Here is a 44,037-nt window from a genome sequence, read left to right on the forward strand (position 1 = left end):
CAGACGCACCCAACCGGTGTCTCAGATGTCATGACATCCGAAACTCTCAGAAGTCATGAGACAACACAGTACCCTTACCCCTCGATTTCACGCCCTAAGGTACGACCTCGCGCCCACCCCTCAGTCAGGGAACCGGCTCAGTGCACGGCAGTCAGCTCACACCTGCGCGAATCTCATCAAGGAGGCGCGCGGCTGATCCGGTGAAGTAGGTGCTGTGCGTGACTTTAATCGTCTCCAATGATTCAGCTCCGACAAGCACGATGTCCATCTCAGGGCGATCCTGGTACTCGATCTCAGCGGCACGGTACGCAGTAGTTGCGGCCACGGCATCATCTCCGAACGACTCGTGAGACAAGAGCTCGTCTCGCTTACGGTCGTAGATGAGAAGGAACTGCTGGATGGAACCAGTTCTGGCGCTCATATGCTCTCTCCTCCGAACATGGGTCCAACATTCTTACCAAGTCCTGCCAGTTCCTCAGCAATCAGTGCACTGAGACGTTCGAACTGCTGCCGGTCTTCATGAACTGGAATCTCACCGGCATCGAGAGCAATGTACATCTTTGCGGTTACTCTCGCATACTCCTGGACCAAGGATTCTCCGTCCTGTTTATAGTTGGTACCGAAAGCAGCACTCAGCCCTTCGACGCGTTGCGCCCACTGATGCATGCGCTGAGTACGCAGTTGAATCTCAATGAGCCGTTGATCCTGCTCAACAACCACGTGCACAGCTCGATAGCCCGATGCTCGCGGCCCGCCCACCTAGTCCGAGGCGCGTCTCACTGCCTCCGCCCAACGCTCACGTACACATGCCTCCAAACGACGCAACTCACTGATTTCGTTCGAAGACAACACCACGCGACAACCACCAATGTCCTGCATTCGTGACAGGTCCAGCTTCGACTCCCTGGAAGTGATCTTCTCCAGGATCGTAGGCATACGTTTGAGACGTTGACTCACTTCACCCTGAATCTGGTGGACGTCCAGAAGAGTTGCTAATTCGCCGCTTGCGGCCTCCAGTGGGCCGGCGAAGGAGGCCCGAAAGGCGCTAACGATGGCAAGCGCCTGCTCCACCTCTTCCTGAGCTGCCTTCCCCTCAGCCTGACGTCGCATCACCGAGCCGGCCTTACGTACCGCACTCTTGGAGAGCATCTTCCCCTCCCCTCCATCCAGCCTGACGTCACTGCTTCTCACGCCTCGTCCTCGTAGCCTCGAGTCTATGCGACGTTAGGACAAGCGAACGAGCCCCTCAGTTTCGCATCATGACAGACCTCAGCGGGGGCTGATGAGGCCGGCCTCGTAGGCGGCGATGACGAGCTGGGCGCGGTCGCGGGCGCCCAGGCGGGCCAGGAGCGCGGTGATGTGGCTGCGGCAAGTGGCCCGGGTGATGCCGAGTTCGACCTCGATCTCACTGTTGGACAGGCCCCGGGCGATGAGCAGGAGGACCTCGCGCTGGCGGGGCGTGAGGGCCTCGACCTCACTGGCCCAGGTGCTACTGGAGATGCCGGTCGACGCCGTGCGCGGCATGCGGGCCACGAGGCGGGCCAGCACCTGGGGGCTGAGCAGCGACTGCCCCTCATGGACGGTGCGCACGGCGTCAACGAGGGACTGGGGGTCAGCGTCCTTGAGGAGGAAGCCGCAGGCGCCGGCGCGCAGGGCGCCCAGGACGTAGTCGTCGATCTCGAACATGGTGAGGATGAGGACGCGCGTGGCCGCGAGCGCCGGGTCGGCGCAGATCCTTCTGGTGGCCTCGATGCCGGTCAGGCCCGGCATCTGGATGTCCATGAGGACGACGTCGGGGCGCAGCTCGGTGGCCAGGGTGACCGCGCGGGCACCGTCCTCGGCCAGGCCGACGACGCTCATGCCGGGCTCGGCCTCGAGCAGGGCGGCCAGGGTGGTGCGCAGGAGGGCCTGGTCCTCGGCGATGAGGATCCGGATGGGGGCGCCGGGAGACCCGCCGGTCTTGTCGGTCTTGTCGGTCGGCGCACTGGTGGGATCCGTCATGGCTTGCCCCTGTCGTTTCTGGGGTCGGTATCCGGTGACTCACTGGCGGGTCTGCGTTCCGGGCCCGTGCTGTCTCCGGAACCCCGGGTGCTGCTGGTGGCCCCGGTCGCGTCGTCGGTGGGAATGGGCAGGATGGCTTCGACGGCGAAGCCGGGAGCGTCGGCGCGGGGGCCTGCGGTCAGGGTTCCGCCGAGCGCGGTCAGGGTCTCGTGAAGTCCGCGCAGTCCTTGCCCGGCCCCGGGGTGAGGCTCCCATCCGGTCGCGGGCCCGTCGTCGACGACGGCGATGCGCAGCCGTCCCGGCTCCCGGCGGAGGGTCACGCGGGCGCGCGTGGGGCCGGCGTGGCGGGCGGTGTTGGCCAGGGCCTCGGCCACGACCCGGGTAGCGGCCTGCGCCGTCGGAGCCGGGAGACCATCGGTCATCGCAGCGGCTTGGGCAGCGCCCGCATCTGCGCCGATGTGCGGCGCATCGGCGTCGAGATCGACGGCCACTCCGGTGCGGCGGGCCTTGCCGATCAGCTCCCGAAGGGCCTCGGCGAGGCTGTTGACGGGGTCGGGGCCGGCTGCCGGTGTGTGTCCCGCCGGGATCGCTGCCAGCGCCCCGGGCGTCGGGGGCATGTTCTCGTCGCGCAGGACGGCGAGCATGCGCCGCAACGCGTCGGTGGCCTCGCGGGAGGCGGTCTCAACGTCGTCGAGTGCGGTTCGCAGCCCGTCGGGGGTGGTCTCGAGGCGCCGGGCCACGGCGCAGCGCACGGTGATGGCTCCGAGGTTGCCGGAGACGGCGTCGTGCAGCTCACGGGCGATGACGAGGCGGTCCTCGGCGACGGCGCGCGCGGCGGTCTCCTGGGTCAGGCGCCGCTCGTGGGCACGCCGGTCGCGCCGCCGCAGCCACAGGGAGGCGGCGACGAGCCCGGCCATGACGAGCAGTACCGTCATCTGGGCACGCCGAGAAGGATCCGGGGAGTAGCCGACCAGGGTGCCCAGGCCAAGAACAATCACGGTCAGCCCGGTGATGGTGCGCCCGAGCGGCGAGTGGCGCGGTGGGACGTCTGGGGCTGGCACGCGGCCAGTCTAGGAAGGCGGCTCGGACGCTTCATCGAACCGGGGTCTGACGGACCTGGGTCTGAGGCGGCGGGACCGCCTCGGCTGGGCGGCCGATGCGCGCTGCCGCTCGGCGCGCTGGAGTTGGCCCATGATCGCTATTGAGAACCTCGTCAAGCGGCACGGGGCGCGGGAGGTGCTTCACGGCGTGAGCCTGGAGGCGCGTCCGGGCCGCGTCACCGGATTCGTGGGGCCGAACGGCGCCGGGAAGTCCTCAACCCTGCGGTGTCTGCTGGGTCTGGACCGGGCCGACGGCGGGCGGGCGCTCATCGGCGGTCGCCCCTACCGCGAGCTGCGTGAGCCGCTGCGCACGGTGGGGGCGGTGCTCGACGGCTCGGGCGCGCACCCCTCGCGCACGGCCCGCGGTCACCTGGGTTGGGTGGCCTCGGGTGCGGGAATCAGTCGGCGTCGGGTGGCTGAGGTGCTCGACGTCGTCGGGCTGAGTGAGGCGGCCGGGCGGCGGGTGCGCACCTTCTCCCTGGGAATGGGGCAGCGCCTGGGGCTGGCGACGGCGCTGCTGGGTGACCCGGAGGTGCTCATCCTCGACGAGCCGGTCAATGGCCTGGACCCGGAGGGGATCCGGTGGATCCGCAGGTTGCTTCGGCAGCGGGCCGATGCCGGGGGCACGGTCATGCTGTCCAGTCATGTTCTGGCCGAGCTGGCTGAGGTGGCCGACGACGTCGTCGTCATCGCCGGCGGGCGGGTGCGGGCGGCTGGGACGCTGGAGGAGGTCGCGGCGGGCTACGCGAACCTTGAGGAGGCGTTCTTCTCACTGACTGCCCCGACCGGGGGCGAGGCCGGCAGCGAGGTCGGCGGTGGGGCCGGTCAGGCCGGCCGGACTGGACGGGCCGACCGGGCAGGCCAGGCCGAGCGCGAGGACGGGGTCCATTCATGAGCGCGGCGACGGCGCTGGTGCGCTCCGTCACGGCGGAGGTGCGCAAGACGGTGGGTCTGCCGGGGGTCTGGCTGGGGGCTGCGTTGGCGATTGTCCTGCCGCTCCTGATCGAGTACTACACGGATCATGACCTGGCGGCGCGGCTGGCGGCGGGCGACCCGGATGCGCCGGCGCGGCTGGGCGACGTCGGCGTCATCGGGCTGTACGTGGGGACGACGGGGATCGTGGTGCTGGCGGTGAGTGTGGTGGTCAGCGAGTACGCGAGTGATCCGCGCATGAGCGGGGCCTCCAGCGCTCCGCGTCAGGTGGCGACGACGATGCTGGTGCTGCCGCGGCGCGGGGCGGCGGTGGCCGCGAAGCTGCTCGTGGTGCTGGGGGCTGCGACGGTGCTGCTGGCGACGGCGTGGGCGGGGACTTTCGCGCTGTGCCGACACCTGCTGGGGTCGAGCGTGCCCTTCGAGCCGGTGCCGTGGTGGATGTTGACGGGGATCCTGACGTGGTGGGTGTTCTCGGCGATGGCGTCGATGGCGCTGGCGATGGTGACGCGCAGCGCGCTGGTGTCGATGACGGTTCTCGTCGCGATGTCGACGATGCTCTCGCCGGGGGTGCTGCTCATCAAGTCCACCGATGCGGCCCGGTTCCTGCCGGACACGGCGGCGGTGCGGCTCATTGCGAATCCGACGACGCTCAACTACGACCGGCTTGTCGAGCTGCTGTCGATCCCGATGGCGGCCGCCGTCTGCGCGGCGTGGGCGGGCGGGTGCGCGGCGGTGTGCTGCTGGGTGTGGATGAGGCGGGACGCATGAGCGGAGCCGGAGCAACCAGCAGGGTGAGGGCTACCGCTGGGATGGCGACCGTCTGGGGGTGGGCGCTGCGCGCGGAGCTGGTGAAGGTGGTGACGCTGCCGGCGATGTGGTGGTCGGCGGCGGTGGCGGGCGCGGCTGCGGTCGCCACGATGATGTCGGTTCTGCGTGACGCGGTGGATGGGCGGGGCCTCGGTTTCGAGGAGGTCGCTCCGGTGTGGGCGCTGGCGGTGCAGATCGGCTTCGTGGCGGCCGGGGTGGCCGCGGCGAGCGCTGAGCACTCCACGGCGCAGGGCATGACGAGTCTGCTGGTGACTCCGGCGCGGGGTCGGCTGGCGGCGGCACGACTCATGGTGCTGGCCGGGACGGGACTGGTGGTGGCGAGCGTCCTGGTCGGGGCGAGTATGGCGGCGTGTCCGGCGATGTCGACGGCGGCGCTGTGGGCCGGCGGAAGGACCGTGGTCTGGTTGACGGCGGTGCTGCTGCTGTCGGCTGGGCTCGGTGCGGCACTGCGCAGCGTCATTGGTGCCTCGACGGCGGCTGTGGTGCTGGTGGTTCTGGCACCGCAGCTGGCCGTGTTCCTGGGCGACGCCGCCCGCTGGTTCCCGGGCCAGGCGGCCCAGATCTGGCTGGCGGCGGACGCATCGCGGGCGGACGTCGCCTCTGCCGGACTCATCATCTTGGCCTGGACGGCTGCTGCTCAGACGGCCAGCATCGTCCGGCTGGTGCGGGCGGATGGGTGAGGATCAGGACGCCACAGGTCGACCCAGCCACCGCCCATCAAATCCGAAGGTGGGGCAGGTGAGGACGCTCCCACCCCTATCCCTTGCCGAGTAGACCCAGATCACTCAGCATCGTTCCCGCGCGATATACTCTCGCAGAGACATTCTGCCATCGCAGGCAGACATCCCAATTTCTCACCTGCTCTTTTCATGAGGAACGCCACCATGGACCGGCAAATTTTTACTCCTTTGGAGGAGTGTGATGCGCACTTGGCCGCCATGCAGTGGTTCGAGGCGAAGCAGATGAGTGGCCACGAACTCTTCACTCACAAAGAGTTAATGGACGGTTTCTCTTGGCATGGCCACCACTTCCGCCTCACTCATCAATCCCAGGGGATTTGGAAGCCACAAGAATTTGAGGCCGCCCTGACATTCAAAACAGCAGCCCCCGATCCCAGAAAAGAAACACCATACGCCGACCGGATTGACGACAGTGGACTACTTCGCTACAAGTTCTCCGACACGAAGAAGTGGGCGAACGACGCGATGAAGGTAGCCGCTCTGCGGAACTATCCCCTCGCCTGGCTCGTGGGAGTGAAGCCGACCCCGTCAACGCTGTTCTATTACGCCCGATTCCCCGCCTACATCGTTGACATCGACGAACGTAATGCGGAGTTCATCATCGCCATTGATGAGACGACACCAGCCACCTCACATCACAAGGATTCTGGCCAGATCGAGAAGAAGTACGTTTCCCGGTGGACGAAGGCGCGTATCCACCAGCACGACTTCAGGGAGCACGTACTCAGTGCCTACCAGATCTCTTGCGCAGTCTGCGATCTTCCGCACGCACAGCTCCTGGAAGCCTCGCACATCATCGCCGACTCCAGGGAATCGGGAGTCCCTGAGGTCAGCAATGGTTTAGCCCTGTGCAGGCTCCACCACACCGCCTACGACCGTCACCTCCTCGGCATCGACGCCGACCGTCGTATCCACGTGGCGACACGAGCAAAACGCATCGAGACCGTCCATCTGCAGACTGGCTTACTGCCATTTGAAGGCCGCTCCCTGACGCACGTGCCTGCCGCCAAACAGATGCGCCCTGATGGCGACCGCCTTGCCGAACACTTCAAAGAGTTCCTCCAGACAGAGGAGCAGACAGTCGGGTAGGCCCCAAAGCTTCCAGCAAGCTACGCACCACTCCAGACAATGGGCTTTCACCACTCGAAGGAGCCCATCATGATCCACTCACGAGACATCACGACTGAAGCCGAGGCGGCGGTGCTTGAACACGCTGATCGCCTCGCCGCCGTCATCGGCAAGCACTGGCACCCCACGGACGACACCGCCCGAGACGACGTCATGCTGCTCGTCGCCGATCTCCTGCGCGCGCACGCCGAGACGGGGATTGAGATGCAAACCTGGAGAGCCGCACTCGACGTCGTCTTGGATCATCTTGCCGCCGAGCCGGAAGGAGCAGATCTGCTCCATCGCCTCGGCCGGCCGACCTGGTTCACCGTCATCGGCACGACCAAGGACGGTCAGAGAGAACCCGTCGCTGTCCTCCCGGGACGCCGCCGCCCGGAGGTAGCCATCGGCGCCTGGAGCACACAGGTTCAGGCACCCACCGCAGCAGACGCCGTCCGAGCAGCGTCACGTGTGGACCGACCTGCCTCCTGAGATGCTTACACTTTCTGAGCCCCCACTCCGTCACACGGAATCGCAGGTCAGCCACCCGACCAGTTGCCTGAGGCGACGTCGGTGAAGTCCTGGCCGTTGCAGGCACTGCTCGCCTGCACGACACACGGAATTCGAGGGCTCCGCAGGCCCCATCTGCCCGTGGTCGATCTCCACTCACATCACGCCACCTCAACTCCCACGATGTGAGCATGCGTCACCTACCGCGAACACAGTCCCCGCCGCTCAAGCCGATGTGCGTCGTTCGCAATGCCAGGACGTTGCGAACGACGCACATGGAGCGTGGGGAGACTCTCGCGCCGCCGCCGCTCTCAACAGCGGACGTGGGCGAGGCCTTACTTGAACTCGCAGGCGACGCCGTCCCCGTCCCGATCCAGCTCTTCACGGTATCCAGGGTCACCCCGGTGCAAGGGGGCCGCACCCGACTCCTTCGCCTTCTTGCAGTTGGGAAAGTAGGTGCTCTCCTGCTTCGGCTCCTCAGCGGGCGCGGGAGCCGCTGCGCCACCGCCGGCCTGGGTCGTGGCCTCTGGTGTCGGCTCGGGCTCCTGCGTCGTAGATGGCGCAGGAGACTCCGACGGCGGGGCCTGCGTCGTCGGAATCGGCGACGGCGTAGGACTCGGGGTCGGGGATGGGGCGGGACTCGGAGTAGGCGACGGGGAGGGAGTCGGAGTGGGTGACGGCGACGGCGAAGCAGTCACCGTCGGAAATGTTGCCGGTGCAGGCGACCCAGCATCGTCAGCCTCGGATGGAACCCCGCACCCGGCCATGCCGGCGCAGGTCGCCATGGCCAAGGCCGCGGACGCCGACCGCACCACCATCTTCTGATGATCCGACATCCGCGCGGCCAGCCGCCGAGCGCCAGTGCGGGGAGACAGCAAGAATCCAGGATGGAATGAAAATACCTTCATGAGAACCTCGATAGGGGGAAACAAATAACAGCACGTTGCGCCACGTCATGCCGCATAGCACTCCACGCGACATGACGGGACACCTACCAACACACCTTGCGTTGAGCACCGACGGCGGCTCGCAGCAGCGAAAGACAGGCCCTACTTCTCGCAGGCGGTACCGTCTTTATCTCCATCCAGGTCTTCCCTGTATCCAGGATCACCTCGATACAAGGGTGCAGCTCCCGCCGCCTTGGCCTCCTTGCAGTTGGCGTAGAACTCCTTCTGAGGCTCGGGTGCCGACTCCGACTTCTTCTGAGACTCCGACTCGGAGTTCGCTCCTGACTCGGAGCCCTCCCCCGAGTCCGAGCCACCGAGCCAGCCACTCCAACCGGACGAGTCCTCCGTCGGCTCCGCAGCAGGCTCCTCACCGGACTCTTCGGCCGGTGCCTCCTCGGAGCCGGCGGAGTCACCACCAGCGGCATCCTGCTGGGACTCGGCCGGAGCAGCGGACGACGCAGCATCACTGCTGGCAGTGGACACGTCGTCGCAGCCGGCGATTCCAACGCCAAGAACCAGGGCGAGGAGCACAGGAGCCGAGGTCCTCAGCAGCCCCCGCCGCCTCGACGTCGAGGAAGACACAGATGAAACAGACGAACGGGAAAATATGGGAGAAATAGGGGGCAACATGGGAGTGTTCACGAAAGCCTCGAGCAACGAGAAGGGATGATAAACGGCTAGCCGAGAGAATTAAAGCACCCCAAGATCAGCGATAACTCACGCCACCACAAAATGCAATCACATTGATACACACATTATTTACTCTCGCTGAGAATAGAAATTGAAGTGAGACCGCTTGGCAATTGTCCCTTATTTTTACTGCTTAGTGAGCAGTCTTCCAACCCCACAACAGCCGGCCACACATGCGCTCAGACAGCTCAGCGAGGCTTAGGAGTCAAACCGAAGTCTGACGAACCAGGGTCTGAGGGGCGCACCGAGGCTCAGCCGCCGGGGCGATGCCACTCGCAGGCCGGCCGCCCCACACTTCCGGCCATGAGCACCTCCCGCACGTCCCTGTCCCAGCAGACGCCAACTGCCTCCGGAGCACCGGATCCTGCGCCGTCGGACTCCGCTCCGAGCCCCGCTCCGGTCTCGGCTCCGACCGCAAGCACCCGACCCGACCGACTGAGCACCGTCGCGCTGGTCATCTTCACAAGCGTCTACGCCTTCTTCTTCCCTCTCCACCTCGGCCACTTTCTCATCCCTGGGGACGCCGGCCCCACAACCGGCCTCGCGCTCTACATCGCTCTCTTCGCCGTCGGTTGCGTCGCCTTCCGCCACCCGCTGGCCCAGGCCGCCCATCAGATAGCGGCCCGCAAGCGGCGGGCCGTCCTCACTCTCATCGTGGGCGGACTCGCCACCTTGGTGATCGAGCTCATCGGCGGCCTGGCCTCCTCAGCCCTGCTCAACCTCGCCGGCCTGTCCGGAGCAACCCTGCAGAATGACGCCAGCGTTGCCGAAGTCATTCAGATGTTCCCGCCAATCATCATCGTCGTCGTACTCGGGATCGTGGGGCCGATTGTGGAGGAGATGTTCTTCCGTCAGCTCCTCATTGGGCTCATCAAGCGCTTCGCACCGACCTGGGTGGCTGTTGTCGTCTCCAGCGTCCTGTTCGGTGCGCTGCACATGCACTCGTTCGCGCTCTCCGAGGTACTGAGCGTCATCCCGCACGCCTTCTTCGGGCTCAGCTGCGGGCTGCTCTACGTCAAGACCGACCGCAACCTGCTCTACCCGGCGAGCATCCACTGCCTCAACAACCTCAGCGCCTTCCTGCCGCTCCTCCTGTACTGAAACGCTCCCCGCCACCCCGCCCGGGCGTTGCGAGGACATAAGCGTTTGCGCCAACACCCTCGCAACACTGGCTCCGGTTGGCTTGCTCTCGACAGCTTCACTGTTGACGGTGCCCGAGGCGCCCCGTCAGCACGGGACACGAGGAGGAGATACAGACCACCACAGTCAGGCCGAGCGCCGGGAGCGGCATTCTCATCCATAACTTCCTGCCTTATTCCCTACAGCGCTCGGCCCGGAGCCTCACCTTCCCATCGAGGAGAACGGCTACTTCTCGAGCAGCAGGACCGTGGCCCTCACAGCGCACCCTCTCCGCCATCGCATGGATCGCCTGCGCGACGGAGACCCGCTGCGAGGCCGCACGTCAGGAGGGTGAGGAGAGCAAGGGCGGGGACAGCAAGACTGCCTTGTCGGGACAACATCCGCCCCGGGGGAGACGGCGCGTGCTTCAATCGGAGCATGGCAGTCGTCTCCCCCGTTCCGGTTCCGGGCCCCGTGCCCGACGAGTCCATCCTGACCGAGTCCGACGCTTCGCTGCTGTTCAGCGGGGCACGCACCGCCTACACCTTCACCGACGAGCCGGTGACCGACGCCCAGCTGCGGGCGATCCATGAGCTGGCCAAGTGGGCGCCGACGGCGGTCAACGCCCAGCCGTTGCGGGTGGTAGCCGTCCGATCGGCGGCAGCCCGGGAACGCCTGCTTCCCTGTCTTCCCCGCGGTAATCGCGAGCAGGCCGCAGGCGCGCCTCTCACCCTCGTCTGCGCAGCCGACCGCTCCTTCACCGGGTCCCTGCCACGGCTGCACCCGCGCGGCGAGCGCTACCAGCGACTGCTGGAGGAGGGTGGGACGGAGATGCGGGCGCGTTGGGCACGCGCCTCAGCGCTGATCCAGACGGCCTACGTCATTCAGGCGATTCGCGCCGTCGGGCTGGCAGCCGGCCCCATGAACGGAGACGACGCCGAGGCGTTGGCGACCGAGTTCTTCGCCGGTCAGGACGTGGAGGTACTGCTGGTCATCAACGTCGGTCACCCAGGGCCAGACGCCTACCAGGAGCGCAACCCGCGCCTGCCCTTCGAGGAGGTCTATCAAGTGCTATGAGCCCAGCGGGTCGATCGCTCCCAGCCCTCGGGACCGGGCGGCGTCGGCCAGGCGGGCGTCGTGGGTCAGAACCGTGACAGGGTGGCGAGGGTCGTCCAGCAGCGTCGCAGTCGCCAGGTGAATGGCATCGAGAGACTTCAACTCACCAGTCAGGGCGCTGGCGCGCTCAATGACATCCGGGCCGATCTCGACGAGCTCCACCCCCGCGATGAACTCATCGACCACGCGGATATCGAAGCGCCCCCCGATGCGCCGCCCGAGCCATCTCCACCGTGAGCAGACAGGAGGAGACCAGCCCCTCGGTGGCATGCGCATCCATGATGAGCCGCGCGGCCTCATCGGCTCCTGGCTGCCCGAGGAGGGAGAGCAGCGCCACCGAAGTATCGAGGTAGATCACCTGTCCTCCTCGCGCTCACCGAGGAGGAACTGCTCCAGGTCGAAACCCTCAGGCACCCCCCACCGCCTGGCGGGCAGCGCCCAGTCGCCTGCGGCCCGACGGACCTTGCCCTCACGGACCATCCGCTCATACCAGGTCTCGTCGTCACGGATCGGGACGATCTGGGCGATCGGGCGGCCACGGTCGGTGACCGTCACAGGCACACCAGTGGACTCGACCTCACGATAGATCCGCCCGGCCTGCTGATTGACCTCCCGCAGTCCCACAGTCCTGATCCCCGAAGAAACCGGCACACCCGCTGCACTCATGACACGAGAATAAGACAAAGGTTCTACATGTACTACTTTGTGGCTGCGGGGGCGGAGGCGGGGTCGAAGGCTCGAGGAGCGACGCCACGCCGGCCCCCCTCTCCACTACGGCCGGAAGATCGAGCTGTCCTCGCTGACGTAGGCGACTGCAAGCCGATGCGTCCAGGCCATCTGGCCGACGATCTTGACCAGCGCGTTCGCATCCGACCAGCCGACACCGACGTAAATGAAGTCCGCGCCGATGGTGTAGTCGGCGACCGGCAGCCCCTTGTCCTCCCGCTCCTCGAGCTCCTCCTCACTCAACGCGTCGGGACCGTTGAACGGAGGGAAGGAGCGGATGAGGTCACGGTAGAAGGCCCTGATCGCCGGGGTAGAGCCCTCGGTGGTGTAGTAGTCGCGCGGCTCCTCCCAACGGGAGACCTGTTCCCACCACTGCGGGAACTCCTCGTCTGAGACCGCCGCCGGCTCGAAGATCAGGAGGTCATAGCTCATGCCCCGAGGCTAGTAGCGCACCCACCGCCCGACCATGGACACCGCTCCCCACCGCAACCTCCGACGGCGGCCCACCGCCTCCGGCTGGGAGGTGGCGGGCCGCCGTCGGATACCGGGACGCAGTGCTCAGAGCACGTAGGGGTCGTTCATCGGGTCGGTCAGGGTGGTCGGGTCATCCACGTTCGTGTCACGGCCGGCCGGGCCGAGGTTCGCGGCCGAGGCCGGGGCGACGGGCGACGTCGGGACGTCGAGCTCGGTGTTGGCGCGGTTGCGCGCGAGCCACAGCTCGTAGGAGTCGGCGGTAGCGCCGTCGAGGTCCACGCTGTCGATGTCGATGCCCAGAGCCTGGGCCACGCCACGGCCGTAGTCGGGGTCCGCGTGGTAGCAGTTGAAGATGTGGCGGTGCTTGATCTGCAGGGTCGAGTCCCCCATGGCGCGGGCGGTGTTCTCGCACAGGACGAGCTGCTGCTCGGGCGTCATGGCGCGCCAGAGCATGCCGGGCTGGGTGTAGTAGTTGTGGTCGTCCTCGCGGAAGTCGTACATGGCGACGTCGCCTCCGGCCTGGACGGGCTCGGAGAGCTCGCGCGAGTCCTGCCAGTTGCCGTAGGAGTTGGGCTCGTAGGCATTCTCAGACCCGGCGTTGCCGTCCACCCGCATGGCGCCGTCGCGGTGGAAGCCGTGGGGGCAGGCGACGCCGCGCGGGGAGTTGACCGGAATCTGGTGGTGGTTGACGCCGAGGCGGTAGCGCTGGGCGTCACCGTAGGAGAAGAGGCGGGCCTGGAGCATCCTGTCCGGCGAGTAGCCGATACCGGGCACGATGTTCTGGGGCGTGAAGCCGGCCTGCTCGACGTCCTGGAAGTAGTTGTCGGGGTTCCTGTTGAGCTCGAGGACACCGACCTCCTGGAAGGGGAAGTCCGCCTTGGGCCACATCTTCGTCAGGTCGAAGGGGTTGAAGTCGGTCAGGGCCTCGGCCTGCTCAACGGTCATGGTCTGGACGTACATGGTCCAGCGGGGGTACTGGCCCTTCTCGATGGACTCGTACAGGTCGCGCTGGTTGGACTCGCGGTCCTCGGCGATGACGGCGGCGGCCTCCTGGTCCGTGAGGTTGGCGAGACCCTGCTGGGAGCGGAAGTGGAACTTCACCCAGGTGCGCACGCCCTCAGCGTTGATGAAGGAGTAGGCGTGCGAGGAGAAGCCGTGCATGTAGCGGTAGGACAGCGGGATGCCGCGGTCGGACATCGTGATGGTCACCTGGAGGAGCGACTCGGGCAGGCTGGTCCAGAAGTCCCAGTTGGTGTTGGGGCTGCGCAGGTTGGTGCGGGGGTCGCGCTTGACGGCGTGGTTGAGGTCGATGAACTTCTTGCCGTCACGGAAGAAGAAGACGGGGGTGTTGTTGCCGACGACGTCCCAGTTGCCCTCGGAGGTGAAGAACCGCATGGCGAAGCCGCGGATATCGCGCTCGGCGTCGGCGGCCCCGCGCTCGCCGGCGACGGTGGAGAAGCGCATGAAGAGCTCGCACTGGTTGCCCTCGGCGGAGAAGATCGCGGCACGGGTGAGCTCGGGGATGGCGCGGGTGACGGTGAAGGTGCCCCAGGCACCCGAGCCCTTGGCGTGCATGCGGCGCTCGGGGATGACCTCGCGGTTGAAGTGAGCGTGCTTCTCCAGCAGCCAGGCGTCCTGGAGGGCGACGGGACCGCGGGGCCCAGCGGTCATGGAGTCCTGGTTGTTGTAGACGGGCGAGCCGTTGGCCATCGTCATACGGCCCTGGCCGACGGCGTTGTTGCGGCTGGGCAGGTGCTCGCCGAGGCCGGCGCGGGACATGGGGCAGCCGGCGGGAGCACCGTCCTGAGGGGTCTCGGGCAGGTTGGTGTCATTCATGAGTATCTCCTTACTCGGCCAGCGGGCCGGTGTGTCACAAGGCGCGAGGTGCGCCTGAGCCGGTCGAGGCGCCGTGGGTACCGCTGACCGCTGTCAGCCGCGACGACGAGATGACCGCCCGTCAGCAACCATAGCCGAACAATAAGGAAATGTCTCAGTAGTTGCCCCACTGAATGGGATCACTAATGTGTAGGCGGGTGTCGGCCGCCGTGCAAGCTCGCTGGCGGTCACCACCAGCACATCGGTGGCTGACCAGCTGACACCGACCATGGACACCGTCCTCCACGGCAGCCTCTCTACGCCGGGCGGTAGGTGAAGCGGTCCCAGCCCAGGGCCTCGATGCGCTCGGCCATGCGCTCGCACGCCCCGTCCCAACCGGGTGCCACGACGTCGAACTCGCCGCTCGTCCCCTCCGAGCGGGCCTGCTGGAGGGCGTAGACCCGAGCCCCCGCCGCGTGCACCCGCCGGGCCACCTCCACGGCGTCGTCGGCCGTCACGTCCCCGGGCACCACGGTGGTGCGCACCTCGAAGTCGGGCCCGCCGCGGCCGGCCGCCTCGACGAGCACCTCCAGGCTCTCCCAGGCCCTCGCGGCCGCGCCCTCCCGGCCGACCACCTGCCCGTAGTGCTCGGGCAGCGCCTTGATATCCAGCCCCACCCAGCTAACCAGCCCGGCCTCGATCATGTCCCGCAGCCGCCGCGGGTAGGGCCCGGCCGTGTGCAGCCCCACCTGGAAGCCCATGTCGATGACCTCCCGGGCGGCGTCGGCCAGGGCGTCCTGGCGCAGGGCCTCACCCCCGGTGAGGACGACGCCGTCGAGCAGCCCGCGCCGGCGGCGCAGCAGGGCGCGCACCTCCTCCCACGCCACCTGGCCGGGCGTGCGGGCCGGGATGAGGTCCCGGTTGTGGCAGTAGAAGCAGTTCCAGGGGCAGCCCTGCAGGAAGACGGTCGCGGTCAGGTGGTCGGGCCAGTCGACCGTGCTCATGGGGACGAGCCCGGCGATCACCAAAGCATCAGCAGGGCAGGACAACCGGAATCACGTCTCCTCAGCCTCAAGCGTCGAGGCCGAGCGCCGCCGTGATCTCATCAAGACGGCGCGTCTTGATCTCACCGCGCCGCACCGCCTCTGCTTCCGCCTTCAGCGCGTACGCGTACTCCAAGTCATCGATGTAGGACTCGACGGCCTCACGCACGTAGAAGGTTGCCGAACGACCAGTCTGGCTCCCGAGGTCATCGAGCCGACGCTTGAGATCCTCTGGCAGCCGTACGCTCAGAACTGCAGTAGACATGTTGACAGCATAAGTGCCAGCCACAGGCTTCCTGACACTGCGATCAAGTCGCTTCACGGCCTTCTCGGCACGAGGAGTGAACTCAACGATCCAGTCCGTCACCTACCCCTCCTTCTCCGTTGCGGGTCCTCTCAGGCGCTGACCGCGCTCAGGCGCGAGACGGCCGGGCCATGGCCGCCGGCGGCGACCTCCGTGAACATCTGCCGCTCGGCGTACTCGCCCTTCTTGCCGATGTTGAAGGAGCGCACCGGCCGGAAGTAGCCCATGACGCGGGTCCACACCTCGCACTCGACCGGCTCGGCCTCGGGATGGAGCTCGGCGCACTTGTCGCAGGTGAGGTGCTCACCCACGAGGTAGCCGTGGACGGGGCAGATGGAGAAGGTCGGCGTGATGGTGATGTAGGGCGTGCGGAAGGCGGTCAGGGAGCGGCGCACCAGCTCCTTGCAGGCGGCGGCCGAGGAGATGCGCTCGTTCATGTACAGGTGCAGGACGGTGCCGCCGGTGTACTTGGTCTGGAGCTCCTCCTGCATCTCCTGGGCCTCGAAGGGGTCGTCGGTGTAGCCCACGGGGATCTGGGAGGAGTTCGTGTAGTAGGGGTTAGACTCCGTTCCAGCCTGGAGGATGCCGGGGTAGCGCTTGCGGTCCTCCTTGGCGAAGCGGTAGGTGGTGCCCTCGGCCGGGGTGGCCTCGAGGTTGTAGAGATGGCCGGTGGCCTCCTGGAACTCGACCATCTTGTCCCGCACGTGGTCCAGGAGGCGCACGCACATGGCGTGGCCGCGCGGGTCGGTCAGGTCGTAGGCGTCGTGGGTGAAGTTGCGGACCATCTCGTTCATGCCGTTGACGCCCAGGGTGGAGAAGTGGTTGTCCAGGGTGCCCAGGTACCGCTTGGTGAAGGGGAACAGGCCGGCGTCGATGTGGTGCTGGATGACGGTGCGCTTGAGCTCGAGGGTGTCGCGGCCGATCTCGAGCAGCTCGTCGAGCCGGGCGGTCAAGGCGGCCTCGTCGTCGGCGTAGAGGTAGCCGAGGCGGGCCATGTTGATGGTGACGACGCCGACGGACCCGGTCTGCTCGGCCGAGCCGAACAGGCCGTTGCCGCGCTTGAGCAGCTCGCGCAGGTCCAGCTGGAGACGGCAGCACATGGAGCGGATCATGCCGGGGTCGAGCTCGGAGTTGATGAAGTTCTGGAAGTAGGGCAGGCCGTACTTCGCGGTCATGGTGAACAGCAGCTCGGTGTTGGGGGCGTCCCAGTCGAAGTCGCGGGTGATGTTGTAGGTGGGGATGGGGAAGGTGAAGACGCGGCCCTCGGCGTCGCCCTCGGTCATGACCTCCATGAAGGCGCGGTTGATGAGGTCCATCTCCGCCTGGAGGTCGCCGTAGGCGAAGTCGCAGACCTCGTCGCCGATGAGGGGGTGCTCGTCCGCGAGGTCCGCGGGGCAGGTCCAGTCGAAGGTGAGGTTGGTGAAGGGGGTTTGGGTACCCCAGCGCGAGGGGACGTTGAGGTTGAAGATGAGCTCCTGCATGCACTGCTTGACCTGGGCGTAGGTCATATCGTCCAGGCAGACGAAGGGAGCCATGTAGGTGTCGAAGGAGGAGAAGGCCTGGGCGCCGGCCCACTCGTTCTGCAGGGTCCCCAGGAAGTTGACGATCTGCCCGACCGCCGAGGAGAAGTGCTTGGCGGGGCCGGCGGCGATGGCGCCGGGGACGCCGTTGAAGCCCTGCTGGAGGAGGTCCTTGAGGGACCAGCCGGCGCAGTAGCCGGCGAACATGTCCAGGTCATGGATGTGGAGGTCCGCGTTGCGGTGGGCCTGGCCGGCGACGGCCGGGTAGACCTGGCTGAGCCAGTAGTTGGCGACGACCTTGCCGGAGGTGTTGAGCATCATCCCGCCCAGCGAGTAGCCCTGGTTGGCGTTGGCGTTGACGCGCCAGTCGGAGCGGTCCAGGTACTCGGTGATGGTGGCGATGGCGTCCACGCTGGGGCGCTCGCCGTGGGCGACGGCGGAGTCGGCCGAGCCGGGGGCCACGAGGCGCGGGTCGGTGGCGGGGGTGGCGGCCGGCGGCTGCGCCGAGCCGTCAGCTGCGGGGGCGGTGGAGGCAAGGTTCTTCTCGAGCACGGGTCTCTCCGATGGTCCTTCTCGTTCCTGTTCGCGGCCCTGCCGAGCATGGATGGGGCCGATCCTTCCGGGTGCCGTCAGCGGCTGCGCGCTGCCTGCGGGGAGCGGGGCGGTCGGCGGCACCGGTGCCGACCATACTCCCAAATCACATCGATGAGACACATCATCTTGTGTCTAAATTGTATCTCAACCACAACATCTTGCGATAGAGACATGGACTTTCGTCCCGATAGGTTACGCCTTCCCGCACGATCTCGCGGATGCCGTCGAAGCTGGAACGCGAGCCGGCAGGACCACCCGGAGAGCGCACATGAGGTCCAGATCACTCCTGCCCGGCGTGTTGGGGCGAGGTCGGAAGCACACCCCTCATCCCCGCGCGCAATCATTCACCACAGGCCCCACGCGCCCCACGCGCCCCGGCATCATTGCCGCCGACCTCCTGTCATCCCCGGCGAAGTGGCATCACCGGAACCGTGGAAGCCCTCTTGAGGGAGGTTCGTGCCCAAATCGGATACAAAGGAGTCCAACCACTTTTCACCGCGCCACACGAACCGCGGAATCATGCGGTTCTATCAGACGCACTCAGTACTCGTTGCCGCCTTTGTATCCGATTTGGACACTCCCCACCTCTCCAAGACCCTCAGCACGTCCGGAACGACCTGATGTGCATAGACATCCTTCCTCGTAAAGCGCAGCGGCAGGAAGCCGCGGGAGACGAGCCGGCGGTCGCGCCAGCGGTCGAGGCCGAACTGGTACTCGTCGCAGTGGTAGGTGTAGCCGTCGAGCTCGACGACCACCCAGTCCTCGATCACCAGGTCCACCTCGCCGACTCCCTCGATCTCCACTCCGTCATCAAAGCCCAGGCCCGCAGCCTCAAGGTCCATTCGCACCAGCGTCTCCAACGGGGAACGGGCCCGGTCGCTGGCGCGATCGAGTCGAGCAAGCGCCCGAGCCGAGCCGGGGCCGCGAAGCAGATTGCGAATCTGCTCGGCAGTAACGCGCTCGTCGTGGAGTGCTGCGTCAAGAGCGATGAGTGGGGAGTCGTCTTGGACGTGGCAGCGCAGGAAACGAGCCAGCGCCTCAGGGAGTGGCTGAACCGGATAAGAGGTTGGCGATATACGAGTCCGGTACCGGTCTGCATGGAGCACCTCCCGCCCGGCGGTCGAGAATCGCCTGCCGGGCGCAACCACAAGATGAACCTGCTCGGTCCCTTGGGCCACGGGCAGCCCGTAGTAGCGCATAGCGGCCTGGCAGGTGAGGAGCCCTCCATGAATGCGCGCCAGCACAACCGCACGCTCAGCACCCGGGATACCGACAACCCCATGCTCATAGGCGATGAGCTCACCGGTTCTCACCAGCGAGGCGACATGACGGCGCTGGGTGCGGGACAGGTCAAGGTCCCGAACGCGCACCGCTCCGTAGCAGCCACGAACAACGGCGAGCAGGTCTGTGCCCAAGGTGCTCATGGAGCCCATTGCCGCCCGGCTGCGGAGTGGGTGCAACCCGGCCGCCGACGCCCTGTGGACAACTGGCGCATCCGTCAGCCTGTGGCCTCCAGGACCCATCGAAGTGTCACCGATGTCCTGACACAGAACTGTCACCCATGTCCCGAGACACAACAACCAGAGACTTCACGCCCCAGTAGCCAAGTCATGGTGTCCAAATCGGACACAAAGGAGCCCAACAACGTTTCACCCAGCGATACGAACCGCGGAATCATGCGGTTCTGTCAGAAGCGCTCAGTACTCGTTGCCGCCTTTGTATCCGATTTGGACACTCCCCACCGCTCCAAGGCCCTCTGCACGCCCGGAACCACACGGGAGGCCGTTCGCCGGCATCACCGTTACCCGCGCTCACCCAGATCCGGACGGGACACCCCACCTCACCCCGCCACCCCGTCCTTCTCGTGGACCGTCACGGTGTTGTCGGGCTGGCCCGACATCGACCGACCAGGTGGCTGGATCGTGTGGACGATCACGCTACGACAGCCTGGTCCCATGAGCACGGATACCTCTGCCTTCCACCGTTCCCGACCTCCGTCGCAGCAGGTCAGACCCACATCTCCCATCCAGTCTCGGGGCCCTGGGCGCATGTGCCCACCTGGATCCTGGCGGCGGCATCGCTGCCCGGCCTGTACGGGATCGTCCGGGGCATCACGCTGTGGCCGGATTTGCCCGCCCTGCCGCGTCTCCGGGCCTGGCTCGGCTGGACGCAGGTGGCGCTGACTGTCGCCTTCGTCGCCGTCTGCCTGGTCGTCGCCTGGCCCAAGGCCTGAGCCGGCCACGCCTGGCACCGCGTTCGTACCCCACGCCGCATCCCGGGGCCCTGTCCTCACCACCGGCGAGCTGAAGGCGTGAAGGCGACGCTGCCCCTCCCCTCATTCACCACCGATTCACGTCCGGAAAGCTGACACCATGACTGATCGCCGTTTCTCCGCGCCCGGTCTCACCCGGCACCTGCTGGCCCCGATCGCCGCCCTGCTGGGTCTGGTGGCGGGCCTGAGCGTCCTCATCCTGCCCTCCCCCGCACCGACCACCGCCGACCCGACCACGTTCTCCGCCGAGCGCGCCATGGCCGCCATCAACCGCCTCGCCGACGAGCCCCACAGTGTCCTGCGCCGCGGGGCGCACGGCCGGGCGCGCGACGACGTCATCGGCATGTTCACCGACCTCGACTACACCCCCACCGTGCACTCCGACCCGATGTTCGATCTCAGCGACCCGGCGGACAAGAGGATTTTCGATGACTTGTCCGCCGAGCAGCAGGCGACGCTCAAGGACGCGAAAGCCGACACGATCGTCGTCGACGTGCCGGGGAAGTCCGAGCACACCATGGCGCTCATGGCCCACTACGACTCGGCCACGGTCGAGGCGGACGAGAGCGGCCATCAGCACATCACCGACGGCACCTCTCTCGGGGCAGCCGACGATGGCTACGGCGTGGCCGCCATCGTCGAGACGCTTCGGGCCCTCAAGGCCGAGGGGCGCCAGCCGGAGAACTCGCTGAAGATCGTCATCACCGACGGCGAGGAGATCGGCCTCATCGGCGCCCGCAACGAGATGCGCCACCACCGCGCCGACTACGAGAGCGTCGACCTGGTCCTCAACCTCGAGGCGCGCGGCACAAGCGGCCCGGCACTCATGTTCGAGACCTCCCCGAACAACAGGGCCGTCGCCGGCTACTTCCTCAGCCACGTGAAGCAGCCCGTGGCCGGCTCGCTCCTCCCCTCGCTGTACGCGCGCATGCCCAACACCACTGACATGGCGGCGTTCATCCCCAAGGGTTTCACGGTGCTCAACATCGCGGCGATTGGGGCGGCCGAGCACTACCACCACCCCACCGACGCCCCGCGCTACGTCGACCACTCGACCCTCCAGCACTACGGCGACCAGGTCCTGGACCTCGCGCGGGCCTGGGCCTTCGACGGGCAGGCCCCCACGCTCACGGCCGACGGCGACCTTCACTTCTTCCAGCTGTGGCGGGGGCTGACGGTGCGCTACCCGGCGGCGGTCGGGACGGGGCTGGGGTGCCTGGCCGTCATCGCCGCGCTCGGCGTCGTTGCGGTGCGGGCACGGTCGCTGCGCTGGAAGCGGGTCCTGGGGAGCGTCTGGGGTCTGACGTGGCGGGCCGCGTACGCCTCTGCCGCCGCGGGGCTGGTGCAGCGCGGGGCCATGGCGATGAAGTGGGCGCCGGAGAGCGGGCTCGGGCCGAACCCGCTGCTGGTGTGGATGTTCGCCGGCGGGGCCCTGATCGGGGCCGGGCTCACGGTGCACTTCGTGGTGCGGCGGTGGAAGGAGGGGCTCGGTCAGGAGACCCTCGCCGCGGTGCTGCTCCTGCTGGCGGCGGCCTGCGTGCCGCTCATGGTGCTGTTGCCCGGCGCTGCCTACGTCCTGGTCCTTCCCACGCTCGCCCTGGCGCTGACCGCGCTGGCGCCGAGGCGGGTGCGGCCGGTGGTCGGGGCGCTGGCGGCCTTCATCATCGTAGTGATCCTTGGCCCCGCGGTCCTGCTCATCCACGAGATGCTCAGCCTGGGCGCGGTGTGGGTGACCGTGTTCTTCGCGATCGTGCCGGTGGCGCCGCTGGCGCTTGTGCTCCTGCAGGCCGGTTCCCGGCGCACCCGGAGCCCCATTTCGTGGACCAGCAGCAGTTCTGACGGCGTTCCCGACGGCGCTGCCACGGCAGGTCGGGCTGCCGCAACGGCGTAGGGAGGCGCGCAGGAAGGAGTAGCTGCGAGCATGGCTTCGGGGCCTCGGGACCACTCCTGGTAAGTGGCACCGAGGCCCCGGCCTGTTGAGCGGGGTGGATCAAGGTCCCGGTCGGGTGTGACGCGGCTGGTGCACGAGTCTCTTTTCGAGGTTTTCCACAGGGTGTCCTCGGGGTCTGGTTTGGGGGCGTTGGGGCAGGTAATGTCAATGCACCGTCTGGACGGGCAGTGTCGCCCGGCCGGGCGGGGTATGGAGTTGTTTCGGTGGCGAGGAGGCTTCCGTGATGAATGCGTCCCTACGATCCGCTGCGCCCGTGGGTATGCGGCGTCCTGCATCCGGCCATGGCCGGGTCACCGTGTTGGATCGCCACCCTGCCGCGCACAGCCATCGCAGGGGTGTGGCCGGTCTGGTGGCGGTGTGTGTGCTGGCGCTGGGGGTGGCGGCCTGCTCGGTGAGGGACGCCAAGGCTGAGGCCAGCGCGAGTGCCAGTGCCAGCGCGTCGGCTGCTGTTGCTCGGGCTGAGAAGGGCATCGCTGACGCCAACGCCTCAGCGACCGCCTCCCGAGAGGCCGCCCTGACTCCTGAGCTGCGAGCCAAGCGAGATGCCGCCCTGGCCGAACCCGCCCCGGCCAAGCCCCCGCAGATGAATGACCAGACACGCGAGGGGGCAGCCATGACGGCCTGGTACTTCCTCGAGCTGTACCGCTACGCCTACATGACCGGCAACACCACCGAGCTAGCAAAGATGAGCGACGACCGCTGCCAGTTCTGCAAATCCGTTATCGATCGAGCCACCAAGCTCCACGAGGACGGCGGCTGGACCGATAAGTGGGACCAAGAAATCACGAACTACACATACTACGAGAAAATCGAAGGATACGACTATAACGAACTAGATGTCACCGCCAATCAGGGAAAGGTAGTGTCACACCCAGGTGGAGGGAAAGATCCGACAATTTCCGACCCCAAAGATAACCAAGTCCTGGACTTCGCAATCCGATACAACGGAATTCGCTGGATGATCGGCGGAGTCAAGGTGTTGGAACAATGAAATTCCGCGACCATTTCACCATTACTCTATTGCTATGCGCGGGAGCGCTGTCTCCAAGTGCCGTGAGTGCACCAGGTTCCTCTCAGGACTCTGGAACAGCCGTAAGCTGGGGAGCGGAGTCCGGCGACAATCATGTCGTCACTCATGGAGAACGTCGTGAAACTGTGACTCCACCTCAGCCAGCAGAGCAGCCTGAGCCTTCCAGCCCGCCTGGAACGACGGTGCAGTACTCAGACAGTCAAACCAAATTAGCGATACCTCACGGCAACTGCAAATCTTATCAAGATGAGAACAAGAAAATGCGGGCTGCATGCAATTTGGCTCCAGATCCTGAGCCCTCCGAGCCATCAGCAGAGCCGACCGTCATTACGCTGACCACCCGCCAGGCCGCCACGCTGATCGCCTCGGGCTCGGGTATCACGCGTCAGCCCCCGGGCCCCAAGGTCATCATCTCCAAGGCCTTCATCGTCTACACCAACCCCGCCGTGCGCTACCAGACCACCACCATCCTGGGCACCCCCATCGAGGTGGAGTTCACCCCCACCTCCTACACCTGGGGCTGGGGAGACGGCACCACCACAACCACCACCGACCCAGGCGCCCCCTACCCCCACCAGACCGTGACCCACCACTACCAGCACACCGCCACCGGAATCACCACCACCCTGACCACGACCTGGACCACCCGTTTCCGCCCCCAAGGCGACACCCAGTGGCGGCCCATCGAGGGCACCATCACCACCACCGAGACCTCCACCCCCTACGACCTCGTCCGCGTCATCACCTACCTCACCGACGACGCAGAAGAAGCCCAAGGCCACTAACCCCCAGCACCCAGCACACGCGGCCGCACCTCAGACCACCAGCTCGGCCGGCGAACGGTGTCACAATCGTCGACTTTTAAGAACACGCTTGGTCGATGACCGTCGAGCCCTGACACGTATGCACAGGTCAGAGCCCCACAGACCCGGACACGCCAACCAATGGGCGCCCCAAAAGTCGCCAACCGTGACACCAAGACCTCACCACCCACCACCGAGACCCCACTCAACCCACGGCACCTAAGCCCCAGAGCCGGCACACGCGGCCGGAGAGCAGGCCGCTGGCTCGCTCGGCGAATGGTGTCACTGTGGGCGACTTTTAGGGACGAGCCAGACTCATGGACATCACGCCCCGGTGCATATGCGCAGGTCAGAGCCATACAGGCCCAGGCGCGCCAACCGATGGACAGCCTAAAAGTCGCCATCCGTGACACCAAGACCCCACAACCCACCGCCGAGGCCCCACAGACGCCTTCATCCACCGGTGGTGCACACTGTGCCCCATGGCAGACGGGACCGCACGCGACCTCACCGGGCTCCTGGAGTCCATCGGCGGACGCGACGGCCGGCTCGTCCACCTCCAGCGCACCCCGGCCCGCCCCGGCCACCACGCCGACTGGCCCGACTGGGCGGACCCCGACCTCGTGGCCGCCTACCGCCGCCTGGGCGTCGAGCGCCCCTGGACGCACCAGGTCGCCGCCGCGCACTCCGCCCACGCCGGCCGCCACACGGTCCTGGCGACCGGCACCGGCTCGGGCAAGTCCCTGGCGGCCTGGCTGCCGGCGCTCTCCGACGTCCTGACCGCCCAGTCCCCCGGCGCCGACTCGCGCATCTCCGCCCACACCCGGCGCCCCACCACCCTGTACCTCTCTCCCACCAAGGCGCTCGCCGCCGACCAGGCCGCCGCCCTGGCCCGGCTCGTCGGCGAGCTCGAGGCCGTCCAGCGCGAGGCCGGCACGCCCGCGGGCTCCCTGCGCACGGTCCGCGCCGGCACCTGCGACGGCGACACTCCCCTGCCTGAGCGCGACTGGGTGCGCGCCCACGCCGACGTCGTCCTGACTAACCCCGACTTCCTCCACTTCTCCCTGCTGCCGGGCCACGAGCGTTGGAGCCGCCTCCTGCGGGGCCTGCGCTACATCGTCATCGACGAGTGCCACGCCTACCGCGGGATCCTAGGCGCGCACGTCGCCCTCGTGCTGCGCCGCCTCCTGCGACTCGTGGCGCGCCTGCGCCCGCGCGGCCCGCAGCCGGTCGTCCTGTGCGCCTCGGCGACGGCGGCCGAGCCGGCCCTCACCGCGGCCCGCCTCATCGGCGTCGAGCCCGACGACGTCGTGGCCGTCACCGACGACGCCGCACCCGCCGGGGAGCGCACCCTGGCCCTGTGGCAGCCGGCCCTGCGCGACCCCTGGGTGCTGCCGGCCCCCGGCGACGGCGGTCCGGCCCCCGCGGACTCCCCGAGCCCCGATGCACCCCAGCCCACACACGCCACAGCCGACGGAGAAAGCCTCCCCACCCCCAACGTCACGCCGCCCCCGCAGCAGGTCACGGGAACAGAGACCCCGCCGAGGACCGGCACCGACGCCATCGCCTCCGCCGCCCACCGCCGGCCTCCAGTCACGAGCGGCGCTACCCCGCCCGGCAGCGCCGAACCGGACTCGGGCGACCCTGGCGAGGACCCCTCGGCGCGGCGCAGCGCCGTCGTCGAGGCCGCCGAGCTGCTCGTGGATCTGCTGAGCGTGGGCGCCCGGGCGCTGGTGTTCGTGCGCTCGCGTCGCTCGGCGGAGGTCGTGGCCGAGCGGGCCCGCCACACGCTGGGGCTCTCGCTGCCCGAGCTCGTCGGCACGGTGTCGGCCTACCGCGGCGGTTACCTGCCCGAGGAGCGTCGGGCCCTGGAGGCCGACCTGCGTTCGGGCCGGCTGCGCGCCCTGGCCACCACCAATGCCCTGGAGCTGGGCATCGACGTCACCGGACTGGACGCGGTCCTCATCGCCGGCTGGCCGGGCACGCGCGTCTCGCTAGGGCAGCAGGCGGGCCGGGCCGGACGCGCCGGCACCCGCGGCCTGGCCGTCCTCATCGCCTCCGACAACCCGCTGGACGCCTACCTGGTGCACCACCCCGAGGCGGTCTTCGCCGCCCCCGAGGCCACGGTCTTCGACCCGGCCAACCCCTACGTGCTCGCACCCCACCTGTGCGCCGCCGCCTCCGAGGCGCCCTTGCGGGCCTCGGACCTGGCCCTGTTCGGCCTGCCCGACGACGCCCTGCTGCGCGAGCTGGAGGGTCGGGGCGCACTGCGGCGTCGGCCCACGGGCTGGTTCTGGAACGTCAACCTGCCCGGGCGGCCCCAGGACCTGACCTCCCTGCGCGGCGACGGCCCGCCCGAGGTGCCGGTGGTGGAGGCCGACACGGGCGTCGTGATCGGCACGGTGGACGGCGCGGCCGCCGACTCCACCGTCCACGAGGGCGCGGTCTACGTCCACCAGGGGCGCGTCTACGTGGTCGAGGAGCTGGCCGACGACGTCGCCCTCGTGCGGCAGAAGGCGGCGGTCGGCTACCGCACGCGGGCCAGGTCGCGCTCGAGCGTGCGCATCATCGCCGAGCGCGAGCAGCAGGTCTGGGGCCGGCCGGGTCAGACGACGCCGGAGGACTGCCGTGAGTCGTCGGCGCACGAGCCGGAAGAGCCGGCCGGTCCCGGCGACGGTTCCAGCGGCAGTTCCGTTCCGGCCAGTACCGGCCCCGGTCCGGCCGGCAGCGGGCGGGCCGGCTCATCCCCCGGCGACGCCCCCGAGCCCACGGGCACGTCCGCCATCACCTGGTCCTTCGGCTCGGTGGAGGTCACCAGTCAGGTGACCGGCTACCAGCGGATGGCGCTGCCCGGCGGGGAGGTCGTCTCCCAGCACGCCCTGGAGATGGACGAGCACGTGCTGCCCACCGCCGCCGTGTGGTGGACGATCCCGCAGGAGGTCTGCGAGGCGGCGGGCCTGGAACCCACCGACCTTCCCGGGGCCCTGCACGCGGCCGAGCACGCGAGCATCGGGATGCTGCCGTTGCTGGCCACCTGCGATCGCTGGGACATCGGCGGGCTGTCAACCGCAGCGCACCCGCAGACGGGGGCGCCCACGGTCTTCGTCCACGACGGGCACGCCGGCGGCGCGGGCTTCGCCGAGCGCGGCTACCGGGCCGGGCGCGACTGGCTGGAGGCGACGCTGGCCGTCATCGAGGGCTGCGGCTGCGCGAGCGGCTGCCCCTCCTGCGTGCAGTCGCCCAAGTGCGGCAACAACAACGAGCCCCTGGACAAGGCCGGGGCCACCGTCCTGCTGCGGCTCCTACTCGAGGCGGCGCCCCAGACCCCCTCGACCACCGACCCCGCTCACCGAGACCTGTCCAGAACGGACGACTCGGACGCCCCTCGACCCCAGTGACCAGAGGCAACTGAGCTCCGACCTGCTGCTCTGCGAGTCACACCTCGCAGAAGCGGTGGCAACGTCGTCCGACACGGTCAATCCAGCCGCCGGACCTGACGCGACGTGAGCCCGCCCCCTACGCGGGCATGACCAAAATTTATAAGACGCTCTCCCTCATATTCATGAGATGCTCGCCCTCACGCACCGTGAGGCTGATACGTTGCCAGCATGCTCCTTCGATTGCTGCGCACGCACCTGCGCCCCTATACCGGGTTGCTGGTGTGCGTCCTGGTGCTTCAGTTCGCACAGGTGATGGCCTCCCTGTACCTCCCCACCCTCAACGCCGACATCATCGACAAGGGTGTGGCCACCGGGGACACCGGATATATCTGGTGGATGGGCGCATTCATGCTGGGGGTGAGCCTGGCCCAGGGCGTGTGTTCGGTCGCGGCGACCTACCTCGCTGCGCGCGCGGCGATGAGCATGGGCCGGGACCTGCGCGGCGAGGTCTTCGACCGGGTCAGCGGCTTCTCCGAGCGGGAGATCTCCGCCTTTGGGGCTGGCTCGCTCATCACCCGCAATACCAACGACGTCCAGCAGGTCCAGATGTTGGTGATGATGAGTGCCACGATGCTGGTGACGGCGCCGGTCATGGCGGTGGGCGGCATCGTCATGGCGGTCACGCGCGCCCCGGGTCTGTCGTGGCTGATCGGGGTGTCGGTGCCGGTCCTGCTGGTCGCGGTGGGGCTCATCGTGGGCAGGATGCTGCCCTTGTTCCGCTCCTACCAGGACAAGCTCGACGCCATCAACCGGGTGATGCGCGAGCAGCTCACCGGCATCCGGGTGATCCGCGCCTTCGTGCGCGAGGAGGCCGAGACCGAGCGATTCGGGGACGCCAACACCGATATCGCCCGGGTCGGCGAGCGCGTGGGGCAGCTCTTCGTCCTGCTGTTCCCGCTGGTGATGCTGGTGCTGGACGTGACGATCGTCGGCGTCATCTGGTTCGGCGGCCACCAGGTCGGTGACGGCGACGTGGAGGTCGGCACCCTCATCGCCTTCATGTCCTACCTCATGCAGATCCTCATGGGCATCGTCATGGCGAGCTTCATGACGATCATGATCCCGCGCGCCACCGTGTGCGCCGAGCGCATCAGCGAGGTGCTGGCGACGCCGCCGACCATCACCTCCTCCCCCGACGCCGTCGACACCTTCCCGACTCCCGGAACGGTTGAGATGCGGGACGTCACCTTCGTCTACCCCGACGCCGACGCCCGCGTCCTGGCGGAGGTGAGCTTCACCGTTCAGCCCGGGACGACGACGGCGATCGTCGGCTCGACGGCGTCGGGCAAGTCCACGGTGGTGCGGCTGCTGGCGAGGCTGCTGGAGGCCAGCAGCGGGCAGGTACTCATCGGCGGCACCGACGTGCGTCAGGCCGACCCCGAGGCGCTGTGGGAGCAGATGGGGCTCGTGCCTCAGCAGCCCTTCCTGTTCGCCGGGACCGTGGCCTCCAACCTGCGCCTGGGGCGTGAGGAGGCCACCGACGACGAGCTGTGGCAGGCCCTGGAAGTCGCCCAGGCCAAGGACTTCGTCTCCAAGATGGACGGGGGGCTGGAGGCACCCATCGCCCAGGGCGGCACGAATGTCTCGGGTGGTCAGCGTCAGCGCCTGGCCATCGCCCGGGCCCTGGTGCGCCGGCCCGACATCCTCATCTTCGACGACTCCTTCTCGGCCCTGGACGTGTCCACCGACGCGCGGCTACGCGAGGCCATGGGGCCGGCGACGGCCGGTATCACGAAGGTGATCGTGGCCCAGCGCGTCTCCACGATCGTCGAGGCCGACCAGATCCTCGTCCTGGACGGCGGACACCTGGTGGGTAGCGGCACGCATACCGAGCTGCTGGCCACCTGCGCCGTCTACCGCGAGATCGTCACCTCCCAGCTCGGAGCGGAGGCCGCAGCATGAGCAGGAACGCAAGCAGCCACATGGGCAAGAAGGCCGGCAGGAACACCGGAGAGAACACTGACAAGATCGCCGGCGAGAAGGCCGGGAGCGGTGCGCGGACCGCCGCGAGCGCCGCCGTCGGCCCCGATGAGCTCAGCGAGGAGGACCTCAAGCTGGCCGTTGAGGCGCAGGCCGCCTCGGGCGACTGGCACGACGGTCCGCCTCCGGGCAAGGCCGAGGCCTTCTGGCCCTCCTTCAAGCGGATGGTCGGGCTGCTGGGCGCCTACCGGGTCTCCCTGATGATCGTGGCCCTGGCCGCCGTGGGCACGGTGGTGCTGGCCGTGGCGGCCCCCAAGGTGCTGGGGCAGGCCACCAACGTCATCTTCGAGGGCGTGGTCTCCACGATGCTGCCGGCCGGCACCACCAAGGCCCAGGCCATCGAGGCTCTGCGGGCGCGGGGGATGGATGACTTCGCCACGATGCTCTCGGCGATGGACGTCGTCCCCGGTGCGGGCATCGACTACACCCGCCTGGGCCGGATCCTGACAGTGGTGCTGGGCCTGTACGTGGGTTCAAGCCTGCTCAACTGGCTTGAGGGCTGGCTCATCAACCGCATCACGATCAAGGCCCTCTACCGGCTACGCGCCCAGGTGGAGGACAAGGTCCACCGCCTGCCGCTGAGCTACTTCGACACCGTCCAGCGCGGCGAGCTGCTCAGCCGCCTGACCAACGACGTCGACAACGTCACCAACACCCTCCAGCAGTCCCTGTCCGGCGCCCTGACCGCGATCCTCACGGTGGTGGGCGTGCTGGGGATGATGTTCTCCATCTCCTGGAAGCTGGCGCTGGTGGCACTCATCATGTTCCCGCTCATGGGTGTGGTCTTCGGGGTGATCGGGCCGCGCTCGCAGAAGGCCTTCACCCACCAGTGGGCACGCACCGGCAAGATCAACACCCGGGTGGAGGAGTCCTTCTCCGGGCACGCCCTGGTGCAGGTCTACGGGCGCACGGCCTCGGTGCGCGAGGCCTTCGCCGCCGAGAACGAGGAGCTGTTCCGGGCCTCGCTGCGCGCGCAGTTCCTCTCCGGGATCATGATGCCGATCATGCTGGTCATCGGGAACATCAACTATGTGGCCATCGCGGTGGTCGGCGGCGCCATGGTCGCCTCCGGGTCGCTGCGCCTGGGCGATGTGCAGGCCTTCATCCAGTACTCCCAGCAGTTCTCCCAGCCCCTGGGCCAGCTCGGCGGCATGGCCACGGCCGTGCAGTCCGGGACCGCGAGCGCCGAGCGGATCTTCGAACTGCTCGACGCCGAGGAGGAGCGTCCCGACGACGTCGCACCGAAGAGCACCGGCGCCGCGGGGACCGGTCCCAGCACCTCGGCGGCTTCGCCGAAGAGCCCGGCGGGCCCGGGTGTCATCGAGATGGAGCACGTGCGCTTCTCCTACAGTCCGGAGGTCGAGCTCATCCGGGATCTGTCGCTGCGGGTGGACCCCGGGCACACGGTTGCGATCGTGGGGCCCACGGGGGCGGGCAAGACCACGCTGGTCAACCTGCTCATGCGCTTCTACGAGCTCGACGGGGGACGCATCCTCATCGACGGGCGCGACATTGCCACCATGACGCGTCACGACGTGCGTCGCCGCACCGGCATGGTCCTGCAGGATCCGTGGCTGTTCGCGGGCACGATCCGCGAGAACATCCGCTACGGGCGGCCCGGGGCCAGTGATGAGGAGGTCGAGGCCGCCGCGAGGGCATGCTTCGTCGACCACATCATCAAGGCCCTGCCGCAGGGCTACGACACGGTTCTGGAGGAGGACGCCGCGAACATCTCCGCCGGCGAGCGCCAGCTGCTCACGATCGCGCGGGCCTTCGTGGCCAACCCGGCAGTGCTCATCCTCGATGAGGCCACCAGCAGCGTGGACACCCGCACGGAGCTGCTGGTCCAGCAGGCGATGAACGCGCTGCGCGAGGGCCGCACGAGCTTCATCATCGCTCACCGTCTGTCCACGATCCGTGACGCCGACACCATCCTGGTGATGGAGCACGGCGACATCGTCGAGCAGGGCAGCCACGATGAGCTCATCGCGGCGGGCGGTGCCTACGCGCGCCTCCACGCGGCCCAGTTCGCGGGCGGCGCCACCGTCGCCGTCGAGGACTGAGGCCGGGAGCCCCGGAGCACCGTCTCAACGACCGGATTCGGGCCGGTTCACGGCTTAGGCGGGGCGTCGACGGGGCCGGCGCGGGCCTGGGCGGTGGCTTGGCGGGGGCGGCCGAGGATCGTCGTCGGGACGACGACGCTGACGGTGACGTCCTCACCGGCCACGGAGCAGGCGCTCACCGAGGCGCCATTGGCTGCAGCCACGCGCTGCGCCATGGCGCAGGGGTCGCCCGGGGCAACGACCGAGGACAGGACCGTGGCACCGGAGATGGCCGCGAGGTCAGCGGCGGCCCGGGCCCGACCGGTGGCGCTCTGGGCCTGGATGAGGCCCGCGATGCCGACTGCTGCGGCCAGCAGTACGGCGATGACGCCGAGCGCGTAGACGGTCCCCGAGCCACGCTCGTCCCACCCGGGGCGGTTCATGGGCTGCTCGGCTCGGTGTAGGTGCAGGCGCGGGCCCGGGCCGTCAGGCCCAGCCCGCCCAGGGGGCCGGGGACGGGTCGGGCGGCGGTGACGCAGGTGAGCTCGCCCTGCTCGACGCCGAGGCTCACCCCTCCGGCCACGCGCTGGGCGGCGCCGGCGTAGTCCTCCTGGCCGATGGCGGCCTGACGGGCGGCGGTGCGGGCGGCGTCGGCCACCCGCAGCTGAGTGACGCCAGCGCTGACCGCCGCCAGCACCATCAGCAGGACAAGGACGACGGCAGGCAGTGACAACGCCGTCTCAGCCGTCACCATCCCCTCCTCTCCTCCTGCGGTGCAGCCGCCCTGGTCGCCGCCCCAGCGGCCTCGTCGGGGCCGGCGACCAGGTGAGGGATGCGGTTCCGCGCGGCTGGAGGGCCGGCGGGAAGCGGGACCCGGGCGGCGACGTCGGCCACCGCCGGGTACCCGGGCTACTCGGGGGCGAGCGCGCCCACCTGCTGCGATGACGGCGCACATCACACCGAGAGCGCCTGCTCGATGATGGACTGCAACGCCCCGCTCAGGCTGCCCGAGCGCATGAGCGCCAGCAGCAGGCCGGCGAAGGCCGCGGCCGCCAAGGTGCCGATGGCGTACTCGGCGGTGGCCATGCCCTCCTCCTTGCTCGTCAAGCGCCGCAGGAGCGCTGGCAGCGTCGAGGCGTCACTCGGGCGGGCCAGCATCACGCTGGTGCGCAGGGTACGCAAGGTGGTCCGGGTGGGTCTCCTCATGGTGGTTCTCCTCTGGTCGGTGGGGACCAGCACACCGCCGCTCCCCAGCGGGCGCCGTGCCCGCCCCACCAGCATCGGGCCGCCCCGAGCCGCCGCGCTCAGGGGCTTGTCAGCCCTGTGGAGACCACCTGCAGTCCCGGCTCTGTGGCATCGGGGACCGCCTGAGCCCTGGCCGATCGGCCCGGCCGCGTGGATGGAGGCACCGACGGCACGATGGCCGGATGCTGCGGAGGACACCGGGGAGGAGGTGCAGACTGCCACCGGCCGCGACCCCATCACTCCCGACCGGGGACATTCCGCGCGTCCGGGTGCGTGTCGTTCCGGGCGGGGGCATTCGACGCCGTCGGGGACAGCAATCCCGTCCCCCAACGCGCAACATGCCCCCGACCAGAAGAAAATGTCCCCGGCCACGCAGAAAGCCCCCGCCCGGGCACAACCGGATAGGGGCCACAGCGCAGACGCTTGGGGACGGCCGGCCCACGGCGGCGCCCGACGACGTCGAGCGCCTCAGCCCTCGATGAGCTCGCGGATCTCGGCGGCGGTCAGGGCCGCCGGGCTGAGTCCGCCCGAGCCCGCCGCAGCATCCGCACCACCGGCGGCACCAGCACCCTCGCCGCCGGCCTCAGCCTCACCGGCCCCCTCGACGACCCGGGCGAAGAGCTCGGCCTTCTTCTCCTTGAGGGCCATGACCTTCTCCTCGATGGTGTCGGCCGAGACGAGCCGGTAGACCATGACCGGCTTATCCTGGCCGATCCGATGGGTGCGGTCGACGGCCTGCTCCTCGGCCTGCGGGTTCCACCACGGGTCCAGCAGGAAGACGTAGTCGGCCTCGGTGAGCGTGAGCCCGAAGCCGCCGGCCTTGAGGGAGATGAGGAAGACGTCGGCCTCGCCGGCCCGGAAGGCGTCGATGACCTTCTGCCGGTCGGGGGTGGAGCCGTCCATGTAGGCGGTTCGCACACCGGTGGCCTCCAGGTGCTCGCGCACACCGGAGAGGTAGCGCGTGAACTGGGAGAAGACGAGGGCGCGGTGCCCCTCGGAGAGGATCGGCCCCAGGTGCTCGACCAGCACCTCGACCTTGGCCGACGGGCTCGGCCGCCTCCCCGGTCTCCTACGGCCCGTTGCGGGGGCGCCGGCATCCCTGCCCTTCACGGCTTTCGCGCCGCGGGCCGCCCTCTTACCGGAACCGCCCGTCCCACCGGCGGCCTCCCCGGCTTCCTCACCACCCGCGCTCTCGGCGGTCTCAGGCTCCATCCCGTCCTCGCCGTTGACGAGCGCCGGGTCGAGCGCCATCTGCCGCAGGGTGGTCAGCGCCTTGAGCGCGATGAAGCGCGACTGGGCGGTGTCCTCCTCCAGCAGCCCGAGGATCCGCTGCCGCTCGCGGGCCAGGCGCTGGTCGTAGGCCTTGCGGTGTTTGGCGCCCAGCTCGACCGCCAGGACCTGCTCGGTCTTGGCGGGCAGGTCCGCGGCCACCTGCTCCTTGGTGCGGCGCAGCAGGAAGGGACGCATCCTGCGCCGCAGCCGCCCCAGCGCCTCGGCGTCCCCGCGGTCGATCGGCTTGCGGTAGACCTGCCCGAAGCGCTCCGGGTCGGGCAGCAGCCCCGGCGCCGCGATGCTCATGAGCGCCCACAGGTCCATGAGCGAGTTCTCCAGCGGCGTGCCCGTGATCGCGATGGTCGACGGCGACCGCAGCCGCCGCACCGCCTTGTAGGTGGCCGAGGTGTGGTTCTTGACGAACTGGGCCTCGTCGCACACCACCCAGGCCCAGTCCTGGGCGATGAACTCCTCTTCGCCCAGGCGCGCGATCGTGTAGGAGGTGACGACGACGTCGCAGCCCTCCACGATCTGTGCCAGAGTCTCCTCACGCTTGGCGGCGGTCCGCCTCACAGCCCGGACCCGCAGCCCCGGGCAGAAGCGCTCGGCCTGCTCCACCCAGGAGCCGACGACGGAGGTCGGCGCGATGACAAGCACCGGCCCGGTCCCCTCCGGCTCACCGGGGTCGCCGGAGCCGGTCGGCTCGCTCCCTTGGGTCTCCGCGCGCTGCTCGAAGAGCCGCTGGACGGCGGCGAGCACCTGGACGGTCTTCCCCAGTCCCATGTCGTCGGCGAGGACCCCGCCGAGGCCCGCCTGGCGCAGGAAGTCCAGCCACCGGTAGCCCTCGAGCTGGTAAGGGCGCAGAGTCGCCCGCATCCCCTCGGGCACGGCCGCCCCGCCGGTCCCTTCACCGGTCCTCTCAGCGGTGCCGCCCGCGTCGTCGCCCCCGACGGGCCGTCCACCGGAGCGCTCGGCCGCGGCCTCGGCGGCCCGCGCCCGCTCCAGTAGCCGCCCGACCCGCTCCTTCCAGCGAGCCGTGGCCCGCTCGATGACGCCGAGTGACTCCAGGACCTCGTAGTAGCCGGCGTGCAGGGCGCTGACCCGCAGCTCGCCCTGCGCCTGCGGGTCGGCCAGCTCGCGGCCCTCCTCCATGAGGCGGGCCAGGGCCTCGATCTCCGGGCGGTCGATGCTCACCCAGGTGCCCGACTCCAGGAGCACCTCGGGCTCCCCGGTGGCCACGGCCGCCATGAGCAGCGCCAGGGGGATCTCCTCCTGCCCCACGTGGACGCGCACGGACAGGGAGAACCAGTCGGGACGCTCCTCGTCGTCGCTGACGCTGGTGGTGATGACCGGGGCGGCCTCGGCCTCGCGGTAGTCGGGGACGTCGTCGTCGACCTCGATGTCAAAGGCCTCCAGCTCGCGCAGGACCGGCAGCGTCTCAGTCATGAAGCGGGCCGTGTCCATGCCGCGCAGGTCCAGGGGCTGCCAGAGGGCCGGGTGCCGGCCGGCCAGGGGCAGGAGGTGGTTGAGGACCTCGCGGGCCAGGCGGGTCTCCCCGTCAATGTCCCGGCCGGCGGTCCTGTCCTCAACGCGGCCCTCGGCCGCCGCGGCCAGGTCGGGCAGGGCGTGACTGCTCCGGACCTCGCCGTCCTCCCCGACGTAGCGGATGGACCACTCGGTGCTCAGGTGGTGCTCGGCGGTATCGACGTGGACCGCGAGCGCGGCGCGCAGCGTCGTGGGGCGGGGCATGCGGATGGAGGTGTCGGCGGACAGGACCGGCAGCGCCCGGGTGAGGGCCTCAAGGTGCTCAGTCTCGAAACGCTCGACGTCCCCGGCCGGGATGGTGATGGCCTCGCCGTCGCCCCGCAGCACCCGGGAGAGGGCCTCGGTGGGGCGCGGCTCGAGCGGCATGAGGAGCAGCTCGCGCCCGGGCATCCACGTGTAGAAGCCGTGGACCGGGTCGCCGATCGGCATGAGGGAGAAGCTCAGGCGCAGTCCGGGGACCTGCAGGCGGCGCAGCTCCTCGACGTCGTCGATCTCCAGGGCGGGGGTGATGGCGATGTCGCCGTCGTCCTCCCGGGTGAGGTGGACGCCACCGCGCAGCCCCTCGGAGAGGTAGACGGGCATGCCGTGGCGCTGGGCGGTGGTGAGGGTCAGGCCGGCCGCCACCCCGCGACGCAGCACGTCCCAGACGCGGGCGGGCGCGGTCGTCAGGGAGAGGCGGTCATCGGCATAGTAGAAGCCGTAGCCGCCGGCCATGCCAGCCAGCTCGCGCAGGACGCCCATGACGGTGGGGTCGACGTCGTCGTCCAGGCCCCCGGAGACGATCTGGGTCCAGGCGGCGCCCTGCCGGTTCCAGCCGCGCTTGCCCTCGATGAGGGGCAGCATGGACAGGCCGGCGGGGGTGCCCCACATGTCGCCGGGGTCGTCGATGATCTCCAGGGCCATCCGACGGCGCGGGGCCCGCTCGACCTGCAGCAGGTCGGCCAGCCGGCTCTCCCAGGGGGCGGGCCCGCCGGAGGGGGCGGCGGCGTCGGGCTCGGCCTGCGCCAGGGTGCGCGCGGCGATGAGCAGGGCGGCCGTGTGCTTGCAGTCGCTGCCCACCGGGCACGAGCAGGTGCCGGCCCAGGACGCCGGGGCGCTGCGGGCGCCCTGCTTGCGGAAGACCATGGTCTGGTAGGTGTGCGCGCCCGAGCCCTTGGACTGGGCGCTGATGATGTCCCCGTCCCCGGCGACACTGATACCCCGCACCCGCCCCTTGCGCGCGTAGTCCAGGCCGCGCTCAAAGGCCCGGTGGCCGACCCGACTGATGATCTGGTCATCAGTGAGCTCCACCGGCCAGTCGTCATGCCGAATCGCGCGAGCCATGTCCCCAGGTTAGACGCGGGGTAGGACACCTTCGGACGTCATCCGGCCGCTGATCGCACGCTGGGCGCGAACGACACCGGTCTCGCACCCGGTCACGTGGGGCCGGTGAAGGGCCGGGTGAGCGACCGGCCGTAGCCCGGTCGGACGGGTGGGTGGAGGCATCCCCCGTGAGGAGGAGCCCTCCCGGGTCCGGATCTCGCACCCGGGAGGGATCACATTCCGATGACGGTGCGTTGTACTGGATTCATGAACGCGATGCTGACCTGTGAAGAGCTGTTCCTGCTGCTGACCAAGGACTCCGGCAAGCCGGAGAGCCGCATGACGTATCCGGCCTACGGGCTCACCGGGGCGCTGCTCACCGACCTACTGCTGGCCGGCCGCATCAGCCTGACCGAGGAGCGCAGCCCCCGCGTCTACATCGTCAGCGCCGAGCCGACCGGGCACCCCGTCCTGGACCGGGCTCTGGAGATCCTGCCCGCCAAGGACGGCAAGCGATTCTCCTCCCTGGTGTCCTGGGGCAGGCTCAACCCCACCCGCAACATCGCCCAGTCCTTGGAGGCGGCCGGGGTGGTGCGCATCTACACCGGCGGGCTGTTCGGGTCACTGAACCCCAGCTACCCCACGCTCGACCCCCTCCCCGAGCGGCAGCTGCGCGCCCGCATCGACGCCGCCCTGCGCGGGGTGCAGCCGCCGACCGCCTCCGACGTCGCCCTGCTGTCGATCCTGCAGGCGCTCGGTGTCGCGCCGACCGTCCTGCCGCAGCAGGAGACCGGTCTCAGCCGCGGCGAGCTCAAACGCCGGATCAAGGAGCTCTCGGGGGAGAACCCCGTGGGGCGTGCGGTGCAGCGGGCCGTGGAGGCCGTGACGATGGCCATCATCGCCGCAGGGAGCGTTGCGGCGGCCTCGTCGAGCTGATCGGGGTCGGCCCTCCGGGAACCACCGCCCCCACTCCGGCCCCGTCGGGGACATTCCGCGCCGCGGGGCGCGTGTCCTTCCGGGCGGGGACCTTCGACGCCGTCGGGGACCGGAATCCTGTCACCGGACGCGCGAGACGTCCCCGGCTGGAGCGGAACGTCCCCGGCCGCGCGAGATGTCCCCGTCGGCGAGAAGGCCGTCACTCGCTGCGGGGCCGACGTCGTCGGGCCGCCCGGGAGGTTCCGCCGTGTCTGCGCGCGCGGTGCCAGCGCTCGCGCCACAGGGCGTGCTCCTGCTCGATCTCGACCAGGCGCGCGGCCAGGCGGTGCGACTCCTCCAGCGACAGCCCCCGAGCGTGCATCCCCAGCTCGGCCAGGCGCGCCATCGCCGGCGTCGTCTGCGCACGCAGGTCCGGCAGGCCCACGAGGTCGGGCTGCGCCGGCCGCTTCACTCCTGCGGCCGGGGTGCGCTCCCCCACCGGCAGCCTGATGCCGCCAGGCGGCGACGCCGGTCGGCGCGGCTCCGAGACCTCCTCACCGACCGGGACCGTGGCCTCCTCGGGGGTGCGCCCGTCGGGAGCGGCCGGCCCCTGGACCACACGCATCACCTCGTTGGCCGGCACATGGTCGCTCCGGTGACCCAGCGCCAGCCCGGCGGCCGGCAGGACCAGCACCGACAGCACCCCAGCCAGCACGAGGGTGGAGGCGAAGGAGGTCGACATGGCCCCGGCACTGACCGCCACCTGGGTGACGGCCACAATGATGGGCAGGGCCGTCGTCGAGTAGACGGCGATCTGGAGGCTCTGGCGCATCGAGTAGGCGCGCGAGCCGTCCCTGCGCCGCTCCGCCCGGGAGGCCAGCCACACCGGCACGCCCCGCACGAGCACCAGCAGTACAAAGAAGGCCAGCAGGTTGACCAGGTCCCCGGCATTGAGCCCGACCTCGATGCCCATGCCGGAGGTGACGAAGAAGATCGGCACGAAGAACCCATAGGCCAGCCCGTCGAGCTTCTCCTCGAACTCGGCATCCCCCTCGGGCAGGGCGTGACGCAGGACGAAGCCGGCGGCGAAGGCTCCCAGGATGACGTCGAGGTCGAAGATGGCGGCGATGGCGCACAGCCCCACCAGGAGCAGGACGGTGGCCCGGATGGTGGTCTGCGCCGTCGTCGAGGCCCCCAGGTGGATGGCCTCGACCAGGCGGCGCCCCACGCGCTTGACGCGGCTGGTGAAGCGAACGATGAGGAGGGTGATGATGAGGAAGACACCCAGGATCACCATGCTCGCCCAGGTGGAGCGCGACCCCAGCAGCAGCGCCATGACGATGACCGGCCCGACCTCGCCGACGGCGCCGTGGTTGAGGATCGAGGCGCCCACCGCCGTGGGCAGCAGGCCGCGGTCGCGCAGGATCGGCAGGATCGTGCCGATGGCCGTGGAGGTCATGGCGGTGGCGATGGCGATGCCGTTGGCCGACGCCGCCCCTCCGGTCACCCCGATGACGCTGACCGCGCCGAAGGCCAGCCCCAGCGAGAGCAGCCAGGCGACGGCGGCGTGGCGCCCGCCCGCCCCGCGCAGCTCGTTGATGTCGATCTCGTAGCCGGCCATGAGGAAGAGGAAGGCGACGCCGAGCTCGCGCAGCAGCTCGATCGAGGAGTCCTCGACGGCCAGCCCCAGGCCGTGGGGGCCGATGAGCATCCCGCCCAGGATGAGCAGGACGACCTCGGGCACGAGCCGCTTGGGGATGGTCCAGGAGATCAGCGGCGCCACGAAGGCCACCGCGACGATGAGCAGCAGGGAGGTGAAGACCTCGGCCATATCGTCTCCTTGTCTCCGGTCGGGTGCGGGGGTGCAGGGGATGGGGGAAGTGCGGGGCGCAGGGCCGGGCCCGGCGCAGGTCCGCACGAGCCTGAGAGACTACCCCGACCTCGGCCGGCCGGGCCCGCCGTCAGAATCCACAACAGTTCATCGGCTCATTGATGACGTGATGCGCTGGTGCGATCATGATCGTATGAGGACGACACTTGAGATCGACGACCGGGTCCTGTCCCTGGCTCGTGAACGCGCTCATCGCGACGGAGTGTCACTCGGGCGCGCCGTGTCCGATCTCGCGCTCCAGGGAATCTCCCACGGGAGCCGCACCAGCAGGCACGGGATCCCCTTGTTCTTCCCGCCCGCAGGTCAGCAGGCTCATGTGGTGACACCGGAACTCATCGAGCAGTACCGAGATGACGACCACTGATCGCCTGCGACTGCTTGACGTCAATGTCCTCGTAGCATTGTCGCTGCCCAACCATGCGCACCACGAGGTGGTCAGCGCCTGGTTCGACGGAGTGGATCAGTGGGCGACCTGTTCCATTACCCAAGCCGCATACCTGCGTCTCCTCATGAATCCCTCGAGTCACCGGATTCGAGATCGCGGCCGCTGATGTGCTCTCCGGACTCGGTGAGCTGACATCGCTTGACGATCACGTGTTCCTTGTCGACGACGCCCCTCCTGCTGAGCCGTCCATCAGCTTCTCGAGACTGAAGGGCCCAAAACAAGTCACCGACCTGCACCTGGTGGATCTCGCAGAACGTCACAACGCTGTTCTCGCCACTATGGACGGGCGCATGGCGCAGGCGCTCACGTCACAGGATCGGCGACATATCGAGATCATTCCCCTGTAGGCAGGACTCGCCCCGTCCACAGAGGCCGGCCGGGCCCGCCATCGGGGCCACCGGGCGCGCGGGCCGCCATCAGGCGTCACAATGGAAGCATGCTCATGCCGTACTCACCCTCCGCCGAACCACTCACGCGCCTGGCCGACGGGACGGTCAAGCAGATCAGCCCCTTCACCGGCACCGAGGTGTGGACCGTGCCGGGGCGCGCCAACCGCCCCATCTCGCACCCGGTGGCGGAGGTCCGCCCGCTGGAGGAGGCCGACCGCACCCACAGCTGCGCCTTCTGCTCGGCGCGCTACCTGGAGACGCCCCCGGAGAAGGCACGCCTCGTGCGCGGGGCCGACGGCGGTTTCGAGCGCCTCGACGCCGTCGCCGCCTCCGCCCTGTTCGACACGGTGGCCGAGTTCCGTCGGGTGCCCAACCTCTTCGAGATCCTTTCCTTCGACTACTGGCACATCAACCACGGCTATGAGATCCCCGACGCCGCCCGCGAGCGCATGGAGGCCTACCTGGCCGACCCGGCCGGCGTCGAGCACGTGGAGCGGGTGGCGCGCACCAAGCTGGCGGCCGCGGGCGCGGACCCGGACTCCTGGGACTCGATGGACGAGCGGACCCGCCACACCTTCTTGGCGGCCTTCTTCGCCGGGGGCCATGACGTCATCATCGGCCGGCGCCACTTCACCGATGACGCTCACGACACCACGGGCCTGGCCGGCTCGGGGACGCTGAGCGTGGCCGAGCACCGCGCCTACACGCGCCTGGCGATCCACGCGATGCACAACCTGTACGAGGCCAACCGGTGGGTGCGCTACGTGGCCGTCTTTCAGAACTGGCTGCGGCCGGCCGGGGCGAGCTTCGACCACCTGCACAAGCAGCTGGTGGGCATCGACGAGCGGGGCGTGACCAGCCAGCTGGAGCTGCAGAAGGTGCGGGCCAACCCCAACCTGTACAACGAGATGGCGGTGGACTACGCCGCCTACCAGGGCCTGCTGGTGGCGAGCAACGAGCACGCGGTGGCCTTCGCCGGGTTCGGGCACCGCTACCCGACACTGGAGGTGTACTCGACGTCGGCCATGCCCGAGCCGTGGCTCATGAGCCGCGAGGAGGTCGACGCCGTCTCCGACCTGGTGCACGCCCTGCACGCGGCCACGGGCGCGGACGTGCCCAGCAACGAGGAGTGGCACCACAAGCCGCTCGACGTGGATCAGCCCATGCCTTGGCACATCACGCTCAAGTGGCGGGTCTCCACCCTGGCCGGTTTCGAGGGCGGCACGAAGATCTACCTCAACACCATCGACCCGTGGACGCTGCGCGACCGTGTGGTGGCGCGACTGGAGGACCTGCGGGCCGACCGGCTCATCGCGCCGATGGCCGTGGGCGAGGAGTGCCCGACGACGCCCAACCGGCTCCTGTACAACCCGGTCCTCACCGCCCGGCCGTAGGAACTGAAGTGCTCAACGACGAGAACCGACCGAGTCAGGGCGTTCCCGAGTTTACGTGGCCCAACTACATCGGCTGGGGGTGGATGATTAACCAGGCGCGGATGGAGGCCGACTGGAAGGGCCTGTGGGACTACGCGCCACCACATGTGCATGCCACGGAGGAGACCGTGGCTCGCGCCGAGGCCCAGCTGGGCTTCCGCCTACCGGAGTCCTACCGAGGCTTCCTCCTGGCCTCCAACGGCTGGCCCTACTTCTACCTGGACATGACAGCCTTCTCCACCTCCGACCTGCTGGGCGGCGAGCTGCACGAGGCCGGCCAGACCCAGCTGGAGCTGGAGGAGTGTGTCGAGGCCATGGCCGCTGACGGCGTCATCGCCGCCGACCACTTCCCCGTAGCCGCCTCTTTGACCCAGATCGACGTCGCCCTCATGGGAAAGCCCGATACCCCAGCAGAAGGCACCGTCTCCTGGGTACGCGGCGAAGTGATCGAACGATACGACGACTTCCTGGACTACTACCTGACCATGATGGAGCTCAACAAACTCGATATCGCACGTCTACGAAGAGACTTCGGCCCTAAGCCCGAGGGAATCCCCCACGCCATCATCGACCGCCCCGGCAGCCCGCCGGTCTTCGAGGACGCCCGCCGCGACGACCTGTAACGGTGTGTAACCGAACCGGCTATGAGAGCCAAGTGCAGGGCGGGGCCGACGCAACGCCGGCCTCGCCCAAGCGCCCACACCGTGCACGTCACTGGCCTTGCACACCCTCCCACCTGTACGTACATTTTCCGTTCCGTCAAGGAGGCCGGAGCATGTCGATCTCAACAGCCCGCAGAACCCAGAGAATCGATCTGCGCGCCACGCCGCGCCAGGAGACCCTCATTCAGCAAGCGGCCTCCCAGACGGACCGCTCCGTCAGCGAGTTCATCCTGTCCGCAGCGACACGAGAAGCCGAGCGCATTCTCGCTGATCGCCGCTGGTTCTCCGTGACGTCAGAGCAACTCGAAGCCATTGAGGCCGTGTTGGACACTCCGCTGGAGGAGACGTCCCGCTTCGCCCACCTATGGGACCGCCCCTCCCCCTTCGGAACCCGCATCAACCTTGACGACGAATCGTGAGCGCCGGAGGCCTCGAGTCCCCGCGGCGCCTCAGGCGCCAGGACGTCACGGCCGGCTTCCGCAGCGGGGCCACCGCCCAGGATGACGTCATTCTCGGTTACTACGCCATCACGACGGCCACATACTCCCGCGACGATGCGCCCCAGGGACTCAACCACCGCAGCTGAGCCGGATGCTCGAGTCCTCCTGACCCGAACCGGCCGCGAGAGCCAAGCGCAGGCCCGGGCCGACGCCGCCGGCCCAGCACCGGCCCGGCGCCGGACCGACGCAGCCTTCAGCAGCCGAGGGCGCTGCGCTCCTCCGGCCCCACCCAGCCCGAACGGCTCTCCAGGGCGCGGAACCAGCGGGCCAGCGCCGGCCAGAAGGAGATCGACGGCGCCTCCCCGCCGGGGTAGTGCTGGCGCCCGCCGTACTCGTAGGACTGGACGGTGGTGAACAGGCGGATGTCGCTGCCGGTGGGCTTGTCGCCGCACAGGTACTGGCCGATGGCGACGACGGCGGACAGGGCCGGCCCGTCGAGCATCGTCAGGCCGTCCTCGCGGGAGGCCTCCATCCGCGTGGCGCGGGCCAGGAGCGTGTCGATGACGTCGAAGCCCACGAGGACGCCGTTGGCCGCCGCCGCGGCCTTCTCCGGGTCCTGGGAGTGGGTGGCCACCGCGTGGCCGGTGTTGATCTGCGAGCCGATCCACGCATCCCAGGCGTCGGTGGAGTTGCGACGGTTGAGCGGGTAGAGGTCCGGGGCACCATCGCGGTGGAGGTCCCACCAGGCGGTGGACAGGTCGAAGAGCAGGTCGCCGGAGTCATCGCTGACGACCTGGCCAGTGGTGGTGTCCACGAGGGCCGGGACGGTGGGGGGAGGCTCGTAGCCGGGGGTCTTCGCGTAGACCTCAGCCAGGGAGCGGGCTCCGAGCGCCGGATCCACGCCGGGCTCGCCGTCGGGGCCGGTCAGCTCCCAGTACCCGTCCGCGCCCTTGCCGTAGCTCCAGGACACGGGAATCGCCTCGGTCAGGCCCAGCAGGCGCCGAGCGATGAGGACGCGGCGGCACCACGGGCAGGCCCCGGACGCCACGAGTCGGTAGCGCCCCGCCTCCACGGGAAGGTCGCCGCTGGGTGAGAATCGGTGTGAGACTGCGATGGCCAAGGGATGCCTCCCGGAGGGGTCGGTCGAGGGGTCGTGATGCCCACGGCTAATCATTCCTCGCGCGCCGGCCACCGTCACCCGATTCTCACGGGGCGGAATCCTCCACCCCGCGCCCGCCGACGCAGGATAGTCCTCACTGACCGGGGACATCCTGCGCATGGGGGTGCACTATCTCGCGGCCGGGGACATCCTGCGCGTGCGGGGACGGGATTCCGGTCGGTGGGGTCTGGTGGTGGATGCACCACTCGTGGGAGGGGTGTTTTGTGTCTGGTTCTGGGGTTGGTCAGGATGTG

The 44,037-nt window shown here is 68.8% G+C and carries 43 protein-coding genes and 1 pseudogene; 21 read left to right on the top strand and 23 right to left on the bottom strand.

Annotation, left to right across the window (positions count from 1 at the left end; genetic code table 11):
- Positions 1 to 151: 151 nt before the first annotated feature.
- The 5 genes from AB7V09_RS12200 to AB7V09_RS12220 all read right to left on the bottom strand — a co-directional run bounded on the left by AB7V09_RS12200 (position 152) and on the right by AB7V09_RS12220 (position 3,062).
- On the bottom strand, positions 152 to 421 hold the full coding sequence (locus AB7V09_RS12200; protein ID WP_075254059.1) for a hypothetical protein: 270 nt from the start codon (positions 419 to 421) through the stop codon (positions 152 to 154).
- Positions 418 to 759, bottom strand: coding sequence for a hypothetical protein (locus AB7V09_RS12205; protein ID WP_419143922.1), 342 nt, complete (start codon positions 757 to 759; stop codon positions 418 to 420). Before AB7V09_RS12205 ends, AB7V09_RS12200 begins: the two co-directional genes overlap by 4 nt.
- On the bottom strand, positions 760 to 1,149 hold the full coding sequence (locus tag AB7V09_RS12210; RefSeq protein WP_419143923.1) for a hypothetical protein: 390 nt from the start codon (positions 1,147 to 1,149) through the stop codon (positions 760 to 762).
- A 120-nt stretch (positions 1,150 to 1,269) separates the two neighbouring features.
- Entirely contained in the window at positions 1,270 to 2,001 is a 732-nt protein-coding gene (locus AB7V09_RS12215) for a response regulator (protein ID WP_419143924.1), read from the bottom strand.
- Positions 1,998 to 3,062 (bottom strand): sensor histidine kinase, encoded by a 1,065-nt coding sequence (locus AB7V09_RS12220; RefSeq protein WP_419143925.1) that lies wholly within the window; start codon positions 3,060 to 3,062, stop codon positions 1,998 to 2,000. Before AB7V09_RS12220 ends, AB7V09_RS12215 begins: the two co-directional genes overlap by 4 nt.
- 130 nt (positions 3,063 to 3,192) lie before the next feature.
- On the opposite strand from AB7V09_RS12220, the gene AB7V09_RS12225 reads away from it, so the two are divergent.
- The 4 genes from AB7V09_RS12225 to AB7V09_RS12240 all read left to right on the top strand — a co-directional run bounded on the left by AB7V09_RS12225 (position 3,193) and on the right by AB7V09_RS12240 (position 6,691).
- Complete coding sequence (locus AB7V09_RS12225) at positions 3,193 to 3,996, top strand: ABC transporter ATP-binding protein (protein WP_419143926.1); 804 nt, start codon at positions 3,193 to 3,195, stop codon at positions 3,994 to 3,996.
- Positions 3,993 to 4,802, top strand: coding sequence for an ABC transporter (locus tag AB7V09_RS12230; RefSeq protein ID WP_419143927.1), 810 nt, complete (start codon positions 3,993 to 3,995; stop codon positions 4,800 to 4,802). Before AB7V09_RS12225 ends, AB7V09_RS12230 begins: the two co-directional genes overlap by 4 nt.
- Entirely contained in the window at positions 4,799 to 5,542 is a 744-nt protein-coding gene (locus tag AB7V09_RS12235; RefSeq protein ID WP_419143928.1) for a cupin, read from the top strand. Before AB7V09_RS12230 ends, AB7V09_RS12235 begins: the two co-directional genes overlap by 4 nt.
- Positions 5,543 to 5,731: 189 nt before the next feature.
- Positions 5,732 to 6,691 carry an HNH endonuclease gene (locus AB7V09_RS12240; protein WP_254654165.1) on the top strand — a complete coding sequence of 320 codons (960 nt, stop codon included), beginning with the start codon at positions 5,732 to 5,734 and terminating at the stop codon, positions 6,689 to 6,691.
- A 78-nt stretch (positions 6,692 to 6,769) separates the two neighbouring features.
- Here AB7V09_RS12240 and AB7V09_RS12245 read toward each other — a convergent pair whose 3' ends face one another.
- Both AB7V09_RS12245 and AB7V09_RS12250 read right to left on the bottom strand, forming a co-directional pair.
- The gene (locus tag AB7V09_RS12245; RefSeq protein WP_419143929.1) at positions 6,770 to 7,012 is read right to left on the bottom strand and encodes a hypothetical protein; all 243 of its coding nucleotides are present in this window, start codon (positions 7,010 to 7,012) and stop codon (positions 6,770 to 6,772) included.
- Positions 7,013 to 7,554: 542 nt separating this feature from the next.
- Positions 7,555 to 7,659: pseudogene (locus tag AB7V09_RS12250) on the bottom strand (excalibur calcium-binding domain-containing protein); the annotation flags it as partial.
- Positions 7,660 to 7,675: 16 nt separating this feature from the next.
- On the opposite strand from AB7V09_RS12250, the gene AB7V09_RS12255 reads away from it, so the two are divergent.
- Positions 7,676 to 8,044 carry a hypothetical protein gene (locus AB7V09_RS12255; protein ID WP_419143945.1) on the top strand — a complete coding sequence of 123 codons (369 nt, stop codon included), beginning with the start codon at positions 7,676 to 7,678 and terminating at the stop codon, positions 8,042 to 8,044.
- Positions 8,045 to 8,268: 224 nt separating this feature from the next.
- On the opposite strand, the gene AB7V09_RS12260 is transcribed toward AB7V09_RS12255, so the two are convergent.
- Positions 8,269 to 8,697 (bottom strand): excalibur calcium-binding domain-containing protein, encoded by a 429-nt coding sequence (locus AB7V09_RS12260; RefSeq protein WP_308504107.1) that lies wholly within the window; start codon positions 8,695 to 8,697, stop codon positions 8,269 to 8,271.
- 462 nt (positions 8,698 to 9,159) lie between these two features.
- Here AB7V09_RS12260 and AB7V09_RS12265 point away from each other — a divergent pair, with 462 nt between their 5' ends.
- Positions 9,160 to 9,957 (top strand): lysostaphin resistance A-like protein, encoded by a 798-nt coding sequence (locus AB7V09_RS12265; RefSeq protein ID WP_419143930.1) that lies wholly within the window; start codon positions 9,160 to 9,162, stop codon positions 9,955 to 9,957.
- A gap of 456 nt (positions 9,958 to 10,413) precedes the next feature.
- On the top strand, positions 10,414 to 11,052 hold the full coding sequence (locus AB7V09_RS12270; protein ID WP_419143931.1) for a malonic semialdehyde reductase: 639 nt from the start codon (positions 10,414 to 10,416) through the stop codon (positions 11,050 to 11,052).
- Here the strand turns inward: AB7V09_RS12270 and AB7V09_RS12275 are convergent.
- The 9 genes from AB7V09_RS12275 to AB7V09_RS12315 form a co-directional block, all read right to left on the bottom strand.
- The gene (locus AB7V09_RS12275) at positions 11,047 to 11,277 is read right to left on the bottom strand and encodes a VapC toxin family PIN domain ribonuclease (RefSeq protein WP_256699518.1); all 231 of its coding nucleotides are present in this window, start codon (positions 11,275 to 11,277) and stop codon (positions 11,047 to 11,049) included. The genes AB7V09_RS12270 and AB7V09_RS12275 overlap by 6 nt on opposite strands.
- On the bottom strand, positions 11,267 to 11,449 hold the full coding sequence (locus AB7V09_RS12280) for a hypothetical protein (RefSeq protein WP_256699519.1): 183 nt from the start codon (positions 11,447 to 11,449) through the stop codon (positions 11,267 to 11,269). Before AB7V09_RS12280 ends, AB7V09_RS12275 begins: the two co-directional genes overlap by 11 nt.
- Entirely contained in the window at positions 11,446 to 11,757 is a 312-nt protein-coding gene (locus tag AB7V09_RS12285) for a type II toxin-antitoxin system Phd/YefM family antitoxin (protein ID WP_075414466.1), read from the bottom strand. The genes AB7V09_RS12280 and AB7V09_RS12285 overlap by 4 nt, the downstream gene beginning before the upstream one ends.
- A 105-nt stretch (positions 11,758 to 11,862) precedes the next feature.
- On the bottom strand, positions 11,863 to 12,249 hold the full coding sequence (locus tag AB7V09_RS12290) for a hypothetical protein (protein WP_075414467.1): 387 nt from the start codon (positions 12,247 to 12,249) through the stop codon (positions 11,863 to 11,865).
- Positions 12,250 to 12,375: 126 nt separating this feature from the next.
- The gene (locus tag AB7V09_RS12295; protein ID WP_256699536.1) at positions 12,376 to 14,007 is read right to left on the bottom strand and encodes a catalase; all 1,632 of its coding nucleotides are present in this window, start codon (positions 14,005 to 14,007) and stop codon (positions 12,376 to 12,378) included.
- A gap of 416 nt (positions 14,008 to 14,423) precedes the next feature.
- Positions 14,424 to 15,155 (bottom strand): anaerobic ribonucleoside-triphosphate reductase activating protein, encoded by a 732-nt coding sequence (locus AB7V09_RS12300; RefSeq protein ID WP_256699520.1) that lies wholly within the window; start codon positions 15,153 to 15,155, stop codon positions 14,424 to 14,426.
- A 22-nt stretch (positions 15,156 to 15,177) separates the two neighbouring features.
- Positions 15,178 to 15,516: a peptidylprolyl isomerase gene (locus AB7V09_RS12305; RefSeq protein ID WP_256699521.1), complete on the bottom strand. Its 339-nt coding sequence runs from the start codon at positions 15,514 to 15,516 to the stop codon at positions 15,178 to 15,180.
- A gap of 29 nt (positions 15,517 to 15,545) precedes the next feature.
- Positions 15,546 to 17,525 carry a ribonucleoside triphosphate reductase gene (locus AB7V09_RS12310; protein ID WP_075414470.1) on the bottom strand — a complete coding sequence of 660 codons (1,980 nt, stop codon included), beginning with the start codon at positions 17,523 to 17,525 and terminating at the stop codon, positions 15,546 to 15,548.
- Positions 17,526 to 18,097: 572 nt separating this feature from the next.
- Positions 18,098 to 18,991: a hypothetical protein gene (locus AB7V09_RS12315; RefSeq protein WP_075414521.1), complete on the bottom strand. Its 894-nt coding sequence runs from the start codon at positions 18,989 to 18,991 to the stop codon at positions 18,098 to 18,100.
- A 626-nt stretch (positions 18,992 to 19,617) separates the two neighbouring features.
- On the opposite strand from AB7V09_RS12315, the gene AB7V09_RS12320 reads away from it, so the two are divergent.
- From AB7V09_RS12320 to AB7V09_RS12350, 7 genes are all read left to right on the top strand, one after another.
- Positions 19,618 to 19,800 carry a hypothetical protein gene (locus AB7V09_RS12320; protein WP_256699523.1) on the top strand — a complete coding sequence of 61 codons (183 nt, stop codon included), beginning with the start codon at positions 19,618 to 19,620 and terminating at the stop codon, positions 19,798 to 19,800.
- Positions 19,801 to 19,939: 139 nt separating this feature from the next.
- Positions 19,940 to 21,730 carry a M20/M25/M40 family metallo-hydrolase gene (locus AB7V09_RS12325; protein WP_419143932.1) on the top strand — a complete coding sequence of 597 codons (1,791 nt, stop codon included), beginning with the start codon at positions 19,940 to 19,942 and terminating at the stop codon, positions 21,728 to 21,730.
- A 409-nt stretch (positions 21,731 to 22,139) separates the two neighbouring features.
- Positions 22,140 to 22,781: a DUF6318 family protein gene (locus AB7V09_RS12330; protein ID WP_419143944.1), complete on the top strand. Its 642-nt coding sequence runs from the start codon at positions 22,140 to 22,142 to the stop codon at positions 22,779 to 22,781.
- Positions 22,782 to 23,080: 299 nt separating this feature from the next.
- The gene (locus tag AB7V09_RS12335; RefSeq protein ID WP_419143933.1) at positions 23,081 to 23,605 is read left to right on the top strand and encodes a zinc transporter; all 525 of its coding nucleotides are present in this window, start codon (positions 23,081 to 23,083) and stop codon (positions 23,603 to 23,605) included.
- Positions 23,606 to 24,105: 500 nt separating this feature from the next.
- The gene (locus AB7V09_RS12340; protein ID WP_419143934.1) at positions 24,106 to 27,021 is read left to right on the top strand and encodes a DEAD/DEAH box helicase; all 2,916 of its coding nucleotides are present in this window, start codon (positions 24,106 to 24,108) and stop codon (positions 27,019 to 27,021) included.
- A 210-nt stretch (positions 27,022 to 27,231) separates the two neighbouring features.
- Positions 27,232 to 28,965 (top strand): ABC transporter ATP-binding protein, encoded by a 1,734-nt coding sequence (locus AB7V09_RS12345; RefSeq protein ID WP_419143935.1) that lies wholly within the window; start codon positions 27,232 to 27,234, stop codon positions 28,963 to 28,965.
- Complete coding sequence (locus AB7V09_RS12350; RefSeq protein WP_419143936.1) at positions 28,962 to 31,106, top strand: ABC transporter ATP-binding protein; 2,145 nt, start codon at positions 28,962 to 28,964, stop codon at positions 31,104 to 31,106. The genes AB7V09_RS12345 and AB7V09_RS12350 overlap by 4 nt, the downstream gene beginning before the upstream one ends.
- A 47-nt stretch (positions 31,107 to 31,153) precedes the next feature.
- Here AB7V09_RS12350 and AB7V09_RS12355 read toward each other — a convergent pair whose 3' ends face one another.
- The 4 genes from AB7V09_RS12355 to AB7V09_RS12370 all read right to left on the bottom strand — a co-directional run bounded on the left by AB7V09_RS12355 (position 31,154) and on the right by AB7V09_RS12370 (position 36,470).
- Entirely contained in the window at positions 31,154 to 31,528 is a 375-nt protein-coding gene (locus AB7V09_RS12355; RefSeq protein ID WP_419143937.1) for an Rv3654c family TadE-like protein, read from the bottom strand.
- On the bottom strand, positions 31,525 to 31,839 hold the full coding sequence (locus AB7V09_RS12360; protein WP_043538407.1) for a TadE family type IV pilus minor pilin: 315 nt from the start codon (positions 31,837 to 31,839) through the stop codon (positions 31,525 to 31,527). The genes AB7V09_RS12355 and AB7V09_RS12360 overlap by 4 nt, the downstream gene beginning before the upstream one ends.
- 200 nt (positions 31,840 to 32,039) lie before the next feature.
- Positions 32,040 to 32,291, bottom strand: a complete 252-nt coding sequence (locus tag AB7V09_RS12365; RefSeq protein ID WP_020992132.1) for a DUF4244 domain-containing protein — start codon at positions 32,289 to 32,291, stop codon at positions 32,040 to 32,042.
- A 507-nt stretch (positions 32,292 to 32,798) separates the two neighbouring features.
- Complete coding sequence (locus AB7V09_RS12370) at positions 32,799 to 36,470, bottom strand: SNF2-related protein (RefSeq protein ID WP_419143938.1); 3,672 nt, start codon at positions 36,468 to 36,470, stop codon at positions 32,799 to 32,801.
- A 255-nt stretch (positions 36,471 to 36,725) separates the two neighbouring features.
- Here AB7V09_RS12370 and AB7V09_RS12375 point away from each other — a divergent pair, with 255 nt between their 5' ends.
- Positions 36,726 to 37,385: a GOLPH3/VPS74 family protein gene (locus AB7V09_RS12375; RefSeq protein ID WP_311372800.1), complete on the top strand. Its 660-nt coding sequence runs from the start codon at positions 36,726 to 36,728 to the stop codon at positions 37,383 to 37,385.
- Between the two features lie 199 nt (positions 37,386 to 37,584).
- Here the strand turns inward: AB7V09_RS12375 and AB7V09_RS12380 are convergent, their stop codons facing one another.
- Positions 37,585 to 39,195: a cation:proton antiporter gene (locus AB7V09_RS12380; protein WP_311372772.1), complete on the bottom strand. Its 1,611-nt coding sequence runs from the start codon at positions 39,193 to 39,195 to the stop codon at positions 37,585 to 37,587.
- Positions 39,196 to 39,388: 193 nt separating this feature from the next.
- Here AB7V09_RS12380 and AB7V09_RS12385 point away from each other — a divergent pair, with 193 nt between their 5' ends.
- From AB7V09_RS12385 to AB7V09_RS12410, 6 genes are all read left to right on the top strand, one after another.
- On the top strand, positions 39,389 to 39,619 hold the full coding sequence (locus tag AB7V09_RS12385; protein ID WP_040322114.1) for a hypothetical protein: 231 nt from the start codon (positions 39,389 to 39,391) through the stop codon (positions 39,617 to 39,619).
- A gap of 188 nt (positions 39,620 to 39,807) precedes the next feature.
- Complete coding sequence (locus tag AB7V09_RS12390) at positions 39,808 to 40,047, top strand: hypothetical protein (protein WP_419143939.1); 240 nt, start codon at positions 39,808 to 39,810, stop codon at positions 40,045 to 40,047.
- An 89-nt stretch (positions 40,048 to 40,136) separates the two neighbouring features.
- Entirely contained in the window at positions 40,137 to 41,483 is a 1,347-nt protein-coding gene (locus AB7V09_RS12395; protein WP_419143940.1) for a DUF4921 family protein, read from the top strand.
- Between the two features lie 8 nt (positions 41,484 to 41,491).
- Complete coding sequence (locus AB7V09_RS12400) at positions 41,492 to 42,145, top strand: SMI1/KNR4 family protein (protein WP_419143941.1); 654 nt, start codon at positions 41,492 to 41,494, stop codon at positions 42,143 to 42,145.
- Between the two features lie 152 nt (positions 42,146 to 42,297).
- Positions 42,298 to 42,603, top strand: a complete 306-nt coding sequence (locus tag AB7V09_RS12405) for a DUF1778 domain-containing protein (protein ID WP_279013424.1) — start codon at positions 42,298 to 42,300, stop codon at positions 42,601 to 42,603.
- On the top strand, positions 42,600 to 42,770 hold the full coding sequence (locus AB7V09_RS12410) for a hypothetical protein (protein WP_419143942.1): 171 nt from the start codon (positions 42,600 to 42,602) through the stop codon (positions 42,768 to 42,770). The genes AB7V09_RS12405 and AB7V09_RS12410 overlap by 4 nt, the downstream gene beginning before the upstream one ends.
- A gap of 107 nt (positions 42,771 to 42,877) precedes the next feature.
- On the opposite strand, the gene AB7V09_RS12415 is transcribed toward AB7V09_RS12410, so the two are convergent.
- Entirely contained in the window at positions 42,878 to 43,744 is an 867-nt protein-coding gene (locus AB7V09_RS12415; protein WP_419143943.1) for a glutathione S-transferase C-terminal domain-containing protein, read from the bottom strand.
- Positions 43,745 to 44,037 lie beyond the last annotated feature (293 nt).

The sequence above is a fragment of the Actinomyces sp. SKVG-SVH-4(1) genome, from assembly GCF_048514265.1.
GTDB lineage: Bacteria > Actinomycetota > Actinomycetes > Actinomycetales > Actinomycetaceae > Actinomyces > Actinomyces oris.

Bases quoted from the DNA above. Each gene is read 5' to 3' on its own strand.
- AB7V09_RS12200 (WP_075254059.1), bottom strand. From the start codon at position 421: ATGAGCGCCAGAACTGGTTCCATCCAGCAGTTCCTTCTCATCTACGAC.
- AB7V09_RS12210 (WP_419143923.1), bottom strand. From the start codon at position 1,149: ATGCTCTCCAAGAGTGCGGTACGTAAGGCCGGCTCGGTGATGCGACGT.
- AB7V09_RS12215 (WP_419143924.1), bottom strand. From the start codon at position 2,001: ATGACGGATCCCACCAGTGCGCCGACCGACAAGACCGACAAGACCGGC.
- AB7V09_RS12225 (WP_419143926.1), top strand. From the start codon at position 3,193: ATGATCGCTATTGAGAACCTCGTCAAGCGGCACGGGGCGCGGGAGGTG.
- AB7V09_RS12230 (WP_419143927.1), top strand. From the start codon at position 3,993: ATGAGCGCGGCGACGGCGCTGGTGCGCTCCGTCACGGCGGAGGTGCGC.
- AB7V09_RS12235 (WP_419143928.1), top strand. From the start codon at position 4,799: ATGAGCGGAGCCGGAGCAACCAGCAGGGTGAGGGCTACCGCTGGGATG.
- AB7V09_RS12240 (WP_254654165.1), top strand. From the start codon at position 5,732: ATGAGGAACGCCACCATGGACCGGCAAATTTTTACTCCTTTGGAGGAG.
- AB7V09_RS12245 (WP_419143929.1), bottom strand. From the start codon at position 7,012: ATGGAGCAGATCTGCTCCTTCCGGCTCGGCGGCAAGATGATCCAAGAC.
- AB7V09_RS12265 (WP_419143930.1), top strand. From the start codon at position 9,160: ATGAGCACCTCCCGCACGTCCCTGTCCCAGCAGACGCCAACTGCCTCC.
- AB7V09_RS12270 (WP_419143931.1), top strand. From the start codon at position 10,414: ATGGCAGTCGTCTCCCCCGTTCCGGTTCCGGGCCCCGTGCCCGACGAG.
- AB7V09_RS12285 (WP_075414466.1), bottom strand. From the start codon at position 11,757: ATGAGTGCAGCGGGTGTGCCGGTTTCTTCGGGGATCAGGACTGTGGGA.
- AB7V09_RS12290 (WP_075414467.1), bottom strand. From the start codon at position 12,249: ATGAGCTATGACCTCCTGATCTTCGAGCCGGCGGCGGTCTCAGACGAG.
- AB7V09_RS12295 (WP_256699536.1), bottom strand. From the start codon at position 14,007: ATGACGATGGCCAACGGCTCGCCCGTCTACAACAACCAGGACTCCATG.
- AB7V09_RS12315 (WP_075414521.1), bottom strand. From the start codon at position 18,991: ATGAGCACCTTGGGCACAGACCTGCTCGCCGTTGTTCGTGGCTGCTAC.
- AB7V09_RS12325 (WP_419143932.1), top strand. From the start codon at position 19,940: ATGACTGATCGCCGTTTCTCCGCGCCCGGTCTCACCCGGCACCTGCTG.
- AB7V09_RS12335 (WP_419143933.1), top strand. From the start codon at position 23,081: ATGCGGGCTGCATGCAATTTGGCTCCAGATCCTGAGCCCTCCGAGCCA.
- AB7V09_RS12340 (WP_419143934.1), top strand. From the start codon at position 24,106: ATGGCAGACGGGACCGCACGCGACCTCACCGGGCTCCTGGAGTCCATC.
- AB7V09_RS12345 (WP_419143935.1), top strand. From the start codon at position 27,232: ATGCTCCTTCGATTGCTGCGCACGCACCTGCGCCCCTATACCGGGTTG.
- AB7V09_RS12350 (WP_419143936.1), top strand. From the start codon at position 28,962: ATGAGCAGGAACGCAAGCAGCCACATGGGCAAGAAGGCCGGCAGGAAC.
- AB7V09_RS12355 (WP_419143937.1), bottom strand. From the start codon at position 31,528: ATGAACCGCCCCGGGTGGGACGAGCGTGGCTCGGGGACCGTCTACGCG.
- AB7V09_RS12360 (WP_043538407.1), bottom strand. From the start codon at position 31,839: ATGGTGACGGCTGAGACGGCGTTGTCACTGCCTGCCGTCGTCCTTGTC.
- AB7V09_RS12365 (WP_020992132.1), bottom strand. From the start codon at position 32,291: ATGAGGAGACCCACCCGGACCACCTTGCGTACCCTGCGCACCAGCGTG.
- AB7V09_RS12370 (WP_419143938.1), bottom strand. From the start codon at position 36,470: ATGGCTCGCGCGATTCGGCATGACGACTGGCCGGTGGAGCTCACTGAT.
- AB7V09_RS12375 (WP_311372800.1), top strand. From the start codon at position 36,726: ATGCTGACCTGTGAAGAGCTGTTCCTGCTGCTGACCAAGGACTCCGGC.
- AB7V09_RS12380 (WP_311372772.1), bottom strand. From the start codon at position 39,195: ATGGCCGAGGTCTTCACCTCCCTGCTGCTCATCGTCGCGGTGGCCTTC.
- AB7V09_RS12385 (WP_040322114.1), top strand. From the start codon at position 39,389: ATGAGGACGACACTTGAGATCGACGACCGGGTCCTGTCCCTGGCTCGT.
- AB7V09_RS12395 (WP_419143940.1), top strand. From the start codon at position 40,137: ATGCTCATGCCGTACTCACCCTCCGCCGAACCACTCACGCGCCTGGCC.
- AB7V09_RS12405 (WP_279013424.1), top strand. From the start codon at position 42,298: ATGTCGATCTCAACAGCCCGCAGAACCCAGAGAATCGATCTGCGCGCC.